Source organism: Streptomyces sp. NPDC056128, assembly GCF_042263835.1.
Classification (GTDB): Bacteria; Actinomycetota; Actinomycetes; order Streptomycetales; family Streptomycetaceae; genus Streptomyces.
Map to the genome: position 1 here is coordinate 529162 of NZ_JBHJVQ010000002.1, position 54804 is coordinate 583965.

Consider the following 54804-nt stretch of genomic DNA (forward strand, 5'->3'; position numbering starts at 1 on the left):
GGGACGTCGCTGACGGCCGAGCGGTGCTCTTTCGTGATGACGTGGTGCCAGACGTCCCCCTGCTCGTACCACTCCAGGCCGGCGGCGCGCATCATGATCGTGCAGAGGAGAACGGACAGCTCGCGTGGTCCCACGGCCAGGTCCGTGCGCTGCCTGAGTTGCGGTGCCTCTCGGCTGTCGGTGACGAAGAGGGCGTGCGCGGCCGTCATGCTGGCCTCGCCTCCGAACGCTGCGGTCTCAGGCTCGTAGATCCCGGGCCACCAGCGAACGAGGTGTCCGTCGGCGACGAGGCGGTGCAAGCCGAGTCGGTCCGGGCCCTCGGCGATGCCGAGCTGGACGCCGATCCCGGGCCGGACACGGAGACGCAGGCGCCAGCAGGGGTGCTTCCTGGTGTACCACCAGCCGCCGATGAGGCCGGAGGTCTCCCCCTCGTGGAGGAGGGGCAGGACGTGGGCGGTGAAGGTTTCGTCGGCTTTCGCCCAGTCGGTGAAGTGGAGGTACACCTGCCACCAGTCGACCTTGGGGGTGTGCCGGGCCAGGGCCTCCCGGCCGGCCTGGTCGTAGACCGCCACGGCGTCGGACAGAGTCGTCGGTTCCATCCCGTACTGGGCCGCGACCTCGGGGACCGGCAGGCCGGTGAGGGCAGCGGCGACCGCGCGCTGGATCGGGCCCGGCTCCGTCAGGATCAGTTGATCAGGAGACATGCGTCCCATCCGGTGATCGGGGCCTGTTGTGAGGCGTGGGTGGTCAGGGCGAGCGCGGTGCCGGCGTCACCGTTGATCAGGCCAGGTCCGGGAAGGCCGGGCTGGGCGTTGGCCGCGAGGGTGTCGCCGAGGCTCTTCGGGAGGATCTGAAGACGGGGGTCGAGGGCATCGGCGGCGGCGCGGGTGGCGGTCTGGTAGATGCCTGCCCAGCCGTGGCACAAGCCGGAGTCGGTGACCTGGGCGAGCTGTTGGGGGTCGGTCAGGGCGCGGTACAGGGCGTCCTCGTAGAACGCCTGGACGTTGGGTGCGTGCAGGGCTAGCCCGGCGAGTTGCCCGGCTCGTGCGATGCCCGTGGTTCCGTAGCACCAGCTCGGCCGGGCGGGAGCGTCGTGGTGGGGGCGCCCGCGGTCGAAGTCGCGGCGTGAGATGTGCTCGGGCCACCAGGGACCGGAGGGACTGAGCTGGCACCAGGTATCGAGGTGTTCGCAGATGCTCCAGATGGCTTCTCGGTGGCCGCTGATGGTGATGCCGCGGCGCATGGCCTGGGCCAGCAGGAGGAGCGGGCCGGTGATGCCGTGGGCGGCGCCGAAGTTGCCGTGGCCGCCCGGGAAATGCGGGGACTCACCGCGGGCCGGGTCGTGGCGGACCCACCAGCCCGGCAGGCCGCGGCCGTCGGGGACGAAGGGGCGGGTCAGGGCGACGAGGTACTTCAGGACTCGTTCCAGGGGCAGCCCGTCGGGGTCGGTCCGCAGGAAGTACGCCCCGATGCCGGTCAGGCCGTAGAGCAGGTCGTACTCGGCGAACGTGGGCAGGTCGCCCTTGCGGATGCGGGTGAGGGCGGCGTCCACGCGGCGGTGGGTCAGGTCGGTGATGTGCTGGTGCAGGGTCCGGCGTGCCGGTTCGTACAGGTGCTGGAAGGCTGCGGGGACGGCGGTCAGGACGAAGCCGAGGGCTGGGGCGCCGATGAACAGCCCCGCGGTGTCGGCCGCGCTGATGTGCCCGGCCGCTGCGGTGGTGATCCATTGGTGGGCGGGGCGCCAAGAGCCGCCGTGCCGGCTGGCCGTCTCGATGTGCAGCAGGCTGATCCCGGCGGCGCCGTCGGCGAGGGACTGCACCGCCCACGGCTCGTCCGGGGGCGGCGGGGCGGGTTGTGCGAGTCGGTCGGTGTACTGCTCCAGGATCGCCGCGGTGGTGACGGCCGCCGCGGTCATCGGGCCGCCCTCCGGTGTTGGAGGGCCGCGGTCCTTACGAGCCGGATCGTGGTCTCCTCCGCGCGCGGGTCGACACCCAGGGCGCGGACGTGGTGCTGGTGCAGCAGCGACCTGGCGACGTCGAGCGGATCACGCTGACCGGCCAGGGCCGTCCGGTAGCTGTCCACGGCGGCGGCGCGGGCCCGCCAGGCTTCGGTGACCGCAGGGCCGCCCGGGAGGGCCGCGAGAACGGAGGCGCTGTTCGGCGCGGCGAGTTCGAGTACCTGGGTACGCAGGTCCCGGTTCAGTCGCCCGGCGCCCTGGGGGAGGTGGCGCACCAGCCACTCCTCGGCCGCCGTGGTGCCCGGCGCCAGCGGGGTGACGAGGTGCAGGGCGCTGGCCGCGGCGAGGGCCTGCGGGGCGAGGGCGTCGATGCGCTCGGTGAGCTGGATCTGCGCGAGCGCGGCGGCGGAGTCCGCGGCGAACACCTGGTGCGCGGCGTCCAGGGCCGGCCCGTGGCCGAAGCGTCCGGTCTGCGGCTGGTACGGAGCCAGGACGAGCCCGGCCGCCAGACCGGTCTCGTGCAGGCTCTCCGCCCACCTGCGGACGTGCTGGGCGGCGGCCCCGTATGCGTCCGGCGACAGGTGCAGCGTGAGGTCGAGGTGCTGGTCGGCTTCGGGGCGGGCCATCTCCCGGTGTCGGGTGAACCACCAGAGTGGCGGGAGGTCGCTGAACGCGGCGAGGAGGCTGGGCAGGTGGCGGCTCAGGATCTCGTCGTAGCGGCGCGGATGGGCGTTGAGCTGTGCGAGCAGGACATCGCCCGCGCCCGGAAGGTGCCGCTCGGGTGCCGCCGACGCCGCGGGGCGCGGCCGGGGCACGACGGCGGTGTCCGGCTGCGACCGGCCCAGGGAGAGCCAGATCTCGTGTGCGCGTCCGATCCAGCCGTGGGCGTCGGCGTCCGGGACCTCTCGCAGCTCCAGGCGCCGGGCGTTGTCGAGGTGGGCGCGCAGCGCTCGGCGGTGGACCGGGTGGGACAGGTCGAGGGGGAGGCGCTGGTCGTACTCGATGATGGCGACCTGCGGCGGGACGTGCAGCCGGTCCCGCCAGATGGCGAAGGCGTTCTCCCACTCCTCGGTCGGGGCTTTGCGGACGGGCAGTTCGTCGGCCATCAACAGCCATCGGGCCTGCGTGAGGATGGTGCGGCGGTAGCGCACGCGGGGGAGGAAGGGGAGCCGGGAGCCGGCGCCGAAGTCGAACGGCTTGTAGGCGGCGAACCGCCCGTGGGCCACCTCGGCGAGGAACCGGGCCAGGGGCGGGGTCTGCGTCCCGCCTTCCAGGGCGTGCAGGACCCGCGCGTTGATGCGGCGGCCGGTGGAGAGCTGCACGAGGTGGAAGGTGCGCGGGTCCGCGGTGACGGCGATGTCGGCGAGCGGGATCGTCGCCTCGTCCGTCTCTTGGTGGCCGGACAGCTCGATGACGTTCGGCAGCAGCCGCGGTGTCCGGGTGACGTTCTCGTTGCGGTGGCGGCGCGGCGGGAACACGAGCTGCGCCGTGAGGCCGTCTGGCGCCCCGTACGTGGCGGCGAGCGCGTCCTGATGCTCGGGCGGCAGGACGTGGGTGAACCGGCCGGCCATGCTGCTGCCGGGGCGGGGGACCGCGGTGAGTAGGAGGACGAAGGTGCCGCCGGACAGCGCCCGGGTGCTGGGGGAGTGGACTTCGAAGGCGACCTCCACCCTGGGCACGAACAGCCGCTCGTCCGTCCCGGCCGCTTTCTCCAAGGCGTCGACCATGTCGTCCGTCAGCCGCAGTTCACGGCCGCCGTCCAGGAGGACCTGCTGCATCAGCGCGAGCAGCAGTTCGTCGCGGTCGGTGCGCACCTTCAAGGCGGCGCCGCGTTCGGAGCCGACGTATCCGGCGGGCAGGCCAAGGCCGCTGTCGGCTACCAGGTCCAGCACCGGAACCAGGGCGCCGACGCCGTACCGGGCCCGGAAGCGGCGGTGGTAGTCGCGCCAGTGCTGGTAGCCGTAGGGCTGTGGGGTGGTCCGGTAGAGGGCCGAGACGGCTGCTTGCGCTTCCGCGATCACGGCCTGCGGGAGCTGGGTCTCGCAGTCGAGGGCGGTGTCAATGAGCAGCGGTGTCGGCGTGACGGGGGTGAGGGCGCGCATCCGCGCGGCGACGGCGCTCACGCTGGTGTCGGAGAGGGTCGGCTGGTGGGCGGACAGCTCGTCGCGTAGGGCGTACAGCGCGTGGACCAGGTCCCGCACTTCGGGGATGCTCTCCGCTTGGAGCCGGTCCAGTTCACAGCACAGGTGCTGGAAGGCGTCCACGGTGGCCATGGGCGCCCACAGGCTGGTGATGAGGAACTGCTGCTCGACCAGGCTGGCGAGAAGCGCGTCGATCTTCTCCGGAGTGGCCTGCGGGAAGCGGGCGCGCAGGTGGCCGTGGAGACCGCCGTAGGGGACGGGGGTGCAGGCCGCGGCTATGGCGGCGGCCACCGGCCGGGCGTTGCGGACGGATATCTCGACCGGGGCCAGGAGGACGGCGTGGCCGTCGGAGGGCGGACCGGGCGCCACGAGCCGGTCACCGCGAGCGCGGGCGGCGTTGTTGGCGACGACCGGTAGCCGCTTCAGCAACGCCGGGGTGCGCTGAAGCCGGAGGACCATGTCGGTGACCCATTCGGCGTCCGGCCGGATCACCGCGCGGTGCTTGTCGCGCCACCGTGCGCTCGCCCGGGGCCCGACGGACACCGGGGCGGTGCCGGCGAACAGGCCGAGCGGGGTCGGCCGGTGCTGCCACCGTAGGAGGTAGGAGACCGTCGACAGTGCGGTGCGGCGCACCTGCCGGGGCTCGGCCTGTCGGCCCCGGACGACGGCCTCGATGGCGTCGGACAGGACAGGGGTGGCCAGCTCCAGCGCGCTGCGGAAGTCCTCGCGCTGCCATATGCGGTTCAGCCATCCGCGGGTGACGGCCACGTCGTCCAGGTCGAGGGTACGGGGGATGTCTGCCGGCCCGGGGCTGGTGGTGGCGCGCAGCATCGCAACGCCTTGCCACAGGTATCCGGCGGCTGCTCGGGAAGCCATGAGGCCCTTCCATGAGGCGGCGCGGGGAGGGGGGAGGGGCCTGTGGGCCGGGCGAAGCGCTTCGCCCGGCCCACAGGTGAGGGAGTCGACCTGAATCAGGCCGGGTGGATCAGGCCGGGTCCTCGGTGAAGGAACCGCAGGCGGAGGCACCGGTCGCGCAGGTGGTGCCGCAGCCGTCGCCCGTGGAGCACATGAGGTGGCCGTACGAGTGCTCGGCGATGACGACCTTCACGTCCAGGGGCGCGAAGTCGTCCTCCAGGTCCGCCGCGGGCGCGACCGGAGGCGGGGCGAGAGTGGCGCTCGTCATGATGTGCCCTTCTTCTCGTTGGGGTGGTGCGGGATGGCCTGGCTCCCGGGTGTTACGCCGAGGGCCAGGAGAGCGAGATCCGGCTGTGCACCTTGTCGATGACCCGGTCGGCCGGGATCTGCTCATCGGGGGTGCTGGCCGGGTAGACCCGGATGACCGGGCTGGGGCCGCCGCGCCGGTTGGCCTCCCAGTCGCGGAGGACGTCGGCGATCTTGTCGGCGAACTGCTCCGCGTGCGGGCCGAGGGCGTGCACGCCGTACTCCAGGTGCTTGTTGTCCTCGGTGCGGCGGGTGACGAGGTAGGCGAAGGTGTCGTCCTCGACGGCCGCCAGGGCGAACCGCTTGCTCACGGGGTCGACCAGGTCCGTGTCGGAGTTCTCATCGACGGACATGGTGCAGAAGCCCGGCAGGCTGATCGCCATCGCCATCTGGAGCGTGTCGATGAGTTCCTGGATGCGGACGGTGACGCCGGTCCACAGTTCGTGGCGCGGGAACGTGACGGCGTTGTCGAGCCGGTGCGGGTCGGCCGGCAGCCCGTCGTCGAACTTGAGCGCGATCTCCGGGGTGCCGTTGACGAGGAGGAGTTCTTCCCGGTGGGCGTTCGAGCCCTGCATCGGAACGAAGCCGCAGATCTTCGCCGACTCGCTCTCCAGGTAGGGGCCGTGCGCGCCCGCGATCTGGGTGAAGGAGATCGACCGGGTCAGGCCCCGCATCCGCAGCGGCACCACGAGCCGACCGCCGGACTTGAGCTGCGCGGTCCAGGCCGGGGAGATGTCCCAGGCTCCGGCGGTCACCATCACGACGTCGACCTCACCGAGGTCCGGGATGGGCTCGGCGGCGTCGACCGTGACGACGTGCACCCGGCCGTAGCCGTGCTCGTTCAGGAGCCGGCGCGCGCGGTCGGTGACCTCGCGGTCGATGTCCACGGTGACGACTTCGCCGTCCTCACCGACGAGTTCGGCGAGGTAGGCCGCGTTCAGGCCGCCCGAGCCGATCTCCAGGACCCGCATCCCGGGCTTCGCCTGGGCCTGCTCCAGCATCATGGCCTGGATCTGCGGCGCGGAGACGGAGCTGATCTGCACACCGTGCTCGTCGGTCTTGGTGATCACGGCGGCGTACGTGTCGTACGCCTTGTCCAGCGGAGTGTCGGCGGGGGTGAACTCGTGCCGGGGCACCGTGCGCATCACCGCTTCGATCTCCGAGGAGGAGATGTTGCCGTCCGCGCACAACTCGTCCACCACCTTGTTCCGCAGGCGGCTCGCCTCGTCGGGCTCAACGGTCGTGTTCGTCATGACTTCCTTCGGTCGTTCGTGTTCGGGCGAGGTAGGCCGGCACACGCGCCGGCGGGCGGGGAGGCTATCGGCGAACGCTCTCCGTTCTGGCCGGACCGCCGAAGCTTGGCGGGTTCGTACTGGCCGGCACGCGAGGGCTCAGCGCCGGTGGTAAGCCGCCCGGCGGCCCTGTCCGTATCACCCAGGGCCGCCGGGCGGCCGGCTAGGTGTCGGGCACAAGATCGTCCAGATTGACGACCTCGTAGTCCCGCAGTTCGCGTACGAGCTGGCTCGCCAGGAACCAACCCAACTGGGGGTGCCCGTACGGCACGGGTGCGTCGTCGTCATCGGCGGGAAGCGGCTCCAGGCCGGTGGCGGTGAGGCGGTACCGGGTGCCGATGACGCCCCAGGGCGACGTCGCTCGCGCGCGGAAGGCGAAATGCCCCTTCCGCAGGTGCGGGCACAGCTCTATGGCCGGCCGCAGGTGCTTCAGGCACACCGGCGGCTGGGCCGTCCTCACCGGACCGCCGGCGCGGTGTGACTCGTCTTCCACGTCCCCGGCGAGGAAGACGTACCCCTGATCGGTCTCGGCCGGGCAGAAGCTGACCTGGCACCGAAGCTGCTCCATCGCCTCCCGCTGCCGGGCGGGGTTGACCATGCGCCACTGCGGCTTCCCCGTCGGCTTCCCGGCCGCGTTCAGCGACTGGGAGCACCGCGCCCACAGCTCACCGCGCGGCCCCCGGTCAGCGGGGGTCTCCTCCTGATAGACGAGGCGGACGGCGCCGAAGGCGTTCATGCTCAGCGTCAGTTCCGACTCCAGCCCGCCGTACTCGCCCTCGCGCTGGGTGATGTACGGGACGAGCCGGGGTGCGGCACTGGTCCGCTTCACGCGGCTGCCCTCGCCAGGTTGAGGGACCGGTGCGGGGCGACGATCCGGCCGTCGGGAAGGAGTTCGCAAGTGTCCTCGAAGAGCAGCACTCCGTTGCACAGCAGGCTCCAGCCCTGCTCAGGCCGCTGCGCGCGGGGACGCGCGGCCTCCCTGTCGGGAGCCTCAGCCGTGGGGCACGGCGGGGTGTGCGCACACATGGTGCTCGTCCTCTCGGGTGGGAAGTTGGGCCCTCTTCGGCGAGCTACGGTGCCGTGGGGGAACACGGTGTGGGCACGGCCGAAGAGGGCGTCTGGTGGTGCCGCCCTTTGAAGGCGGCTATGGCGGCTTCGCTGTAGCCGTAGAAGCGTCCGAAGACCTCGTCGCCCTCCCACCACTGGGGAGCGCGGTCGCCCCACTCGACGGTGTGGCAGGTGTCGCGGTACGGCGACCAGCGAACGCGCAGGTCCGGGAAGCCGGGCTGCTCCGTGAGGAGGACGTGCGTCGCCGTCGCGTGCGTCAGCAGGTCGAAGGACATGTATCCGCCGCGGCGCGGCCCGCCGACAGGAACCGCGAGGAGCGGCGCCCGAAAAACCCGGACTGCTACGGCGTCCGCCAGGAGAGAAGGTTCGGCGAGCCGACTGCGGAAGTGCTCGTAGTCGTACGCTTCTGCGGCCGGGCGAAGGGAGACGGCGGGGTGGCGCGGCAGCGTCGTGGCGGTGGTCAGCATTCGACCTGCCCCTTGATGTAGTGAGCTTCGATCAGCTCTTCGACTAGGTCGGCGGTCACGAAGGCCACGCGGCGCGCGAGGCCGACAGCCTGCTGGTAGTCGGCCGGCGTGCGCTCATTTCGGAGGGGACGACCTCGCTCAACGAGCCGGATCATCTCCTCGGTGGGCGGGTACCGATCGTCCGCGACGGCGATGTCGCTGAGCTGCTTCAGGTGGCTGCGGAGGCGGTCAACCAGGGCGCTGGTCGTCGCGACGGGCGGGGGCTGGTTGCCGATCGCCGTGTCGAGGTCGTCAAAGACCTCCTCCACGTTGAGCGGCTCCCAGTTCCTGATCCGGTCCAGGACGGACCTCAAGCCCTCTACGTCGAGTGGAGGGGTCCACTGCGGTGTGCTGGGCCCGTCGGCTGACGGAGGAACCACGTCGTTCTCCGGAACCAGAGCGGTGAGGGACATCGGGAACTCCTGGAGAGGGCCAAGTGCCGGCCGTGGGGGCTAGAAGTGCTCGGTCGTTTCCGGGGTCCCTATGAAGACCCAGACGTCCTTGCCCGTTGAGGTCACGGAGACGGACGTGTCGTCGGCCAGGGCACGCAGCAGCATCAGCCCACGCCCCTCTTCGGCCAGGGGGTCTGGCGACGAGTACACCGGCGGGTGGGGGTCCTGGTCGCGAATGATGGCGGTGACACCGTCCGGCACTTTCTGGAGCAGCAGGCTGGCCATCCGGCACCCGTCGGCGTCTGCGGGGGTGTGCTGCAAGACGTTGGTGAGCAGTTCGTTGACCACGGTCAGCATGCGGAACGCGGTGCCGTTGTCGACGCCCCACCAGCAGAGGTGCGCTGCGACGATGTCCCGTACGGTTCCCAGGTTTTCAGCCCGGACGTCGAAACTCATGTCGAGTTGACCCGCCACGCTCCTGGACGTGGCTCGAACAGAAGCATCCCGCTCGCGGGTGTCGACGAGTAGTTCCATCGCTGCTCCTCCGTTCTGCCAGAACCCCTTCAGCAGGGGTGGGTTGCGGTGTGTACTGGACTGGAACCGATCAGCAACCATTTAGGCAGAGCGCACCGAGAACGTGCAGAGCCTGATGCCGAGAGGTGCAGAGTTCGGCATCAACGACTTCGGGGGCAGAACATGCCGCAGCCAATGAAGCAGCTCGATCCGGGGGCGTCGCCCCAGGAGTGGTTCGGGAACGAGCTGCGCAGACTGCGTCTGGAGCAAGGGCTGTCGGCCAAGGAGCTGGGGCGGTTAGTGCAGGTCAGCGACGACATGATCTTGGCGATTGAGAAGGGCAAGTACCCGAGCTGTCGTCGTGATGTGGTTCAGCGGCTCGATGACGTCCTCCGCACGGGAGGGCTCCTTGATCGGGCGTGGACGATGGTCTTCGGCAATCGTGATGCCGATAAGAAGCGGGCTGATGCCGATAAGGCTTCTACGCGCCGGGGGGAGGTGCGCGTTCAGGCGCCGGCAGGCCGCATCCTGGGCAGAGACGAACCATCTCTTCGCTCTGGGAGCCATGAGCCCGTGATTCGACGCTCGTTCCTCGGAATCGGCGGCCTCGCCGTCATAGCCCCTCTCAACTTCGCCGACGTCTTCGCGCCCGACGAGCTGTCTCTCCCGTCCGACGTCAACCCGAGCCACGTAGACCAGGTCCTGGCCGCGGCCAACGCTCTCAGCGGCATGGACAACGAGCTGGGGGGCGGGGGCGTGGTACGTGACGTGGCCGCCCGAGCGATGCAGTGGTCGGCCGGCCTGCTGCAAGCCCAGTTCCCCGAGCACCTACGAACCGACCTGTTCGCCGCCGTATCGCGCCTCGGCATCGTGGTCGGCGCCTCTGCCTTCGACGCCTACCACCATGACGAAGCCACCAAGACGTTCCGGTTCGCAGCGGACTGCGCCGAGGAGGCCGGCGACTGGCATCTGCGGGCCAAGACGTACTCGTTCCTCGCACGGCAAGCCGTATGGATCGGAGCCCCCGATGACGGCCTCACCTACGCCGAGAAGGGGCTCGTGCGCTCCGACCGGTTGACGGCGACCGAGCAGGCGATGCTTCACACGGCGCGGGCCAGGGCCTTCGGGAAGATGGGCAACGTCCGCGACACCATGGCGGCCGTCGGCGCCGCGGACGAAGCGTTCACCCGGGCCCGGCCAGCCGAGGACTCGCCGTGGATGGCCTACTACGACGAGGCGCAGCACAACGGGGACACGGCTCACGCCCTGTTCGATCTCGCGATCCTGGCCGGGCAGGACCCGGGCCGGGCCGCGCGCCGATTCGACACAGCGGTGAAGGGCCACACAGACGCCTACAAACGGTCCCGGGCGATCTCGCGGACCAAGCTGGCCTCTCTGCTCATGGCCAAGGGCGACCCCCGTAAGGCGGCGGCGCTCGGCCACGACGCCCTCAACGAGGTAGGCCGGCTCACCTCCCGGCGAGCTGCCGACGACCTGCGGCAGCTCGGCCGGTTCGCCTCGAAGCACCGAACTGTCCAAGAGGCTATGGCCCTACGAGATCGGATCGCCGCTACGGTTTCCGTATGACTTCCTCGGCAGCCGCACCCGCGCGTCACGTCCTGGAGCAGGCATGCTCCGCGGCGGGATTCGACTCCGCCGGCGCGGAACCGCTACGCCTGGCCGAGAACCAGATATGGCGGCTGCCGCATCACCGGGTGATCGTACGGGTCGCCCGGGAAGGACAGAATGCCGCGGCGGCACGTGAGGTGCGCGTCGCGCGTTGGCTCGCCCAGGAGAACGTCCCGGCTGTCCGTCTGGTCGATGTGGAGCAGCCGGTCGAGGCAGACGGCCGGCCGGTGACCTTCTGGGTGGAGCTCCCTCCGCAGGAGCACGGCTCCGTGAAGGAGGTCGCCCAACTCCTCGCGCACCTCCACTCCCTGCCGACGCCGGACATCGACCTCGGGTATCTCGACCCCTTCGTCCGGGTCAGGGAACGACTGGAAGCGGCCACCACGATCCGCGACGATGACCGGGAGTGGCTGCATGGCCTGCACCGCGATCTCGAAGCGGCCTGGGCCGAACGGCCAGCCGGTCTGCCCGACCGGGCTGTGCATGGTGACGCCTGGCCGGGCAACATCGTCCGCACGGTCGACGGGGTCCTGATGATGGACCTGGAGCGCTTCTCCGTCGGGCCTCCGGAGTGGGATCTCGTGTCCACCGCGGTACGCGCGAAGACCACGGGCGCGGTGCGCGAGCACGAGTACGCACAGTTCTGTGCGACGTACGGATACGACGTGACGGAGTGGGAGGGCTATCGCGTCCTCGCGGGCGCCCGCGAGCTGCGGATGACGACGTACGCGGCCCAGCACGCGGCCAGCAACGAGGAGTGGATCAGCCAGGCCCAGCACCGGATCGACTGCCTGCGCGGTCGATCCGGTCCGCGGCCGTGGTCGTGGAAGGGAATTCTCTGACCGGCTGCTCAGGTCTCCGCGGGGGACGGCTGGGCTCGGGCAGGACCGCCGTACTGCTGGCTCTGGGGAACTGAGCGGAAGACCGAGGCACATGTGCCAAACGCTCCGGCAGAGGGCATCAGACCGCACGGGACGCAAACCGACGGGCTTGGGTTGGGCGCCTAGATTCGCGAGGGATCGGAACCCATCGTGACGCTCTCCAGGTCTTCTGGGGCCGACGCGCCAGGATAGGCAGACTGCGGCGCTGCACATGCCGATTCCGGCCCCGTCGCAGCAGATCCCCGAGCGGTGGCCTTCGTGAACACCTGTTCCGCCCGAGCGAGAGTCAACCGCATCGTGCCGTACGGCCCCACGGCGTATCCGGTCCGGTGTCCGTGCAGGTGCAGTTCCTCCACTGCTTGAAGGCCGGCGTCGACCTCCGACACGTGGTCCGGTGGGACGAGGGCGTGTAGCTCCTCGGCCCACTCCCATCCGAGATCACGGAGCACGGTCTGTGCCTCCTCCTGCTCCCAGCCGCTTCGCGCCACCAGTCCGTGACGCGGGTCGGTGGAGAAGACCATGCTCGGGTTCGTCATCATCAGGCCATCTCCTCGACCCGTCCCGCAGCTCCCGTCTCCTCACTCTTGGTCGTGGGCCAGGCCGCGAGCTGGAAACGGGCCGGGCGGTCGTCGTGCCTGCCGACTCGGCATTCGTCGCCTGCCTTGCCCAGCGCCTTGTTCATGCGGGTGAGGAAGCGGTCGTACTGCTCGTGCCAGATCACGGACGAGCCCGCCTCCGCGTACGCGTCGCCCCGGGCGAAGGCCAGGGCCGCGATCTCGTACGTCAGGCCCTCGTGCTTCGCCCAGCAGGGCGGGATGACGTCCTGTGGCTGCCAGGCGTACGTCCGATTCAGCCAGCGGCACACGGAATCGAGCCAGGCGGGCATCGGCTCGATCAACTCCGCTGACGGGGCGCCGAGGTCCCACGGGGCAGGACCATCGGCGGCCACGGACTCCTCCGTGCTCCGTTCCGCGATGTACGCCAGGATCAGTGCGGGCGGCTCGGGGAAGGGCTCGAAGTGGGTCAGGGTCTCGGTCATGCGGCAGCCGCTCCTTCACGGTCGGCCCACGCGGCGGCGTGGGCCTTGGCCTGGTTCCTCTTCTCGGTGGCCCGCCGGGTCCGCTCGGCTTCGTTGGCGTCTCGCAGTTCCCGGACGTGACCCTCGATCTCGGCCCATGAGTCCCAGGTCCACATGCCGTCGAGCCGGGTGACGATCGGCGGCAAGTTGTCCGCGAGGACCAGGGCATGTCCCTCGGGCAGGCGCCTGATCTCGTCTCCTCGAAGGACGGGTTCGAGCGCCATGTGCGTGGCCGTCGAGTGGCCGCCGCGGTCCCCGCCGGACGTGGTCTTCGTCGTGCGCTCCCGTTCGACCTGACCGCACAGATCGGACATGTCCTTCAGGAAGTCGGGGTCCTTGTCCCCGGGCAGGACGACGACGTTGTTGGTGAAGGCCGCCAGCTCCTTCGCGGTGTCCTCGCCGAAGCGGGCACGAGCAGACGCCCACGCCTGGAGGCCGTAGACGACCGTGATGCCACGGCCCCGGCCGTCGGCCACGCGTTGGCGGAGGCTGGGGATGGGCGCGATGTTCGGCGCCTCGTCCAGGGCGGCGAGGAGAGCGGGGTCGAGCCGCCCGGCCGGGGAGGCGAGAGCGTGCGCCTCCGCGAGGTCGAGCAGGTCTTCGGCTATCGCGGTGGTCAGCGGCGCAACGCTGTTCACCTCAGAGTCCTTGCCGAGGAGGTAGAGGGTGCCCCCGGCGTCGAGGAACGAGCCGAAGTCCGTGGGGTCCTCTCCGTCTCCCTGGAGGGCGTTGATCACCGACTGGTGCATAAACGGTTCGAGAGCCGCGTCCAGGGTGCTGGCGGTGTTGCCGACGGTGCGGCTGTCGCCGGTGGTGGCCGTGCGGAGCATGTCTGCCCAGCCGGGGCCGGCGCCGGGGTGGGCGTTGAGGATGCCGAGGGGTGCCGGGTCGGTCAGCTTGCGTGCCCACCGCAGCACCCAGTCGAGGGACGCGCCGTCGAGGGCGGCGGCGTGGAAGAAGGCGGCGAGGATCTTAGATGCCTGCCCCTTGTAGAAAGCGCTGCCCTCGCTGGACTGTGCCGCGCTGTTGGGGGTGCGCGAGCCCGTGACGAACGCTTTCCCGCGCATCATCGCGACCTCGGTGTCGGCTGCGCCGTTGATCGGCGTCCACCGGAATTTCGGGAGGCTCGGAGCGATGTTCTGCGGGTCGAAGACCGCGACGGGACGCCCGGCCCGCTGCCGCTCGTCGAGGGTCAGTTCGACCAGATCGGGCTTGGTCGAGGTGGCTAGGGCCGGACCGGCCCAGTTGCGCACGAGCGGGGCGAAGAACCGCAGAGTCTTTCCGCTGCCCATCGGGCCGATGACCCGGCATGCCTTATCGGCGCGGGACCACAGCTCGACGCCCTTCGGGCGTTGCGAGGTGCCCAGCGAGTAGCCGAAATCGTGAGGATCGAGGGGGTGGTGCATGACGTACTCCGGAGCGAGGTGGGCGACGAGGAGCGAGGGTCAGCGAGCGGCGGGGCGCTTCTTCGTGAAGTTCACCCCGGCTGCGCGGTTGTGCTGGCTGTCGTCGCTGGTGAGGGAGGGCCGGATCTCGGTGGCCTTCAGGACTGCTTTGGCCGACATCTGGCGCTTGAGCTGTCCCTTGCTCGCGAATCCGGCGTTGCGCCGTCCGCGGTTCAGCAGGAACCAGAGCGTCACCAGGGCCAGCGCCAGTACGGCCGTCACGGCGTACAGGGCCAGCGAGAGTCCGCCGGGCATGATGTCCATTACTCGGCCCTCCGGGCGACGCGGGCCGCCAGGTAACGCATCCGCCGGCCACACAGCCGCGACATCGACGCGTCGGGCCCGGCACAGCGCGGGGGCGCGGTGTGGAAGGCGCTGTGCAGGTCCTCGGCGGCTCGCCAGATGTAGGCAACGGCCGTACGCACGCGTCCTCCGGCGGCGGAGTAGTCGCCGTGGTCCAGGACGAGGGCCAGTTCTTTCGCGCGCCGGGCGAGGTCGAGTGTGTCAGCGTGCAGCTGGTCGATGTCCTGACGAACCCTGTGTTTGTCGGCGGGGAGCGTGGTGTGGTCGGTGGTGACGGTCATGGAGGTGGCTCGTTCCGAATCTGCGTGGAATGGGTCGGCGGCGGAGAGGTGGCGGTACGCGTTCACGCGGCGTCAGGTGAGGCAGCGGTCAGGTCGGTCATCGAGCCGGAGGAGAAGCACAGGTGCTGCTCGGCCTCGACCAGGAGGTGTTGGACGCCGGGGTAGATCACTTCGCCGACCTTCCACAGCGCGATCCCGCGGCGCAGGCGCATGATGTGCTCGGCCGTCCAGGACGGCAGGCCCAGCCGGGCCACCGTCGCTTCTGCCTCAGCCTTCTTCTGGCTGTAGATCACGATGGTGTCGGCCATCTTCAGCGCCGCTTGGGTCTCCGGGCTGTCGTCGATGTCCGACAGGTGATGGACGATGAAGATGCAGGACAGGCCGTATCCACGCGCGAACTTGAGGAACTTCTCCAGAAGGCTGGCGAGTTGGGGTGTCCCGAGGATGTGCCAGGCTTCCTCGCAGACGAGGATGCGCTTGCGCTGGGTGTAGCGGCAGCAGCCGGTGTTCGGGTTCGGGCCCAGCTCCCAGGCTCCGGAGCTCGCGTCGACCACGATGCGGTCGTGCGCTCCCGGCTCTGTTCCGCACTCGCACAGCGGTCGAAGCCAGACCTCTTCGAGGAACACGCTGATGACGGCGACGAGGATGGTCATGGCGACGCCGCCGGACGGGACCTTGGTCAGGTCGAAGACGATCATGTCGGCGTCGAGGTCCACGCCGAGGCTGGTCGGGCCGTCGAGCATGCCGGTGAGGTCGCCGGTCGCGTCCTGCTCGCTTCCGCAGAGGCGGTCCAGGACGTAGGACGCCTCCAGGCCGTCACTGAGAAGTTCGTCCCGCGTGCGCTGCTTGGCCGTCGCGTCGGACTCCTCCGGGGACCGCAGCGCGGCGGCGACGTCGGCCAGGACCGGGGTGCGGCCGAGGTCTCCGGCCCGCTGATGTGCCCGGCGGATCGCGATGCGGAGCGCGGAGCCGGCGAACTCGTCCAGGTTCTTCCCCAGACCGAGTTCCACGATCGTGCGCACCAGCTCGACTTGCCGCTTGCCCGCGATGGCGGGGTCCATCGGGTTGATGCACGAGGCACCCCGGCCGCCGCCGGGCGCGAACTTCACCGGTGGCTTGCCGGTCAGCGAGCGACCCAGTGCGGCCCACTCGCCCTCTTCGCGCTCCTTCTGTTCCTTGGTGTCCAGGACGACGACTTGACGGCCGAGGCGGATCTGTCGGGCGGCGTAGGTCTTGGTCAGGGCCGACTTTCCCCGGCCGGTGTCGCCCATCACGATCATGTTGCCGCCGGGCAGGCCGTCACCGAAGGCCGAGAAGGGGCAGTAGATGAACGCCTTGCCGCTGTACAACTCGCGGCCGATGATCGCGCCCGCCGTGCCGAGGGTCGGCGGGGCGATGGGCAAGTACAGGGCCTGGCTGTTGGTCGTCTCGGTGTAGAGGGGACGGCGCACCGTCTCGTGCATCGGCGACAGCGGGGCGAGGCCGAGGAGGTCAGTCACTTGATGCCTCCGGCGAGGGGCAGGGTCGTGGCGAAGGCTCGGGCGTGTTCGAGGTCGAGCCATTCGATCCGCAGGTGCGCGTTGCGGGCGCGGGAGGCGGTGGTGCGCTTGGTGCGCTCCAGCTCTTCGGCGCTGCGCGAGGAGATGGTGATGTAGCCGACGACGGCGGAGCCGGCCGCGCCGGACGACGCCAGGGTCATGCCGCGTGATCCGGTGGCGGTGGCGGCGATCTGGTCGCGCGGGTCGATGTTCTTGCCGCGCTTGCGGTCGCGGTCCATCTCGGCCTGGTTGTTCGTGTCCTCCGCGAGCATCCGTTCCACGGCCTTGTCGTTCGGTTCGAGCTGCTGCGTGATTGAGATGGTGCGGATGACGTCGGGCATCCCGATGAGCAGGGGCGAGAGGAAGTCGGGGCCGACGGGGGTGGTCGGCCATCCGACGACGGCGGCCGTGGCGTGGTACCAGCTCTCGGTGGAGCCCGCCGCGCGGGTGGAGAGGTGGGCGCCGTCGCGGACGTCGACGTTGCGGGGGAAAGCGTGCGCCTGCCGAAGGTCGGTGTCCCAGATGGCGTGGTCCGGGTCGTAGGAGTTCCGGATGAACGCGGTCATCCTGCCCGCGTCCAGGGGCGCGATCACCGAGAGGTCGGCGTCCTCCGCGCGGGACCACAGCTCCTCCAGGTACGCGGCCATCGCGGCGGCGATCCCCTCGTCACCGGTTCCGCGGGCGGCGCCCTCGGCCGCCAGGTCGCGGGTGAACTTCGCGTGGATGGTGATGTAGTAGCGGTGTTCCTCCGCGCTGGTGGACACGGCGTTGGCCAATACGTCGTACGAGTCCTTCAGCCACTGCGGCGCGTCCGACGTCGCGGCCGACTCGTCGCGCTGCCCTATGAACCGCTGGTGGGCGTAGGGGTCCGACTTCATCTGCCGGGCGAGGACCTGAACCCGCTTCACCGGGTGTTCTTCAACGTTGCCGAAGGCGTCGAGGAGTTCGCCCCAGCGCTCCAGGGCGACGACCTGTTCCCCGACCTCCTTGCCGCCGAGGCCGGGCGAGGCGATCTCCAGCGTGGCCGTGACGCACCCGGCCTCCGGCTGGAGGACCACTACGGCCTGCTGCCCGCGGACCGTGACCGGCACCCACGTCATGCCAGTGACGCCCTCCGGCTCCACCAGGGCCGCGTCCGGCGGCGTGCCGTTCGCGCGCACGCCGGCCTCAACAGCCGGGGACACCCAGACGCCGCCCGTGCGGCGGAGCGCTCTGCGGTGGTATCGGTTGATCCGCCACCAGCGGTACAGCGTGCGCCGCTGAGATGTGCCCTTGGGCCGGTACGGGGCATACACGATGACCAGGGCGAGCAGGATCGGCAGGACCAGGCACGTCGCGGCGATGGCCGTCACCCCGTTGAAGAGGTAGCCGAACAGGATGCCGGTTACGGCGCCGCCACCGAGGACGACCTGTTCGCCGAGGTCGCGGCGGCCCACCAGCCCGGTCGGGCGGTGCTTTCCGAACTGATACGTACGAGTCGACATGAGGGTCACTGATCCTTGCTGGGGTTCGGTCGTCCAGGTGCCTGGCCGCCCGAGGGCCGCGACGGCGGCGGGGGCGTGACGGAGGGTCCGGAGCCCGAGGTGGTTCCTGATGCGGAGGAGGGAGAGGTGGGCGGCGTGGGGCCCGAGGTTCCCGGGCCGGGCGCCGGCGGCGAGGGCGGCTGAGCCGTGCTCGGAGCGCCGCTGGCTCCCGGCGGGCGTCCGGCCGACGCGTGGCCACCGGCCGAGGACCAGTCGGGAGACGAGCTGACGACCGGGTCGGAGGTCGCTCCCTGCGGACGGGAGGCGGCCGGTGCGCCGGACGTCCCGGTGGTGTCGTCGCCACCCTGCTGGCCTTCGGGCTGTTCGGGCTTGCCGCCGCCTGCGGCGTCGGTACCCTGCGCGCCCGGGGAACTGGTGGCCTTGTTCTTCGCCACGTCGACGCCGGCCTTGGCGACGGTGGCCCCGGCCGCGACCGGTCCGGCCACAGCCGTTCCGCCGCCCATCTTCGCGCCAGCGGTCTTGGCACCAGCGCTCTTGGAGCCGCCGACCAAGGAGTCCTGCACCCGAGCGCCCATCGCCCGGTTGGCGTGCTGGCCGGGACCGTCGATCGCGGCGGCCGGGCCGGAGGACTGAGCACTCTTCCGGTCGTGGTGGAGGCTGGCCATCTCGTCGCCGAAGGCAGGCACCCACTTGTAGAGGGTGGCGCTCGCGAAAACGGCGAGCAGGAGGATCAATGCGCCCACCAGGGTCTTGGAGACCGCGTCGGACATGCTTCCCGAGGTGTCGCTGAGGACCGCTCCGCCGAGGCCCAGCAGCGAGAAGAGCACGGGCTTGGACAGGCCGAGGGCGAAGATGGCGCCGAGCCACTTCTTGCTCTTGTTCCACAGGTCGCGGTCGACCAGCCCGGCGTTGACGATCGGCCCGAGCGCGACGGCCACGTAGATGGCCGCGCTGCGGATCAGCAGCTCAACCCACATCAACAGCGCGCCGCACATCATGATGAGGTTGACGACCAGCAGCTGTCCCACGCCCTCGGTGGGGTTTCCGGCCATGACCTTCAGGATGTTCTCCAGGAACGGCTTGAAGTTCGATGTCGCGTAGGGCTCGAAGATGGCCGTGACTTCGTCAATGGCCTTCATCAGTAGCGCGATTGCGCCCGGCGTCATGGCGTTGACCACGAACTGAAGGAGCAGGAAGCCGATCGCCTCGGATACGGCGGTGGTCACGGCGACTCCGCGAACCGCCCGCTTGGCCACGGCGATCAGCCACAGGGCCACGGTGAGCAGGCTGGAGGCCGCGAAGATGATCGCGTACTGCTTCAGGAAGCCGGGGCTCGTGAGGTCGATCTTCGTGGTGTTCTGGATCAGTTCCAGCATCTTGCGCAGGAACCAGATGTTCGCCTCGGTGAGCTTCTGGAGCAGGAACCCCAGCGGGTCCTTGACGAAGTCGATGGCCGCTTTCGCCTCGCACACCATCGGGATGTAGCAGAAGGGGTTGGCCACCGCAGAGTGCACGAACACGAACCCGATGATCACGTTGACCATCGCCACCGCCCGGAGGCGGCGGCGCCAGCGACCCGGCGTGCCCCGCTCGACGGTCAGCAGGCCGGGGGCGTCGTCACGCAGTCGCAGGCGCATTGCTGGCACCCCCCACGTCCGCGAAGCTGTTGGCCGGGTCCGCCTCCTGCATTACCGGCGGCGACGGCACGAGCGGTTCGGACGGCGTGACGGCCGTCGTCTTCCAGGTGCCGTCCTCCCAGACCAGATCCACGGTCATCCGCAGGAAGGCGACCTGCGGGCGCTGCGTCTCGTCCTTCCCGGCGACGCCGCCCACCGACGCCGTCCACAGCTCGATGCTCGCGGCCTGGTCGGAGTAGGAGATCGAGCGGGTGGCGAGCGCCGCGGTCCGCGTGATCAGTTCGCTGCCGTCGGCGGTCGTCCCGTCCGAGCCGACCCCGCGGTTCTCCATGACCAGACGAGCCGTCGAGTCGGTGTCCGAGGTGACCGAGTGCAGCACGCTCGACGCGGCCGTGGCCGCCAGCATCCGGTGCCGCCAGTCCTCATCGGTGAAGAACCTGGGATCGCCGTAGAGCATGGTGGCGCTGACGGCGGCGGCACGCGCGCCGCGCTCGTTGTGCCCGTACGGTGCCGGGAAGCCGCTCTGGTCGGCGGCACCGCTCAGCACGGGGTCTTCTGCAGCGGCCGGAACGTAGTCCGAGAAGTCGCCCGGCACGTTGGACGCCTGCCGTACGTCGATCGGAGCGACGAGCCCCTTCGAGGCCGAACTGTCCTTCAGCTTCCAGTCGTTCGACTCCCAGGTGAGCGTGACCGTCACCGACTGGAAGCCCGTCTTCGGCGTCGCGTGCCCGGCCGTGCTGCCGCGAACCGTCGTCGTCCACAGCCGCACCATCGCGCCGTGGGCGTCGAAGCCCAGGACGTGAGCGGAGAGGACACCGGTACGGGCGATGGCCTTCTTGGCGGAGACCTTGGAGGTGTCCCCCCGCAGAGAGCCGACCGCGTCACCGGCCGCGTGGTCGGCTTTCTTCACCGCCGCTCCGGCCGTGCCCTTGGCCGCCATGACAGCCACCGCGCGGTGCCGAGCGTCCTTGTCCGTGAGGAACCGCGAACTTGCAGCAACGGTCGTGTAGTTGGCCGCCGCTGCCTTGGCGCCGGAGCGAGTGTGCGGGTAGCCGACGGGGACGCCGTGCAGCTCGCGCACACCTTCGTTGCTCGCTTGCGGAGCCGAGTGAGCGGGTGCGGACGCGGAGGGAGCCGTGGCCGGAGGGGTACCGGTCGCCATGCTGACGAGCACACCGGCCGCGGTGACCACCGCCGCACCGCCGGCGGCGATGCCCCAGAGCTTTGCCGACGGGCGGCGCGCTCCGCTGGCCTTCGAGGAGGAAACGTTCCTCCGGGATCGGGAAGCCATAGGTCACACACCCATGCCGTACGTGATGGCGAAGATGGTGCCGAAGCTGGCCACGAGGAAGACGCAGGTCAGGCCGCCGACCATCATTCCCTTGCCGCGCGAGCTGTCCATCGTGGAGTGGCCCTCACCGAACCACCCCTTGCTCTTGCCGACACCGGCCAGGAACGCGCCGGCTCCGACGACAAGGACGACGGCCGCGATGACGCCGAGGATCACCTTCGCCGTGGTGCCGAGCTTCCCGAAGGGGCCCCAGTCCGGCTTCACGCCGGACACGACGTCGGCTCCGGCGGCGAGGGTCGTGTGCAGGGAGGGATCGGCAACGGCAGACAGAAGGTTGTGCATATTCAGCCCCTTGGTGCTCTAAAGGATTGTTTTGGATCTTTTGGCATGATTAGCCGACGTGTCGCATCGCGATGATCTGCGGTTTCCAGTACGAGAGCGGCTTGATTCGCACCTGTGCCCCGGTGTGCGGGGCGTCGATGACCTGGCCGCCGCCGATGTACATGCCGACGTGCTCAGGTCCGGCGCTGCCGGGGACGCTGAACAGCAGGTCGCCCGGGTAGAGTTGGGAAACGCTCTTAACGGCGGTTCCGGCGTGGACCTGGTCGTACGTGACTCTGGGGAGGTTCACGCCCGCCGCGGCCCACGCCATCTTGGTGAGCGAGGAGCAGTCGCAGCCGCCCACGCCCTCGTACGGCATGACGCAGCTGCCGCCCCACCGGTACCAGGTGCCCAGCGCCGTCTTCGCAGCGGAGATCGCGCGAGCGGCACCCTTTCCGGCCGGAGCGTCCGGCCGGACGGCGTCAGCCCATTTCAAGGCCAGCGCACGGATGTTGCGCACGTAGTCGCGCGTCTCGGGGTACGGAGGGACGCCCCCGTACTTGATCACCGCGCCGCCGCCCGCGTTGTAGGCCGCGAGCATGTTGTCCGTGGAGTCACCGGGCACGCGCTTGACCTCTTTGGCCAACGTGCAGTCGTACGCGGCCTGTGCGGCGATGACGTCGGCCGGGTTCTTGATGTCCTTGACCCCGTCCCCGTCACCGTCCTTGCCGTGCTGAGCCCAGGTCGCCGGCATGAACTGTGCGATACCGAGAGCGCCGACGGGGGACTTCGCGCCGGAGTCGAACTTGGACTCGGTGTAGAGCTGGGCCGCTAGGAGAGAGGCCGTGAGCTGCGGACACTCGCTCGCGTGCTTGTTGATGAGTGCACGGACCCATCCGGGGACTGGCGCGTCGGTGGTGATGCCGCCGCCGGGGCCGGTCTCTTGTGCCGAGGCGCTGTCGGCCCCGCCGAACGTGGTCAGCAGGGCGACACCCGAGATGAGCCCGGCCGTGACGAGCCCCAGGCCAGCTTGTGTGCCCCTGTTCATCGCGGCCCCGTCAGGCCCACGGAAGGGCGGCGACGCGCCAGCCCTCGGAGGTGTGCTCTAGGCGGAGAGCGAGCTGTTCACTACTGCGGCGCGCATGCCCGGACTGCGGGGTCGTCGTCAGGGTGTAGCCCACCCGAACGAGAGCGGAGGACGGCGTCACGGCTGGTGCACCGTCGGGGACCACGACCGAAGTGATCTTGGCTGTCTGGCACGCCTTCTCGGCCCGCAGCGCGGCCCATGGGGCGTCCTGGCTTGGCCGCTTCTGGCCCAGGATGCCCACCAGCTCGCCCGTGGCGAGTCGAGCCGCCCGAGCGCCGGCATCGGCGTAGGAGCCGTCCCGGTCGTCGCGTGCATCGTGCTCGGCGTAGGCAATCGTGAACGCCCGGGCCGTGTGCTCAACATTCTTCGGCAGCACGGCGCTCGGCGCAGGAGCATTGCTTGTCGCACTCGGCGCGCTCGTCTCGGTGATGCCTGCTGAGACGGAGTGCGGCTGCGCGGTCGCGGTCTTGGACTGGCCAACGGTCGAGCTGGAGCAGCCGGTAGACAGAGCGGCAACGGAAGCCGCTACGCCTATTACCGTTGATATAGGTATGAATCGGTTGTAACAAGGCATGCGGGAACCACAATCTTGCACAGGGGGTGGGAGAGGTCAGACAGAGAACGTGTGGGCCGCACTGCACTTGACGGGGCGTGCGTTGCCCTTCACCACGCAGACCCTGATCTTGTGCGTGCCCTGGAAAAGGGTCGGCGTCCGCCAAGAGCAGTTGCCGTTGTTGTAGGAGTCCGTGACGGTGGTGAGCAAGCGGCCATCGTTCGCGAGGATCTGGACCGCTGCCTTGTAGCCGTCCGTCTTGATGTCACATGCGGTGACGTGGTCGTTGACGTGGTTGTAGTAGCCCTCGGCGCCGCCGCCGCTGGAGGCCCACCAGCCGGAGCTCGCGGACGCTGTTGCGGTGGAGAGCGCGGTGGCAGCAAGTGCGCCTCCCAGGGCGATGGGCAGGGTGCGCTTGAAGAAGCCGGATGCCAACACGGAGTTGTTCCTTACGAAGATTGGGTTCATGGGTGATCGAGCTGCCGCCGCTGGGGTCGCGAGCGGACACCCGCCAGTCGAGACCAGCGAGCAGCGGCGTAATGCGGAAGGCCTGCAAGGGGAGTTCGGGGGGCCGCACCACCCCTTCGCAGGAGAGAGGGGGAACCACTCCTGCGGCTTTTACCGGCATCTGCCGGAGAAATGGAAGCGCTATGCGGCGACTTGAGTAAGCGGCACTGATCGCCGAATACGCCCTAATCGCGGTGGAGCGAAAGTTGGCTGATTCCGCAGCTAGAGCTGTCTCTCATATCAAGGCCATCAGCCCCTCTCCATGTGCAGGGGAGTTTCGACAAACGAAGCTCCACGACCAGGAAGCGCCTTGTGGCGTTGGCCGTGCCTGAATCTTTGCAGGGGTTCGCGGACAACTCGAATCAGCAAAAAAGTCGGAACCTAATTCCTGGAATTAGGTTCCGACTTCTGTGGTGGAGAGGCTATTTGGTCGCTCTGGCCCCTATGCAGACGGGCAACGGCGCAGGTGCTCGATGGCTACGCCGAGCCACGGCGCCGCCCAGCCGGAGAGGAGCACGGGCGCGCACACGCTGTACGAGAGCACTGCTTCGGGTTGTCCCGCCGATACCACGGTCAAGAGGGCGTGGTCGAAGGGCAGCCAGGTGGGCGACCCGGTCGGCTTGAGACGCACCCCGGTAGAGGTGAGCACCACTCGTGCCGCGGTGTGATCGCGCCACTGCGGCACAGCGGCGTCCTCCGCCTCTCGGGACCGCCGGCCATCGAGGCGTCGGTTGGGCACCCACTGCTGGCCGAACGTCGGGTGGTTCTCGAAGTAGCCGGCCGGGCGCGGGTAGACGACCTCAGTTCCGTAGAAACGGGCCGCTGAGCACGCTACGTCCGCGAAGGCGACTTCCCCGTCCGCGAGAGGAAGGCCGTCCACCTGGATCGGCGTAAGTCTGCCGCCGCTCTGGAGATGAAGCGCGAGTGTAGTTGCCGCCTGCGCGGCGTCGGGCCGAGCTGTGTCCTCCGCTCGGACTCGTCGGCGAAGCCACATGGTCATTCCTTCCTGAACAAGCGGGCCGTCCAGGGCCTCCACGGCGAGAGCAGTAGAGGCCCCGGGGCACACATGCGATGAGATCACCAGAGGGCACTGGAGGCAGCGGCGGGTGTCCTCCCCGCCTCTTCCTCCTCTTCTTTCAGCCGCGCCAGCAGCACACCCAAGCGGTCGTTACTGATCGCCTGATGCTTGCGGACGGCGTCCCCTACGACCTCACGACTGGTCCGTCCGGCCCGCTCGGTCGCGGCCCGCGCAATCGGCAGCAGCTCCGCCAACCATTCGTCGTCCGCTTCCCGGTCCTGCGAGTCCTCCGCGCCGTCCGGGACGGACGGCTTTTCGCCGTCCGCAGCGGCGCGGACTGCCTCCGGGGCGGACGGATCGGGCGCGGGCGCGGGTGCCTCTGCCGGGTCCTGATCCGGCGAGCCAAGAACCGGTCCGTCCGCAGTCCGGCCTTCCGCCTCCCCGCCCGCGGACGGGTGGACCGCAGCGCCGTCCGCCCGCGCATCGTCCTCGGGCTGGAACGCTACTTTCCGCAGGTCAACAGCTATTGCGGTGGGCTTTGCCGGTACGGACGGACCGCCCGCCAACGGGCGTGGAGCCAGCGACGCCGGTGCTTCCAGCGGACGAGGACGCGGCTGGACCGCGACACGTTCGAGCGTCGGATTCTCCTCCCGGACCGGTCCGGGACCAGTCTCAGCCCCGTCCGGGACCGCCCGCTCAGCCGTCCGCGCCATCAGGATGTAGAGGTGGACCGATCCCGCCAGCGCGAGCGGCGCGAGCATCGAAAGCACCCCCACGACGCTGTCCGCCAGGTGCAGCGCGGACCGTCCGGCCTCCGGAGAATCGTTCAGCGTAATCGCGTGCAGAGCGTTCGCGCCGAGGCTCGCTCCGGTCGCCGAAAGGAACAAGACCCACGCGTAGAACCGCGCCGCGAACCGCTCGTGACGCAGGAGAACGATCGCCCGCACGCCGTAGGCAATGAACCCGTCGATGAACACCGGGAACAGGTAGGACAGGCTCTCCCTGGCGTGGATGGCGAGGGCGATCTGACGCAGGGCGTCGTACGAGAAGGCGAAGCCGGCCGCCCCGAGCAGGATGATCGCACTGCGGTCCCAGGGCGTCATGCCGCGCAGGTTGTATCCCTGCCGTTCGGTCCCCGCCACCGTGTCTATGTGCGCGTGCGACATCAGAGGTTGCCCCCGTCGCGGGGCGCGATGTCCTGCCAGGCCGGGGTCTGCGAGAGGAGCTGTCCGAGCTGTTCCAGGGACGTCACCTCGTGCACGTGCTGACTCGGGCAGCTCACGCACGAGACCCGCAGCGAGATCCGTTCCGTGCCGCCCTGGTCGGTGTAGTAGAGCTCCAGGTGCTGGCCCCCGGTCGTGTCGAGCGAGGCGAAAGCTTGCAGGTGTTCTTCAAAGCTGAGCAGGCCCAGCACTTCCCAGTCGAGCGTGACTGCGGCGTCCCCCAGGAGGACGCGGGCGTACTTCGACGCGGCCGTTATCGACCGTGGACCCCAGGTGCGAAACGCCTCCTCACGAGCGGTCTTGCGCCGGTATTCCGCGGTGGTGATGTGCTTGGCCGCAGCGAACATGATCGGGTGACTCATCGGGGGCCTTCCAAGAAGATCGGTGGTGCGCGGTGCGGTGCCGTCACCGGGCGCGTTGGCGAGGCGGAGGAGGACGTCCGCGTGGCACGGAGCATCAAGGGGACAGGTGCACATCAGGTCGAGCCCCCGCAGCGCTCGGCCGAAGCGAGCGGCGTAGTGGCGCCCGATCGGTCCCCGGAGCGTGGCCGCGAAGAGATCCACCGACTCCGCAGCGTCCATCGGAGGACCAAGCGGAGAGCGAGCACCGGCTGTGAACGGGTTCGCATACCGGCTGCACGGGCCGACGTATGCACACGCTGGGGACAGTGCTGCGGCGTCGCGGGATGCTCCGCGACGGCGGACGGGCATCAGGCCGCCCTCCCGCCACGGCGCCGGTCGGCGCCGATCATCGGCACGAGGGTCGTGACCATCTCCGCCAGACGACTCGCCACGCGCGCCCCGACGAAGTCGCTCAGGTCCGGACCGTTCTCATCGCGGGCCGGAAGATTGGACGTGATGAGCGTCGGCAGGCAGTGGTTGTACCTGTAGTTGATCAGCCGGTACGTGACCTCCTCGGTCCACTCCGAGGTCTTCGCCGTACCGAGGTCATCGAGGAATAGGTACTGGACCCGGCTGAGTCGTTGCAGCTCGTGTTCCGCGGCGCCCATGACCTGGGAAGGGCGCAGATTGCCGTACATGTCTGCCGAGTTCACGGCGATCAACTCGAAGCGGTCCGGTGCGCCGGCCGCGATCCTCCGCAAGGCCCCGTATGCCTGGTGCGTCTTGCCCGTCCCCGTGAGGCCGGTGAGGAGCAGAGCGCCAGCGGCGGCGTTGTCCGCGAGTGCGCGCTCGGCCCACTGGACGACCTCCGGCAGCGTGGCCTCAGCGTCACGGAACCGGGGAGGGGTCGCCCTCTGCCAGCGGCTCAGGGCGTAGTCGGCCCGAGCCCGGCAGTGCCACTCGCGGTCTCCGGGATTCTCTTCCGGTGCCTCGTCGGCAGGGTCGAAGTCCGGCACGACCTGAAGCCCTTTCGCAGCGAGTATTCGTTCCATTGCGCGCATTGACCTGGCGCTGCCCGCGCGTTCCGGCTCTGCCATGATCAAAATCCGTTCTGATAGGCGCTGGGGGTAGCGGTGTTCTGAAAGGGAATCCATCCTGGGGACTGCCGTCGCAACGGCACAACATTGCCTTGGGAGGCTGCTGCGGAAGCGTGCGACGGGAGATCCGCCCAGATGCGCAGCAGATAACGGGCGGATTGTGGCGGGCGGTCGACGTTCCACCGCCGCGCCACCATCTCGACCAGCCGTTCATTTCCCCAGCGTGCTGCGAGAGCTGTTACCCGATCCCATTCGAATTCGGTCAATCGCCAGCCGACCAGCATTCCAGCGCTTGTTATGGCTGTTACCAGGTTTTTGGCTCCGTCGGGAACCCTCACCGATTCCTGCTTGCCGGTGGTGTTCTCTCGACGTGACCTCAGCAAGCTAGCTTGCTCTTTGGTGGTGGTAATACTCCCGTAGGGAGTATTACCACCACGTACGTGCGAGGAAGGAACTTCCGAATCTGTGTGCTGAAACTTCCCACTTTCGGCTTCCGAAGCGGAGTTCTGGGAAGGGGCTTCCTGGAACCTAGTTCCCTCTTCCGAATCTTCAGGGTTGGGAGTAAGCAGTTCATTCTCTGAACCGATACTGCCAGATCCATTGCCACACAGCAGGATCGAGTAGGTGTTCGGGTTACAGGCTCCCCCTCCCCGCTCGTGGCTGAGTTCCCCGAGCTTTGCCAGCTCTCCGAGGCACTTCGTTATCGAGGAGGCGTCAGACGGGTAAGCGTGGATATTTCGTCCAAGGTCAGCGTGGCCTTGCCGTCGGCGTCCGCCTCACGGGCCAGCGCCAGCATGACGAGGCGGGAGCCCCTGCACGACTTTGATTGTGACCAGACCAGTTCGGTCGCTATGTCGCTCATCCGTGCTCACCGCCTATCGCTATTCGACGGTGGCGGGAAAGGCCGAAAGAGTGGTCGTCCTCCGGAACGTAGCCGTTCTGGTGCGGCTCCGGAGTGAGGTACAGCGTTTCGGTAGGGAGGTAGAAATCGTGGGCAAGGTGCCAGTCTGCGACCTTGTCGAATCCGCGCCTGACCATGCGCGCCACTTCTTCTTCGGTCTTGCGGTCGATGAGCATGCGGTAGAAGCCCGATTCGAAGAGGTGGGTAACAGACCGGTGCTCGGGATAGACCCGCACGAGTAGGGTCGTAGGTGCAATCTCGCGGATCGCGGCACTGATATTTGCGCGCCGATATCCGGAGGGGTTGTTCTGAAGCATGGGGAGAACTCCCGTGAACGCAGGGTCCGCCGTGCGGAAGAATCGTTTCCGCGGGGCCGCGTCAGGCCGCGTCTGAGACGACGTGGACCGAGGGCGTGCCCCGCCCGGCCTGGGACTTTCGGTAGCGACGGGCGAGCTTCAGCAGGTACTCGTGCGTTACGCCGAGGCCACGAGCGACGGCTGTAGCGTCCAGCGAGGGATCAGTGGCGAAGCGCGCAATCACGGCGTCCCGGGCGGGCTTGGTCAAGGCCGCGGTGCACCCTCGAAGCGCGCCTTCTACGGCTTTCTCGCTGTCCCGGTCCTGCCATGCACGCCGCAGCTCTGAACGCTCCGAAGCCAGAAGACCGCCCCGGATTCCGTACTCGTCGTCGTCCTTGAGGGATTCCACCAGGCACCGGGCAGCGACGGCCAACGGGCATGACGCGCAGAGATTGCGAGGACGGTTGAGGGAGATTCCCAACTTGGCTTTCACCGATTCTGGGTCTTCCCATGGGCCGTCTGCGAGTGGAACGAAAATGTTGATGTCCTGGTTCGTGCATCGTGCAGATTCGGCCCAGTGCTTACCCGGAGCCTTCTTAGACTCTTCTATGAGGGGCAGCCAGTTTCCCTGGTGCGCAGCCTCAATGAGGCTGGATATATTAGTGCTCATTTGTATCTCGCGATGTTCGCAGCGCCACGAATTATTGCAACCGGGCGGGAGAGGAGATCAGGAACGCTTACGAGAGCGCTTGGAAGGCTGAAGTGCCATCAGCGTCGACTCGTCATCCGCCTGGGTCTTTGCGCCAGGGCTGACGAAATGCATATCGGAAATCGCGTGGAGGTCTTCCTCCGTGAACTGAACGAACTTCCCGAACTTCCGGTGTGGGAGCGTAGATATGCGCTCACGAAGCCACTTTTCCGGAATGTTCAGCCGTTCAGCGGCTTCGCTGTACCCGATGTGTAGACGCTTATCACGGGAATCCGTCGCCCGATTGCCCATCAGGGCATCCAGACCGCCGACCTGATCCAAGAGGTCGACCACGGTTACGAGTCCCTGCAAGTCCAGGGCCGGTCCGGCATTCGCCGGTGCCACGGCCGCCATCACGCTTCCAACCCGCGCAGTTCAGCCGTCCGCAGGTCGAAGGCATGGCCGCCGGAGGCCGCCCACCCGGCCTGAGGGAACGAGCGGATGATCCACCGGGCGATGGTGAGCGCTTTCGCCCGAGGGACACGAAGGGTGCGTCCGCGGTTGTTCACGGCGGTAAGCCCAAGGTGGGGCCACAGGGTCCGAGGTCCCTGAAGGCGCACCTGTACGACGGCGGCCTCCGGCAGCATGGACGCCAGTTGCGCCGCCAGCTGTTCGGCCGGGCCCGAAGGGATCTCCGCCCTCGGGTTGCAGTCCGTAGTAGGGGACATGCGACACTCCTTTATGTGGTAGCCGCTCCGTCGTGCCGTGCGAAAGGACACGGAGTGGCCGTGCGAGTGACCAGCGCCCTTGTCAGGGGCCGCGGATCACGAGCTGTCTGGCGTCCGAGAGGTGCGAACTCTCGGACGCCGATGGCGTTTTGAGGGGGAGGGCCGTGCCCGAGTGATGCGCGGTATCCCCTCTCCCGCCAGACCGGTCCACGATGGGAACGGCAGGTGGGCGAAAGTTGAGAGGGGTGCGAACCCTCTCGTTTTTCGCTAAGATGAAGCTATCTTGGTTCGCATAAAAAGTCAACAGTCCGAAGTTTCCTCGGGTTACCCAAAAAACGAGGTCCGATGCCAGCTCGCCGTTTCGACAGAGAACGTGTGCGCGCGGTACGTCGAGCCGCGGACGTCTCGCAGGCCGACGTGGCGTCCGCCCTTGGTGCTGCGGACTCGACTGTGGCGGGGTGGGAGTCGGGAGCGACGACACCCGATCAGGAGAAGTTGCCTGCTCTCGCCGGAGTGCTCAATCGGCCGCTGGACGACCTCTTCCCGCGCGACGGCTTGCCCGATCTGACCGACCTGCGATGCGACGCCGGCCTCTACCGGTACGAGACGCGGGCGGTCATCGGGACCAAGAGCGATGGGCCGGTGGCTGGAGCTGAACAGGGCATCCGACGGCTCAAGGACCGTTACGTCCCTCTCCTGGCGGCTGTTTACAGGGTGACGGAGGACGAGCTGAAGCGCGCTCAGGACCGGTCTTTCGGAGAGGGCGTCGAGGACGCCGCCGAGGCCGAGAGGGTGCCGGAGACGCTGGCTGAGAAGATCACTCTCCTGCTGGTGCGCTCCTACCCGGGCCGAACCGCGCCGAGGGACCAGGAGATCGCGGACTCGGTGAACGCCTACGCGGGCTCGCAGGTCACATCAGCCGAGGCCATCGAGGCCCTGCGGACGGGTAAGAACGACACACCGGTGCCCGTGGTCCTCGAAGGTCTGGCCCAGTTCTTCGACGTCTCCAAGCTGTACTTCGAGCCGAATGACGCCGTGGCCCGGCAGGTCTACGAAGGGCTCCGCCTCATGTCGGCGGCCAAGCAGGGCAAGGTGGGCCGAGTACGGGCCCGCGGAATGAGTGACGAGGGCCTGCCGGCCGATGTTCTCTCAATCCTGAACGACCTTGCCAGCGAGCTGGACAAGAAGGCCGATCCCGGCACCAACAACTAGTGCCCTGCTCCCCGGACCGCGAGGGTCGGGATGCAGGGCACCAGTGTGAGGTTCTTACTGCCCCATAACGTTCGGCTCGTGACGCAGGCCGGAGGCGAACACGGCCCGGACCCCGCTCAGTGCGGAGAGATCACCGAGCGGATCACCGTCCACCAGGAGGAGATCCGCACGGTAGCCGGGAGCGATCTTCCCCGTGATTTCGCCCAGACCCAGGGCGGCGGCAGCCTGTGAAGTCGCCATGTCGATGATCGAGGCGTTCGACAGACCCAGGTGCGAGTAGAACGACAGAGCCTGAACAAGCCCGTCGAAGCCGGCGCGCTGCACGCCTGCGTCCGTCCCCGCAATCAGGCGGACCCCGGCATCGGCCATCTGCCGCACCAGGTCGAACATGGCGTGGGCGCGCTCCTCGCCGAAGAAACGCGGCAGCATCTGCCAGTGCGGGCTTACGGCAGGGCAGACGGTGATGTCCTTCGCGATGATCTGCTGAACCACGTCGGGCCGAAAGTCCAGGCCATCGCTCGCCATCCAGGTGCAGTGCTCGATGGTGTCGACGCCCGCCTCGACGGCGGAGGCGATGCCGTCGGCGCCGTGGGCATGGGCCGCGACGGGCACGCCCGCCTTATGAGCTTCCCCGACCAGAGCGGCCAGTTCATCCGCCGTGAACTGCGACTGATGGCTCTTGGGGCCGTCCTTCGTCAGACCGCCACCGGTGACCATCGCCTTGATGACCCCGGCCCCGGCCGCGAGGTTGCGCCGTACGAGGTCGCGGATCTCGGTCTCGCCAGAGACTTCGCCGCCGAGGAAGTGGCAGTGCCCGCCCACAGTGGTCGCCGGGGTGCCCGCAGAGACGATCCTCGGCCCCGGTGTACGGCGATCGTTGATCTCGGCCGCCAGACGAAGCGCCAGTCCGCCGCGGTCACCGAGATCGCGGACGGTCGTGACGCCGCTGTGCAGGAGCTGTTCGCCGCGACGCCGGATGTCCTCGAGCAGCGCTTCATCCGTCGAGCCCTGAAGGGTGGAAACCGGATCAGGCCCGCCGTCGAAAGCCAGGTGAACGTGGGCGTCGATGAGCCCAGGCAAGACGGTTCCGCCGAACTCGAACCGGGGCATGTCGGCCCCAGCCCGCTCCTCGATCTCCTCGCGCGGCCCTACGGCCGTGATCGACTCGCCCTCGATGAGGACGGCGCCGTCTTCCAGGTAGGTCCCCGAGTCTACGAGGACTCGTCCACAGGTAATCAGCATCGTATGGCTCCTTGATCGTGCGAGGTCATGCGGCTGAGCGCAGTTCGTCGGATACCGCGATCAGTTGTTTCACATCCGACTCGCGGTCGCTGCCCAGCGCCATTGCGAGGGGAACCGCACGGCGGGGGGCGGGGGCGCCCTTCTCGATCCGTGCGGAGGCCCGACGGAGCCGCGCGGCAAGCTCGGCGGAGTCGATGTTGAGGACTGTGCTGTCGTCGCCCTCGTCCAGCAGGTGCGGGCTGATGTCCACCAGGCCGTCACGGCATTCCACGATGCGACGGTGGTAGCGCCGGTGCACGCCGCGGGCCCGCCACCGGTCCAGGGCCGCCGCGGACGCCGGCCGCAGCACGTTGTCCGGGTACGTCTCCGCCAGCAGCTCCCACAACGGCGCGAGGCGGCGGTGATCGCGTCGGTGCTGGAGCCAGAGGCGGATGGACGAGATCCGGGCTCGGGCTCCGGAGTACGTGATGCCCGCCGCGAACGTGAGGATGGACGCCACCAGGAGGAAGGCGACGGCGGCCATCAGCGGTTCGGATACCTGCACGTCGGCCGCGCGAAAGGTGACGATGACGGCGCGGATCGCGCAGGCCACCGCCATCGTCCCCAGACCCACGGCGGCCATCCAGAGCCCAGTGGAATGCGGGCGCCGGGACATGCGGGCATAGCGGCGAGTCCACCGGCACGCCATGCCCAGCGCGTACATCAGGTAGAGGCCAGCGCCGCCGTAGAAGAACGAGATCTGCGGAGTCGTCATGTCGGCCGTGCTGAAGGAGCCGGCGAAGACCTCGTGCGGCACAGACTCGGCTGCCACAGTGATCGCCACCGCGACGACCGCGACAACGACGGCTTCCTCCCGGGCCCTGCGTCGCCCCGCATCCTCGTCGGCGGCGGAGTAGAGGTAGAAGCACATCAGGAAGTACACCGCGAGAAGGAGCAGTACGTTCTGGATCAGCTTCGCCGTTCCATGGCCGGCGACGGTGTCGACGCCGGACGCGCCGCCGGGCATCGCTACGGGGTACGAGAGCGCGGCACAGAGCAGGCAGAGGGTGACCGAGCGAAGAGGTGCGTCATGCGGGCTTCGCTTCCACTGATAGAGCTTCCAGACCAGAGCGGCCAGGAGCCCCAGGAGCAGGAGTTCCACGAGTTACAGCCATCCTCGCCGGTCACCAAGAGCTGCCTCGACCCGTCGCAGGGCGGGGTCATCAGCCGGAGGAGTGGAGCTTTCGAGCACGGCAGACCACTCCAGGATGATCGTCGCCACAAGTTCGACGGAGCACTCCTCGCCGTCGTCGTACGAACAACGCTGGGCAACGCGCTTTACCGCCTCGGCACCGAAAGCCGGCATCAGGGTGGCCCACCCCTCCACGTCGACGGCCCCCGCGTCGTCATCAGGGGCGGTATCCGGCGTGTCTGCCTGCACCTCGCGGGCGGAGTTCTTGGCTGCCTCCTCGTTCTCCGCCACGAGGATGTGCCCGACCTCGTGCAGGATGATCCCATCTTGGTGCAGGTCGGTCGTCTCCTGCTGGTACAGAATCACGTCATACGTGTCGTACTCCGCCCACATGCCCGACGGGCCCGGCTTGGGCAGCGGAGCTTCGCGCAGGTACAGAGGGCGCCCGCGCCGTTGGCTCAGCTTTTCGCAAAGATCATGAACGTCGAGAGGGGGAGTGACTCCGAGGTCTTGCAGCTCCCGCCTAATCAGTCGGTGCAGATCCTTCTCCACCGTCCGGGCTGCGGATTTACGCCAGCGCCCAAGGCGACGGCGGGTGATTCCGTCCTGAGTGGGGACCAAGGGCTCCGCGGCGTCTCGACCACTCTTATCCGACCACACTGAGTAATACCTCCAACCGGCTGTGATGGCTTTTCTGAGCCGGGCGACACCGCGCCCATGTCTATGACGTCCGGTTCCCGGCGCCGGAAACGACCGCAGTCGGCTGCGCCTGCGCCCCACTGAACCCCCTCGCAAGGGGAGGGATGCCAGGGCATCCAGGGCTTCCCGTCTGCTCAGATGTCACGTACGCGAACACGCACTGACGCCCCGAGCGGGGGCTGCCCCGTGGAGCTCCCGGGAACCTCTGTGACAGTACGTGACGCTTCCGACAGGGCGTCGCCTAGAAATTACGGTCGATTCATGTGGGCAGCAGGTGACTTCGACCGGTCAAAGCGATGTAAATCAACCTTGTTCAATCTCGTACGGGGCTTTGAACTGCGATTTTATGGTCTGGCGTGAACGGATCAACCTTTGCAAGTCGCCGGGTGACTCTGTTATCAATCTGAGACTTGAGGCGGTCCCGGCTCTCTCGCAAACGTCCGTGAAATGGACAAAATGGCTGATCAGGGAGGGTGTGGTGGCGGTCACCCGCGTTTACGCTTTCAGTCATGCCGAACGCGATATCCGCCCAGTCGAACAGCTACCTGGAGTTTTGGGACGAGTACCACCTGTGCACGTTGACCACGCTGCGGCCCAATGGGCGACCGCATGTCGTGCCGGTCGGAGTGACGGTGGATGCTGCCGCTGGCGTTGCCCGAGTTATCACTCGCAAATCGAGTCGTAAAGTAGAAAACGTTCTCGCGGGTGGAGCCGAAGCTCGCGTAGCCGTGTGCCAGGTCGACGGAGGCCGGTGGGCCACGCTCGAAGGGGTGGCGGAGGTGTGCACCGACGAGGCTGTGGTGGAAGACGCGGTGACCCGTTACGGAAAGCGATACGGTCGTACGCCGGCCCCGGATCCTGAGCGGGTGGTCGTACTGGTCTCGGTCGAACGCGCGCTGGGTCAGAACTTCGGCGCTCGACCTCAGACAGTCCAGGCCGCTGCGTAGCGTCAAGCGACCCACGGCATAGGCATATGCAGACCCTGGGCGTTACTCAGCATCGTCGCGCGCCTGCGCCCACCTCAACGAGCAGGACGGAAGGCCAGCGTTCGCCACCGCTCGGCGGAGGGGGGCGGGCGAACGGTCCTGGAGCAATTCGGGAACCGCGCCCTGACCCGATCTGGCAACCTCAGCGAAGCCGCCGATCGGGCCGTCGCCCAGCACCGCCGCTGCTTGCGGGCCCTCGTCCCTCGGCCCTCGAACCATAGTCGGAGACCGCTACATGGCGGGCAAACGGCCCCCGTGAAGCGTTACGAGTCGCGACGCATCGCATCCGGTCTGAGGGTTGTGCGGCCACTGCCACCCCGACGTCCCACTGGACGTGATCGACTAACCCAGCCGGCGAAGGCCAGCCGCTGAGGGCGGGCGCACGTCCGGACTCGCCGCCTTGGGGCGTGATGCGTGAGGCCGCCCCCGGTAGGGGATGCGTCAGCGGCACCGGGGGCGGCGAGGGGGTGTCCGAGGAGAGCCCCTCGCGCCTAGGTTCCCCTCACGGACAGGCGCTGGATGCAGGCGCGCCGGAACGCAATCCTGCGAATAGCTCTTTCACGCCGCCCGCCGACAGCCGGTACCCGAGCCGCCCATCAACGAGGCGGACACATCCGCATGCCCCCACGGCGATGAGATCGGAACTGTGTGCCACGTGTCGTCGGCCGACCCACAAGTGTGGCCGGGGCGCGCACTCGCCGCTGTGTGAGTACTGCGACTAGCAGGCCGTAGAGCGGTGGGGCAGGACGCTGCGAGCCGGTTGATCTGTGGCGAGCAGGTGTGTTGACGGACATGACGACCGCGTTCGCGCAGTGCTTGGCCAATCCGCGGAAGCCCCTCCAGCTTCCCCGGTAACGGCTGACCCGAGAACAATAGCGGCGAGTGTTGTCAGGCCGGGACAACGGCCGTCGTCGGCTCGGGCTTCGCCGCGCCACGTGCGGCAAGGTGGCGCTCGGCGTCCAGCGCCGCGGCGGCTCCGGTGCCGGCGGCGGTGATGGCCTGGCGGTAGGTGTGGTCGACGACATCGCCGGCGGCGAACACCCCGGGCAGGCTGGTGAGCGTCGTCGGGGCGGCGACGGTGATGTAGCCCTCGGTGTCGACGTCGAGCTGGGCCTTGAAGAGTTCGGTGCGCGGGTCGTGGCCGATGGCGATGAACAGCCCGGTCACGTCCAGGTCGCGGGTGGCGCCGGTGAAGACATCGCGCAGGACGACGCCTCCGAGCATGCCGTTCGTCTCCTTGATTTCGGCGATCTCGCTGTCGAAGGCGAAGGAGATCTTGTCGTCGGCGAAGGCCCGGTCCTGCATGACCTTCGATGCGCGCAGGGTGGAGCGGCGGTGGATGACAGTGACTGACTTCGCGAAGCGGGTGAGGAAGGTGGCTTCCTCCATGGCGGTGTCGCCGCCGCCGACCACGACGATGTCGCGGTCACGGAAGAAGAATCCGTCGCAGGTCGCGCACCAGGACACCCCGCGGCCGGACAGCGCATCCTCGTTCGGGAGGCCGAGCTTGCGGTAGCCGGAGCCGGTCGCGATGATCACCGTCTTCGCGCGGTGAACGGTGCCCGCGGAGTCGGTGAGCAGCTTGATGTCGCCTGTCAGGTCCACCTCGACGATGTCGTCGTCGATCATTTCGGCCCCGAACTTCTCGGCCTGGGCCCGCATGTTGGTCATCAGGAAGGGGCCGTCGACGCCCTCGGGGAAGCCGGGGAAGTTCTCGACCTCGGTCGTGGTGGTCAGCGAGCCGCCGACGAAGATGCTGCTGCCGTACAGCAGGGGCCTGAGCTGGGCGCGGGCGGTATAGAGGGCGGCGGTGTATCCGGCGGGCCCGGAGCCGATGATGACGACCTCGCGCATCTCGCTCACGCCGTCGCCTCCGGCTTCGGGTCGATCTCGGCGATCAGTCCCTCGACCAGGGTCTTGATCTCGTCGCGGATCGGGCGGACGGCCTCGACGCCTTGTCCGGCCGGGTCCTCCAGCTTCCAGTCCAGGTAGCGCTTGCCGGGGAAGACGGGGCAGGTGTCGCCGCAGCCCATGGTGACGCAGACGTCCGACTCGCGGACCGCGTCGATGCTGAGGATCTTCGGCGTCTCCTTGGAGATGTCGATGCCGACCTCAGACATGGCCTCGACGGCGGCCGGGTTGACCTGGTCGCCGGGGTTGGAGCCGGCGGAGCGGACCTCGACGCGGTCTCCGGCCAGGTGGGTCAGCCATGCGGCGGCCATCTGGGAGCGGCCGGCGTTGTGGACGCAGACGAACAGGACAGACGGCTTGTCGGCCATGGTGATCGTTCTCTCTCGTCGCATGGCGGAACCCAGCCGCCAATGACTTCAGCCCCCGCTGGTATCAGCGGATGATGATGTGAGAGTATCAGCGCATGCTGACTTCAGTCGATCCTGATGTGATTCGGGTGCTGGGCGATCCACTCCGCCTTAAGATCGTGACCCTGCTGGCGCGCGAGACGCTCTGCACGACGCACCTGGTCGAGGAGACCGGAGCCAAGCAGACCAACTTGTCCAACCACATGAAGGTGCTGCGCGAGACCGGGATCGTGGAGACCGAGCCGTGCGGCCGCTTCATCTACTACAAGCTCAAGCCCGAGGTCCTGGCCGGGCTCTCCGAGCAGTTCGCCGAGCTGGCCGACTCCGCCCGCACCGCTGCCGAGAACAAGAGGGCCTGCCCGTGACCTCCACCGAGCCCACCACCGCCCGCACCCAGAGCACCGACTCGGCCGGCGACGACTCGATCGTCAGGAAGCTCTCCACCCTCGACCGCTACCTCGCCGTGTGGATCCTGCTCGCCATGGGTGTCGGTCTGGGCCTGGGCCGGATCATCCCTGGCATGAACGACGCGCTCGCGAAGATCGAGATCGGTGGGATCTCCCTGCCCATCGCCGTCGGCCTGCTCGTCATGATGTACCCGGTCCTCGCCAAGGTCCGCTATGACCGGCTCGACCGCGTCACCAGCGACCGTAAGCTGCTGGTTTCCTCGCTGGTCATCAACTGGATCGTCGGCCCGGCGGTGATGTTCGCCCTGGCCTGGATCTTCCTGCCGGACCTGCCCGAATACCGTTCCGGCCTGATCATCGTCGGTCTCGCCCGTTGCATCGCCATGGTCATCATCTGGAACGACCTCGCCTGCGGCGACCGCGAAGCCGCAGCCGTCCTCGTCGCACTGAACTCGGTGTTCCAGGTCCTTGCGTTCGGCCTGCTGGGCTGGTTCTACCTCGACCTGCTGCCGCGCTGGATGAACCTCGGCGACGGCCAGGGCCTGGACGTGTCCGTGTGGCACATCGCGCTGAACGTCATCGTCTTCCTCGGTATCCCGCTGCTGGCCGGCTTCCTCACCCGCCGCATCGGCGAGCAGAAGCTGGGCCGCACCGGCTACGAGGCGAAGTTCCTGCCGAAGATCGGTCCTTGGGCGCTGTACGGGCTGCTGTTCACGATCGTCGTCCTCTTCGCCCTCCAGGGGAAGACGATCACCTCGCAGCCGCTGGACGTAGCCCGGATCGCGCTGCCGCTATTGGTCTACTTCGCGGTCATGTTCTTCGGCACCTTCCTCCTCGGCAAGAGCCTGGGCCTGGCCTACGACCGCACTACGACCCTCGCCTTCACGGCTGCGGGCAACAACTTCGAGCTGGCCATCGCGGTCGCCATCGCCACCTTCGGCGTCACCTCCGGACAGGCCCTCTCCGGCGTCGTCGGACCGCTCATCGAGGTCCCGGTGCTGATCGGCCTGGTCTACGTCGCCCTTGCCTGGCGACGGAGGTTCGCTGCCGACGCTGTCATCACGGCCCCGTGACTCAGTACACGGATGTGGTGGTGGTCGGCGGCGGCCAAGCGGGGCTCGCCGTCGGCTACCACCTGCGCCGCCAGAACCTGGACTTCGTGATCCTGGACGCCGACCCGGCACCGGGCGGGTCCTGGCAGCACATGTGGGACTCCCTGCACCTGTTCTCTCCAGCCGAGCACTCATCGCTGCCCGGCCGGCTCATGCCCGCCCAGGCAGGTGAGACCTACCCGGACGCCGGGCACGTGGTCGGTTACCTCACCGACTACGGAAAGCGCTACGACCTGCCCGCTCAGCACGGCACCCGCGTCGATGCCGTACGCCGCGACGGCGATCGGCTCTTGGTCGAGGCGGACACCGGCACCTGGCGGGCGCGCGCGGTCATCAGCGCCACCGGCAGCTGGTCGCGGCCCTTCCTCCCCGCCGTCCCCGGTCGTGAGGTGTTCACTGGACGACAGCTGCACACGGTGAACTACCGCTCTCCGGTCGCTTTCACAGGCCAGCACGTCCTTGTCATCGGCGGCGGCAACTCCGGCGCCCAGATCGCCGCCGACCTCGCCTTGGACAGCCGTGTCGAGGTGACCTGGGTGACCCAGCGCCCGCCGCGCTTCCTCGCCGACGACATTGATGGCCGGGCCCTGTTCGACGTCGCCACCGCCCGCCGTCGCGCCCTTGACGCCGGCCGCAGCGACACCGGCGGCGTCGCCTCGCTCGGCGACATCGTCGCCGTGCCGCCCGTCCGTGCCGCCCGCGACGCCGGCCTCTTGACCGCGATGCCGATGTTCGCCCGGCTCACCGCCGACGGCGTCCGGTGGGACGACGGCAGCTACACCGCTGCGGACGCGGTCATATGGTGCACCGGCTTCCGCCCGGCACTGGCCCACCTAGCCCCGCTGAATCTGCGCGGCCCGCGCGGTCACATCCCCGTCGACGGCACGTGCGCCCTCGGCGAGCCGCGGCTGCATCTGCTCGGCTACGGCGACTGGACCGGCCCGGCTTCCGCCACTCTCATCGGCGTTGGCCGCCCGGCGCGTGACGCCGCCCGCGCGGTCGCACAGCTCCTGTGACGATCAGGTGATCCCTGGACTGCGGGCGGCCCGCTCAATGTGCTCCGCGCTCGCCACTTCCCCCGTCTGCCCGCTCGTCAGGCGGCGGCCGGTGTCGTCAGCAGCTTGCCCATCGCGGCGAGCACAGACGGCTCGACGCGGTAGTACACCCAGGTGCCGCGCCGCTCGGAGGTGAGCAGGCCGGCTTCCTTCAGTTTCTTCAGGTGGTGGGACACGGTGGGCTGGGAGACGCCGACGTCGGAGATGTCGCACACGCACGCCTCACCGCCCTCGTGCGAGGCCACGGCGGAGAACAGCCGCAACCGGACCGGGTCACCGAGCGCCTTGAACATCCGCGCGGCTGTCTCGGCCTCCTCGGCGGTCATCGGGCGCTCGGTCAGCGGCGGGCAGCACGGCGCCACACGCTGGGCCTCGGCGGCTTCGAGCAGCGGCAGCACCTTTGCATTCGACATGCGTCTATGTTGACACATGTCGAACCAGCGAGGCGAGGGCTGTCACCGGAGTGCGAGGTAGGCGGCCAGGCGCCGGGCGATCTGATCCGCGTCCCGGCCCACGCCGCGCAGGGAGTTCGAGGACAGGCTGCGCTGCCACTCAAGCCCGACGAACGCCAACCCCGGCACGCTGATGGCCAGGCCCTCGCGGTGCCGGGGGTTCCCGTCGGGGGCCAGGGCGTCGTGGAGAGGGGCGAGGTAGGGCAGGTCGGGGTGGTAGCCGGTGGCGAGCACGATCGCGTCGGCCTCCTCCCGTCGCCCGTCCGGCCAGACAAGCTTGGCCCCATCCGCGCCGGTGAACATCGGTCGCCGGTCTGGCTGGCCAGCGGCCAGGGCCGCCCGGTAGTGGCCGTCGTCGAGGACCGGCTGCGCCGGCGGGCGCGGCAGGAGCCGGCCGAGGGGCGCGGCGTCCAGGCCGGTGCGGGCCAGCCAGAAGTGCAGGTCGCGGCCGAGAACGCGCTGCGCGGCGAACTTCACCGGCCCGCGAGTGGCGAGCCTGACGCGTGCGGTGTAGGCGAGCTCGGCGGCGATCTGCACCGCGGAGTTGCCTGCACCGACCACGACCACGCGGCGGCCGTTGAACCGGGCTGGGCCGCGGTAGTCGGCAGCATGAAGCACCTGCCCGGTGAACTCCTCCAGGCCCGGCAGCGCCGGCCTGTGCGGGTGTCCGAACGTCCCGGATGCCGCCACGACGGCCCGCGCGGACAGCCGGCCCCCGCCCTCCAGCTCCACTGCGAAGCCTTCGCCGGTACGGCGGACCGCGCTGACGCGGCAGCCGGTGCGGATGTCGGCGTCCAGGTGGTCGGCGTAGGCGGTGAGGTAGGCGACGACCTCGTCGCGGTGCGGATAGCGGTCACGGTCGGCGCCGGGGAACGGCATTCCGGGCAGGGAGCTGTATCGGGCTGGTGAGAACAGCGTGAGGCTGTCGTAGTAGTGCGGCCACGACCCGACTGCCCGGTCGGATGCCTCCAGCACCAACGGCCGCAGCCCGCGGCGCAGCAGTGCGTCGGCGGTGGCGAGGCCGGACTGTCCACCGCCGATCACGGCGACGTCGATGTGCTCCATCAGGAGAAGCCTCCTTGTTTCGATGAATGTCTATGTTGACGCTCATCAATACAGGTGTCATGCTGGGCCGCGCAAGCCATCGACGGATGTCGAAACATGCAAGGAGTCGCCGTGAACGCGCCCGCCACCACCGAGCTGCCCGTCGTCGTGATCGGGGCCGGACCCGCCGGTCTGGCCGCCGCCGCCCACCTCATCGACCAGGGCATCGAGCCCCTGGTCCTGGAAGCCGGCCAGAGGGCCGGCGCCGCGGTGCGCGAGTGGGCGCACGTACGCCTGTTCTCCACATGGGGCGAGGTCGTCGACCCGGCCGCCGAGAAGCTCCTCGCCCCCACCGGCTGGACACGGCCCGACCCGGCGACCTACCCCTCCGGCGGCGACTGGGCCGAGCTGTACCTGCAGCCCCTCGCCGCCGTCCTCGGCGACCGCGTCCGCTACAACGCGACCGTCACCGGCGTCTCCCGCACCGGCCGGGACCGCATCGTGGACGCCGACCGCGAGCAGCGGCCCTTCGTCGCGCACATCGCTCACGCCGACGGGCGCGAGGAGCGCCTCTTCGCCAACGCCGTCATCGACGCCTCCGGCACCTGGACCACCCCGTCCCCGGCCGGCGGCAGCGGACTGCCCGCGCTCGGCGAGAAAGCCGCCGCGGACCGGATCACCTATCGCGTCCCGGACCTGAAGAACCCCGCCGTCCGCGCCCGGTACGCCGGGAAGCGCATCGCCGTGACCGGCTCCGGCGCCTCCGCCTTCACCGCGCTCGCCTACCTGGCCGACCTCGCCAAGTCCAAGGACGGCACGGGAACGAAGGGCGTGTGGATCCTGCGCCGGGGCATCTCGGGCTCCACCTTCGGGGGCGGAGAGGCCGACCAGCTCCCGGCACGCGGCGCCCTGGGCCTGGCGGCGAAGGCCGCCGTCGACGAGGGCCACGCGGACGCGGTCACCGGCTTCCGCACCGAGGCGATCGAGCGCGACACCGAGGGTCGCCTGATCCTGGTCGGTGAGGACGGCCGCCGTCTCGACCCGGTCGACGAGGTCATCACCCTGACCGGCTTCCGCCCCGACCTGTCCTTCCTCGACGAGCTGCGCCTGGGCCTGGACGAGCGACTCCAGGCGCCGGTCGCGCTGGCTCCGCTGATCGACCCCAACCAGCACTCCTGCGGCACCGTCTACCCGCACGGCCACCGCGAGCTCTCCCACCCCGAGCAGGGCGTGTATCTGGTCGGCATGAAGTCCTACGGCCGCGCCCCGACCTTCCTCGCGATGACCGGTTACGAGCAGGTCCGCTCCGTCGCCGCCGCGATCGCCGGTGACGTCGAGTCCGCCGACCGGGTCGAACTCACCCTGCCCGAGAGCGGAGTCTGCGGCGGCGCCGGCCTCTTCGACACCCCCGACGCCCATGAGGCCGGCGGCGGCTGCTGCGCGCCCACCCCGCAGCTCGTCCAGCTCGGCGCCTCCGCCACGGTCGGGGCGGCTGCCGAGCAGGCCCCGGCGGGCGGCTGCTGCGGCTCGTGACCGACCTCAGTACCTGAGGCAGCGGGGCTGCGACCGGAACAGGGGATCTGCCGCGGCCCCGCGCCGCCCTGCCCGCCCTCTGCGCCACGCAGATCGTGAGCTGGGGCATCGTCTCCTACGCCTTCCCTGTCCTCAACCCACCACCGGCTGGCCGGCCGGGGCCACCACCGCAGCGTTCTCCCTTGCTCTCGTCATCCCCGTCCTCGCCGGGATCGGCGTCGGACGCATCCCCGACCGACGCGGCCCCCGCGCCGTCATGACCATCGGCTCCGTGCTCGGCGTGGTCAGCCTGCTGATCATGGCCACAGCCCCGAACCTGCCAGCTCTCTACGCCGGTTGGGCGCCGGCCGGACTCGCGATGGCAGCCACCTTCTACCAACCCGCTTTCGCCGCCGTCAGCCGCTGGGGGGCACCCGACCACGTGCGCGCCCTGACCAGGCGCCAGGGCATGGGGCAAGTACAAGGTCCGTCTCATCGCTGACGCCATCGTCGGCGCGGTCACCGGCTTGCCCGCGGCGCCGCATACCCTGCTGCTCGACTGGTACGACCACACGGGCGCGCTGCGCTACGCCGACCGCGCCACACCACTTGCTCGCACGGTGGCGCCCGTCCTCGCGGAAGCTCGTACTCAGGAGACGGGCGCACCCGTGGGCAGGACGGACGTTCACCGCGGGTGGGGGAGCCGCAACGTCCTGGACGTCGAGCTCGTGAGCCCGCAGCTCGTGGTGGAGGTCGGCGTGGACGTCGTCCGTAATGCCGCCGGTCGACGGCGCCACCCCGTGCGCCTTCACCGTGTGCGAGGGGACCTGTCCCCGGACGTGTGGCCGCTGTTCGGTGCCTGATTCGCTGACGCAGGCACCGGAAGGGTGGGGCTGCCTGGGCATCGTGCGCAGAGCTCGTGCGTTATGTGCTGAAGTTTCGGGGAAATTTGGATGTCACGTAATGGCGCTTCGGAAGTGAGGCGGATTCATGGACCCTGCTGCGCAAAATGAGGGCCCGGGGTCACTTGTCCGGATGGCGGTCGGTGCCGCATTCGAGGGCAGTGCGGGGATTGCGGAGGCTCGCGCGATGGCTCGCGAGTTCCTCGCGTCGCTGCAGGCTGATCATGGGCTGCCGGTCTCTGTAGGGGCGATGGGCATGGTGCGGTTGGTGGTGAGCGAGCTGGTGACCAATGCCCGCAAGTACGCGCCGGGGCCGTGTCTGCTGGATCTGGAGGTCATCGACGGCGCCGTGCAGGTGAGCGTGTGGGACAGCGGGACCACCCTGCCGTCGGTGCTGGCCCCGGACCCTAGCCGGATCGGTCAGCACGGTTTGGAACTCGTGATGGCGGTGTGCAAGACGTTCTGCGTGCACCGTGAACCGGTCGGCAAGCGGATCATCGCGGCTGTCGTGCTTGCCGACGACCCGGGCGGCGACGACGCCGGTCACCAGGCCATGTGACGTTCAAGCGATCAGCACCGGGCGGTGAATTCCTCGCCGGGGCGGACAGAGGCCGGGAAGCCTTGGCCGGACCCTCGCCCAACGGCAGTTGAGCGACCCAGTGCGATGGTGTCGAGCTAGCCGCGGTCGCTGTCGGCAGCCGCAGCCTCGTGCAGGGCGTGCGCGGCCCGCTGAAGCTCCGCGTGGTCGAGCGCGTCGATGATGTGCTGCAGCTGGATGTTGCACCGGCCCATGAGCGAGGCGGCGAACTGGAGCACGGCGACCTCGCTCGCCGACGAGTGGGTCGACGGTGCGTCGAGGGCCGTCAGGAGGAAGCCGACCGAGTCCCAGTCGATTTGCGGATGGGTGCCGCTGCGGTCGATCAGCGGCTGGTCAGCCGCCTCGGACAGTTCCTGGTCCTCGGTGAAGCGTCGCAGCCAGTACCCGTTGCCGTGCACGCCCAGCAGTCGGGTGGCCGCACGCATGCGGTCATCGCCGATGTCCTGCAGCAGCGACTCGGCGAGCAGCTCACCGGTGGTGTCGTCCGTTGCTGTCGTCACTCGGCTACTCCTACTCTCGCGAGGTCACAGCCGACTGTGCACTACCGCACGCGGTCGAGTCCGGCCGGACCCCCTGCACACGCCGTACGGTCCCTCGGATGCCCTCCGCCTAGCAGGCTGCGGATGTCCCGCTGCCGTGGGCAAGAGGGCCAATCCGACCGATCTGCCGGTCTAGGCGGCCATCGTCGCAGGACACCGACGTCGCGGAAGCGTGTGCTGGCTACCACCTGGTCAGTCGGTTGTACTCCCTTTCGGAGGTTGCTTGTGCTGACGCTCCGGGTCCCCGCCGTGTCCCTGAGAGGCGCGGCTCGCGAGTGCCCGGCACGGTGCCTGGCCTTGGGGATGCTGCGGCATACGTGGTGTTGCTGGCCGCGGTGAGCCGTCGGGGAGGCTGACAGCTCATTCGAGGCTGGCGAGGTGGTCGGCTTTCCCACCGCGCCATTCGATGAGGAGGATAGTCGCGTCGTCGCTGGTGACGCCGCCCCTTTCGCGTTTCAAGGTGTGGGAGAGCCTTCTGACCACGGCCCGCACCTTGGTGTAGTCGCGCAGTGTGCGGTTGGTCCACTCGATGAGTTTTTCCTCGCCGAACTCTTCCCCACCGGGATGGTGTTCCTCGATCAGCCCGTCGGTGAAGCACAGAACCCGGTCTCCGCGTTGCAGTATCCGGGTGCTGACGTGCGGCTGCTCACCGCCGAAACCGACGGGCAGGGTGGTGGGGCTTTCCAGTCGGTCCACCACAGTGCGGTCGCGGATCAGCATCGGCGGGGGGTGACCGGCGTTGACCCATTGCAGTTGGCCCGTCGCGATGTTCAGGCACATCATCTGGGCGGTGACGAAGTGGTCGGGACCGAACTGGTCGCCGATGGCCTGGTCCATGAACGCATACATCTGAGGGAGTTCGATATCGGCGCGGCGGGCGTGACGGTAGGCGCCGACGGCGACGGTCGCCATGGTCGCGGCGTTCAGGCCGTGCCCCATGGCGTCGATCATGCCGATGTGGAGGATGTCGTCATTGAGGGCGTAGTCGAAACTGTCGCCGGCCACCTCGTAGGCGGGCTCCAGAATCCCGGCCACCTCGACCTGTGGAACGATCATCGACAACGGGGGCAGCAGTGACCACTGGATCTCGGCGGCCACATCCATGATGGCGCGGCGACGAGCCACGAAGAACTGGTCGGTGTAGGCGTCTTTGGTGACAATCATGTCGGCGACCAGACCGGCGAGGCGGCGCAGCAGCCGCCGGTCGTCCTCGTCGACGTCATCGAGGGTCACGACCATGACCCCGACCTGGTCGCTGCCGTCCAGTAGCGGCAGATACATCCGCACGCCTTGCTCCTGCGGCACCTCCACGGTCCTGGCGCTCAGGAAGGCCTCGCCTGCCGGGGAGTCATCCATCGGTTCGGGATCGCCGACGGCCAGGCGCTTGCCGGGGAGGGGCACCAGGAGCAGTTGTTCGTAGTCCTGCAGAAGGATGGATACGTCGCGTCCTCCGATGGTGGCTACCTCTTCCGCGATCAGCGGGGCGATTAGCTGTGGGGGCATCTCGTGGGCGCGGTCCAGCAGCACACCCAGCAGGCGCTCCCCGAAGCCCTCCGACCGGTCCTCGTCAACGCGGTGCGACTCTGGCTCATCTTCTGCCATCGGGCATGGCCTCCTCGTCCTTCGGTGTTCTGGCAGGCCGTGCGGGGTGGGGTGTTCACCAGGCGGCTCGGTGTTCGGCTTCGGTGGCGTTGGGCCGGTGAGAGGCGGTGCCGGTCTGCAGAAGCGTGAACTTGAATGTGAGGCGAACGGCGACGGCCGAGCACAGGGGGGTCGGTGAAGGTCTTGCCCTACTCCCGACCGGGGCGTGGGAAGACACCGCTGTGGCCTTGTGCTCCTCACGTTCTGTACAAATCTGGATCAGCAGCCCGGCACCCATTTCGTCCAGATTCAGGGAGCCGAACTCAATTAGACACAACAGATCGCCCTTGCTGTAACGCGCGATGACCGATGTCAGAAGCTTGCCCGCCTTGTCCTCCGCGAATTCGTTCACCAATGCCGCGGTCGTGATGTAGCGCACCGACTTCCCGAGGCCGGCCGGCAACGAGCCGCACACACTCACGCGCTGCCCCGCCACGTCCAGCCACACATCCACGACGTCGAGTTCCGCTTCCTCGCCGGGCGGCTTCTCCACGGGCACGGTCCCCCCCCAGGTACCGACGGCCCTGCGTCGCCTCCAGCACGATCGCGAGGCGCCGGCGGCGGCTTCTTCCTCCGCCAGGGCGCCGGCGCCTTCAACGCCTCGGCCACGGCATTGCGGCTCACCGTGTACCGCAGAGCCAACGCACGCCCCGACACCCCCGGATGCAACCGGCGGTCACGACGGATCCGCTCAACCGTCCACTCACGCGATTTGTACACACGGACTCCCGACACGACCGTGATCAATCCGCACAGCCTGACGGGGCCGACCAGCCCATCGCGCCTGTTACGCCAAAAGCGGCATGTCGCACCCACTCGGGACAACTGGCTTCCGATCACGAGGTCCGAACCCGGCTTCCAGTCTTTGTCCAGTTGGCTCCGAAAGGCCCGGTCTAAACACACGTCTCAGGCGCTGGCCGACGAGGTCGACGCACAGGAACGACACGCAGCATGCGCCGTACCGGTCGCGCTCATTCTCCGCGACGACATCGACGGATGCCACCGGCGCGGCATCCTCCGCAGCCGCCAGCACATCAGCCAGAACCATCCGCTCATCTGCCACATCAGCCGCCGGGGTTACAATCCCGTCTTCCGCCTGCGCGGCAGACTTCAGCCAGCCTGGCTGGCCGGGGTAGACGGGCTGTGCTTCCAGCGGCAGCCGTAGCGTTGGCCAACCCCAAGTGCGCGCCGCGATCGCCCTCGGCGCCGACTTGGACAACCGGCTGGGGGCCCGGACCGTGGCCTGCCTCACGCCATAGGCGCCGGGCCCGCGCAGGAGTGGCACCTGACACAGCCGCGCGTACCGACCACGAACGGCCTGCCGCTCTGGAACACGCAGCGCATCAGGCCCGCCCGGGTAGGGGAGGGGCCCGTTGCCGGGCGGTGCGACGGCGTCAGGTGCGTATGGCGAGGATGACGGCCGGTTCGATGTCGCGGGTGAGCAGGGCGTCGGCGGTGCGGGCGAGGCTGACCCGGTGCTGGGCGGCGTAGTCGGTGAGCAGGTGTCCGGCTTCGCCGACGGCCAGGCCCGCGTATTCGGCGATCATGCCCTTGGCGATTTCCAGGGTGGCCTTGGCGGCGATGGCGCTCTGCACGCGGGTGATGACGTCGTCGCTGCGGGCGGGCTCGGTGGACCAGTGCATCAGGGCCACGGCTGAGGAGTCCGCCAGCGACTGCGCCAGGTGCACGTCGTCCTCGGGAAGGCGTCCGGGCCTGATGCTCAAGAGGGTGAGGGCGCCCAGCGGGCGTTCGTGAAAGCGCACCGGGATGGTCTGCAGGGCGACGTATCCGTTGCCGGTCATGGCCGTGACCAGGCGTGGCCAGCGCTGCCGTTCGGCGTTGATGTCGGGATAGCCGCCCGCTTCGCCGGTGCGGTAGCAGTCCATGCAGGGACCGTGTCCGGTCTGGCTCTGCAGCAGCTCGACGAAGGCGGCGCCGCCGTCGGTGGACGCCATCGTCTTCAGACTGCCGCGTGCGTCGGCGATCATCACGGCCGCCGCGTCGACCCGGAGCAGCTCCTTGCAGGCGTGGACCAGGCGGTGAAAGAGGTGCAGCGGGTCGAAGTGCGGCGCGTAGGTGTCCGACAGATCGACGAACGCCCTCGCCAGCTCGCGTTCGCGGTTCATGCTCGCCTCCCCGGCGGCGTCGTTGCGGTGCAGCACCGTTCAGTCATTGCGCATGTCCATCGTCCGGTCCACGATCTGCCGTGCGACCTGACTCGAGGTGCGGCCCAGTGCGTAGGCCCGGGCGCGCAGCCGAATGAGAGCTTCTTCGGCACTGACGCCCACCTGCACCATGATCATCCCGGTTGCCTGGTAGATCTCCTCGCGGTCCGACTCGGCGCCCTCCAACCACGTTACGACGCCTTCCCGATCGGCAGAAGCGTGGACGAGGGCGGCGACGGCGAGCGTCAGGGCGTCGGCGACCAGCAGCGCGGTCCGCACTCGTGCGCTGCTCATCGGGCCTGCGGTCTCCTGGTACAGGTCCAGGGTGCCCAGCGCCCGGCCGGCCCCGGTCAGCGGCAGAGAGAACACGGCCTCCGCTCCCGCCCTGGCCGCCTGCAGGGAGAACAGGGGCCAGCGCCGGGCGTCCGGGGCGCGGGTCAGGTCTGTGGCGAAGACCGGCGCCACCAGTCGCACGGCCTCCGTGCACGGGCCCTCACCGAGGGTGTACTGGATGTCCGCCAGGTAGGAGGCGACGTCGTCGCTCGCGAAGAGCAGCACCCCGACGTCGGTGTCATCGCCTCGCACGGACACCGACAGGCCCGAGGCTTCCGGCAGGAGTGCCGCGCACGCGCGGCACAGCGCGTGCGGGACGTCGGAGGAGGGCAGTCCGCGGACGCTGACGATGAGCTCGCGGGCGATCTGGGCGCGCTGCTGGGTCTCCTCGTCGGCGTCATCGCCGCCGGGCTCTCTGCCCTCGCTCACCGCCATCACCTCCGAGCGGTCGCCTCCGACGCCGTGCCCTGTACCGATCTTGCCTCATCTGCCCGGTACCGGAGCCGGTCAGGGCCGGCCTACCCGCTCCTCGTCGGTCGTCTGCCTGCTCGTGCGCGTCAGCGCGGGCTGTGAGCAGTCCATCACGGAAGTGAGGCACTGTTGTGCGGGTACCCGCTGCACGCCTCGCAAGACAACGTGGAGTGCGCCTCCGGGCCGCTGGCAACGGCCCGGTCGTCGGCCGGGCGAATCGGGTCGATATGTGGGTGGGGACCGACCTAGCCGCTCAGTGGCCGGCCAGCTGCCTCCGCTGCCAGCTCCTGGTCCTCGGTGAAGCATCGCAGCCGGTACCCGCGGTCGTGCGCCCCTCGTTGTCCGATCCGGTCGGGAGTGTCGCGGGATTGCCTTTGAGTGGTGATGGGAGGGGTACCTGGGGTCGGTGCATTTCTTGGTGCTGCCGGGCGTGTACGCCCCCCAGGAGGACACCGCCCTGCTCGCCGGGGCGCTGTCCGGTGAGTCGCTGTCCCCGGGCGCGGCGGTGCTCGACGTCGGGACCGGCACCGGTGCCCTCGCGCTGGCCGCGGCGGTGCGGGGCGGGCGGGTGACCGCGGTGGACGTGTCGTGGCGCGCGGTGTGGGCCGCGCGGCTCAACGCCGTCCGTGCGGGGCTGCGGATCCGGGTCCTGCACGGCAATCTCTTCACCCCGGTGCGCGGCGCGTCGTTCGATCTCGTGCTGGCCAATCCGCCGTACGTGCCGGCGCCGGGCGGTGGGCGTCGCCCGCGCGGCGCGGCCCGGGCCTGGGACGCGGGCCACGACGGGAGGCTGGTGCTGGACCGGATCTGCCGCGAGGCGCCCGCCCTGCTGCGCCCGGGCGGAGTGCTGCTGCTCGTGCAGTCGGGGCTCAGCGACCCCGGCCGCACCGTCGCCCTGCTGCGCGAGGCGGGGCTGAAGGCCTCGGTGGTCCGGCGGCGGCGGATCGCGTTCGGTCCGGTGGTGCGCGGCCGGGAGCGCTGGCTGCGGCAGCGCGGGCTGCTGTCCCTGGCCGAGAACGAGGAGGAGTTGGTGGTCGTCCGTGCCGAACTCCCCGTCTGACGAGGCCCGTACGCCCGGTGCCGCTCGCCGGGTCAAAGTACAGCGGCGGGGGCCGCTCCTGGTGGAGGGCCCGGTGGAGGTGGAACTGGAGGACGGGACGACGGTGTTCTCCGACCGCTTCCGGGTCGCGCTGTGCACCTGCCGGCGCAGCCGGCGCTTCCCCTGGTGCGACACCAGCCACCGCGCCAGGTCCACCGGGCCCGATGACGGGCCGACAGCGAAGGACTGATCGCATTCTGTTCGGGCGGGTCGGTTGCCGGAGCACGGCTGGCGGTACGAGCAGAACGAGGACGGCGGCTCGGTCCCGGTGAGGCCGCGGGCAGGCCGCCCGCTCATCCGGCGCCCCAATGAGTCTTCTCCTTGCCCTTTTCGTGGCTGAGGGTTCAGGGTGGGTGTGAGCGGTGAGGCAGCAGCCGCCCCGGTCGCCCCACGGGCCGACCGGTGCCCAGCGTGCATCGATCCGTCTGCGAGGGGATATGACCAGCCGCGAACCTGTCACCGTCCTGTCGGCGAATGACTGGGCGCGGGTCGTCTGTCTGACCGGCTCCTTGAACGCCGAAGCCTGCCCGAGGCTGGAACGGGCACTGGGCCGGCACGTGCGGGAAGCGGCTCGGAAGGGTCAGCGGCTGATCCTCGATCTGGCAGCCGTGCCCACGGTCAGCGCCGCGGCCCGCCGCACCCTGCAGCAGGCCACAGCTCACCTCACCAAGACGCCCGTTCTGGTGGTAGCCGCTGCGCCCGCGGTGCGAGAAGTCCTAGAGCGCTGCCCACTCGCCGGGGTCCGCCTCCGCGACACGCTTGCCGACGCCCTGACGGCCCTGGCTCCGCTTCCACCATCCCTCAGCACAGGCCCGGGCATGCCGGCGGAAGACGAGTTGCGCCCTGCCGCCGAGACGAAGGAAGATGATCTGCAGAGCGAGATATTCGGCATGCGGGCCAAAGCCCGCAGCAGCGCCTTGATCAGCATCGCCCAGGGCATCCTGATCGCCCGCTACGGCCTGCCCGGCCCCGCGGCCGCCTTCGACATGCTCCGTGCAGCCTCCCAGCACCTGAACGTGCCCGTGCGGGTCCTTGCCTCCGCCGCGGTCGCCGCGCCCCCACCGATGGCCGACGCCGCGTGGTTCCCGGGACGGCGCGGTCACGCCCCGCACCCGGACGCCCTGTTCCTGCGCGACCGGGACGTCAACGCCAAGGACCGCAGCCGGGTCCTCACGGCCATCCTCACCGAGGCCGTCGCCCTCTCGGACGCAGACGCCGCCGAAATCCACCTGACCGACCCCGCCCACGGCAACGCCCTGCTCCTCGAACAGCACCACAACCTGGACGCCGCCTACCGCGACCAGACCGCCCTCGTCACCGGCCCCCCGGCAGTGTGCGCCCAAGCCCAACAGCGCCTGGCCCCGATAACGGTTGACGACGTCGCAGCGGATGCCAGTCTCGCGAACCATGCAATTGGCCGCGCCCTGCTCACCGCCCACACCCGCACCCTCACCAGCGTTCCCCTGGTCACCGCCGACCGGCATTGCACCGGTGTCCTGTCTCTGCACTGGAAGACGCCGGCTGTGCGGCTGACTGCCGGTCAGCAGCAGCTGCTCAACACGCTGGCGAACGAGACGGCCGCCTGGTGTTCGTGGTATCGGCGCACCATCGTCCTGGACGCACTGGAATACCTGCACCAGAACCACCCCCCGGTCAGCGCGTAGCTCACCGCGAGGTTGGCGCCGGACGCACGCGGAGGGCCTGGGTGGTGGCCGTGCCCCGGCACCAGATGCCCGCGTCCCCTCACACCAAGTGGGGCGAGCCGCTTCGGTCCGGCAGCATGGCAGGGCCCTCACCGGCGCAGGGGCCCTTTCCAGATCACGTCACTGCTAATCCGCGTCACCACGCTCCGGGGAGCAGAGCCTCCGTTCGCCGTCGAGACTGACGGAAACCGCCTCCGGTGTGGGCTGCCACAGTTCAGGCAACGCAGCAGGGCGGCGGGGGTACACCTCAGCCATGGGCAGCTTGACTATTCATGTATCCGGACCATGCGCGCCAGACACAGCGTGGGCCCGTTACGCCGGTATAGACGAGTGGGCGTCCTGGGCGCCGCACATCAAGCGCGTGCACGCGGACGGCCGGAGCCTAGTCACCGGACTCCGAGGTACCGTCGAGTCGGTCGCACATGTGGCTGTGCCGTTTCAGGTTCAAATGGTCGATCACGAGCAGCGCGTCTGGACATGGCAGGTGCGTATGGGGCCGGTATGGGTAACGCTGCACCACGGTGTACAGGCCCATGGCGGCGGAAGTCGTGCCAGCCTCGTCATGCATGGCCCCACGCCGGTGCTGGCTGCCTATGCGCCGCTGGCCCGCCTTGCCCTGCGCCGACTGGTGCGACGCTGACGGTGACACGCGCTCTGGATACGCGGTGGTCATCCGCCCGCCCCGAACTGCCGTGGCCATAGCGCACAAGAACGGCGGCTCCGCCGCGAGGGGGCTGCGGAGCCGCCACCAGGTGCCCAAGGGCACCTGAGGCCCCGGGAGCCGGGCATGGTGCCCGGGACCGTCGACCGGCACGAATCCCCGTGCGGCAATCCGCTCGCGCCCGCGTCACCTGTCCCAACGGCTCTTTGCACGCCCAGGACACGGACACCGTCAACACCTCGCCTCACCAGCGCATTGCCACGCCACCGAGCAGCCTCGGCCGCCGGCACGTCTCCGCCCACTTCCTGACGCCAGCCGAAGGCGATCCCCGCGGGCTCCTGCTCAGTGGTGCGGTGGTGGTCGACCTGTCAGCGGTTCATTAGGCAGGCCAGTGAGCAGCCGGCCACCAGCAGGCAGGCGCAGACGGCGTGCGCTTTGAGGAGCGCGTGGCGCAGGTGCTGGTAGCGGTTCTCGTACTCGCCCCGCAGGCGCTTGGCCCGGTCGGCTGTCACCTGCAGTGCCTGCCTTGTGAGGCCCAGGCGCTGCTGCACGTAGTGCCGGGTGAGGTCCTCGGCCTGGCCGGTGGTGAGCCAGGGCAGACGGCAGCAGAGGACCGCCGCCTCACTCCGCGCTCGTTCCAGCTCGGCCTGCGCGAGCAGGTACCCCTCCGCTTCGTTGGCCAGCACGGCGCCCTCACCGTCCGGCGAGCCCTGGCGGCGCTGTCTCGCTGTCACGGCCGCGCTTCTCCGCGTTCGGCCGCCGTTTCCCCGTGATAGCGGGCGACGTTCTCCCACTGGTCCAGCTGGCTGACGTCCGGGTGGTGCAGGTCGAAGGCGGGTGACTCGGTGCGCACGCGGGGGAGGGTGAGGAAGTTGTGCCGCGGGGGCGGGCAGGAGGTCGCCCACTCCAGCGAACGGCCGTAGCCCCACGGGTCGTCGACGCCGACCGGCTTGCCGTACTTGGCGGTCTTCCAGATGTTGTACAGGAAGGGGAGCATGGAGGCGCCGAGCAGGAACGAGCTGATCGTCGAGATCGTGTTCAGGGCGGTGAACCCGTCGGCCGCCAGGTAGTCGGCGTACCGGCGCGGCATGCCCTCGGCGCCCAGCCAGTGCTGGACCAGGAACGTGCCGTGGAAGCCGACGAAGAGCGTCCAGAACGTGATCTTGCCCAGGCGCTCGTCCAGCAGCTTGCCGGTGAACTTCGGCCACCAGAAGTGGAAGCCCGCGAACATCGCGAACACCACCGTGCCGAACACCACATAGTGGAAGTGCGCCACCACGAAGTACGAGTCCGAGACATGGAAGTCCAGCGGCGGCGAGGCCAGGACGACACCGGTCAGACCACCGAACAGAAACGTGACCAGGAAGCCTGCCGACCACAGCATCGGCGTCTCGAACGAGAGCGAGCCCTTCCACATGGTGCCGATCCAGTTGAAGAACTTCACACCCGTCGGGACCGCGATCAGGAAGGTCATGAAGGAGAAGAACGGCAACAGCACGCCGCCCGTCACGTACATGTGGTGCGCCCACACCGTCACCGACAGGCCCGCGATCGCGATCGTCGCCGCGATCAGACCCGTGTAACCGAAGATCGGCTTGCGGGAGAAGACCGGGATGACCTCGCTGACGATGCCGAAGAACGGCAGCGCGATGATGTACACCTCGGGATGCCCGAAGAACCAGAACAGGTGCTGCCACAGCAGCGCCCCGCCGTTTCCGGCATCGAAGATGTGCGCACCGAACTTACGGTCCGCCATCAGCGCGAGGAGCGCACCGGCGAGGACCGGGAAGGCCAGCAGGACCAGCACCGCGGTCAGCAGCACGTTCCACGTGAAGATCGGCATCCGGAACATCGTCATGCCGGGCGCGCGCATGCAGATGATCGTGGTGATGAAGTTGACCGCGCCGAGGATGGTACCGAAGCCGGAAAAGGCCAGACCCATGACCCACAGGTCACCGCCGAGACCGGGCGAGTGGATGGCGTCCGACAGGGGGCTGTAGGCGAACCAGCCGAAGTCGGCGGCACCGTTCGGCGTGAGGAACCCGCCCACCGCGATGGTCGAGCC

The 54804-nt window shown here is 69.0% G+C and carries 59 protein-coding genes and 1 pseudogene (2 of these 60 cut by a window edge); 15 read left to right on the forward strand and 45 right to left on the reverse strand.

Annotated features, from left to right (window positions below; genetic code table 11):
- The 10 genes from ACFC1X_RS06265 to ACFC1X_RS06310 all read right to left on the reverse strand — a co-directional run.
- Positions 1–704, reverse strand: partial view of a thiopeptide-type bacteriocin biosynthesis protein gene (locus ACFC1X_RS06265; RefSeq protein ID WP_376349222.1) — the 5' portion only. 310 nt of this gene lie to the left of the window's left edge; the window shows 704 of its 1014 coding nt (coding positions 1–704); its start codon is at positions 702–704; its stop codon lies beyond the left edge, outside the window.
- Positions 686–1915 (reverse strand): lanthionine synthetase C family protein, encoded by a 1230-nt coding sequence (locus tag ACFC1X_RS06270; protein WP_376349224.1) that lies wholly within the window; start codon positions 1913–1915, stop codon positions 686–688. The genes ACFC1X_RS06265 and ACFC1X_RS06270 overlap by 19 nt, the downstream gene beginning before the upstream one ends.
- Positions 1912–4974, reverse strand: coding sequence for a lantibiotic dehydratase (locus ACFC1X_RS06275; protein WP_376349226.1), 3063 nt, complete (start codon positions 4972–4974; stop codon positions 1912–1914). Before ACFC1X_RS06275 ends, ACFC1X_RS06270 begins: the two co-directional genes overlap by 4 nt.
- A 109-nt stretch (positions 4975–5083) precedes the next feature.
- The gene (fxlA, locus tag ACFC1X_RS06280; RefSeq protein ID WP_023416956.1) at positions 5084–5281 is read right to left on the reverse strand and encodes an FxLD family lanthipeptide; all 198 of its coding nucleotides are present in this window, start codon (positions 5279–5281) and stop codon (positions 5084–5086) included.
- Between the two features lie 52 nt (positions 5282–5333).
- A complete protein-coding gene (gene fxlM, locus ACFC1X_RS06285) occupies positions 5334–6572 on the reverse strand; it encodes a methyltransferase, FxLD system (protein WP_376349228.1) in 1239 nt (412 codons plus the stop codon).
- Between the two features lie 202 nt (positions 6573–6774).
- Complete coding sequence (locus ACFC1X_RS06290) at positions 6775–7440, reverse strand: hypothetical protein (RefSeq protein ID WP_376349230.1); 666 nt, start codon at positions 7438–7440, stop codon at positions 6775–6777.
- The gene (locus tag ACFC1X_RS06295; protein ID WP_376349232.1) at positions 7437–7637 is read right to left on the reverse strand and encodes a DUF5999 family protein; all 201 of its coding nucleotides are present in this window, start codon (positions 7635–7637) and stop codon (positions 7437–7439) included. Before ACFC1X_RS06295 ends, ACFC1X_RS06290 begins: the two co-directional genes overlap by 4 nt.
- A 44-nt stretch (positions 7638–7681) precedes the next feature.
- Positions 7682–8146: a DUF6302 family protein gene (locus tag ACFC1X_RS06300; RefSeq protein WP_376349234.1), complete on the reverse strand. Its 465-nt coding sequence runs from the start codon at positions 8144–8146 to the stop codon at positions 7682–7684.
- Complete coding sequence (locus ACFC1X_RS06305) at positions 8140–8598, reverse strand: DUF6415 family natural product biosynthesis protein (protein WP_376349235.1); 459 nt, start codon at positions 8596–8598, stop codon at positions 8140–8142. Before ACFC1X_RS06305 ends, ACFC1X_RS06300 begins: the two co-directional genes overlap by 7 nt.
- Positions 8599–8637: 39 nt before the next feature.
- Positions 8638–9111 carry an ATP-binding protein gene (locus ACFC1X_RS06310; protein ID WP_376349237.1) on the reverse strand — a complete coding sequence of 158 codons (474 nt, stop codon included), beginning with the start codon at positions 9109–9111 and terminating at the stop codon, positions 8638–8640.
- 174 nt (positions 9112–9285) lie between these two features.
- On the opposite strand from ACFC1X_RS06310, the gene ACFC1X_RS06315 reads away from it, so the two are divergent.
- Positions 9286–10677, forward strand: a complete 1392-nt coding sequence (locus tag ACFC1X_RS06315; RefSeq protein ID WP_376349239.1) for a helix-turn-helix domain-containing protein — start codon at positions 9286–9288, stop codon at positions 10675–10677.
- A complete protein-coding gene (locus tag ACFC1X_RS06320; protein WP_376349240.1) occupies positions 10674–11561 on the forward strand; it encodes a phosphotransferase family protein in 888 nt (295 codons plus the stop codon). The genes ACFC1X_RS06315 and ACFC1X_RS06320 overlap by 4 nt, the downstream gene beginning before the upstream one ends.
- Before the next feature lie 161 nt (positions 11562–11722).
- Here ACFC1X_RS06320 and ACFC1X_RS06325 read toward each other — a convergent pair whose 3' ends face one another.
- The 21 genes from ACFC1X_RS06325 to ACFC1X_RS06425 form a co-directional block, all read right to left on the reverse strand.
- Positions 11723–12139 (reverse strand): hypothetical protein, encoded by a 417-nt coding sequence (locus ACFC1X_RS06325; RefSeq protein WP_376349242.1) that lies wholly within the window; start codon positions 12137–12139, stop codon positions 11723–11725.
- A complete protein-coding gene (locus tag ACFC1X_RS06330; RefSeq protein ID WP_376349244.1) occupies positions 12139–12639 on the reverse strand; it encodes a hypothetical protein in 501 nt (166 codons plus the stop codon). Before ACFC1X_RS06330 ends, ACFC1X_RS06325 begins: the two co-directional genes overlap by 1 nt.
- Entirely contained in the window at positions 12636–14084 is a 1449-nt protein-coding gene (locus ACFC1X_RS06335) for a type IV secretory system conjugative DNA transfer family protein (RefSeq protein ID WP_376349246.1), read from the reverse strand. The genes ACFC1X_RS06330 and ACFC1X_RS06335 overlap by 4 nt, the downstream gene beginning before the upstream one ends.
- Positions 14085–14123: 39 nt before the next feature.
- Positions 14124–14387 carry a hypothetical protein gene (locus tag ACFC1X_RS06340; protein ID WP_376349248.1) on the reverse strand — a complete coding sequence of 88 codons (264 nt, stop codon included), beginning with the start codon at positions 14385–14387 and terminating at the stop codon, positions 14124–14126.
- The gene (locus tag ACFC1X_RS06345) at positions 14387–14707 is read right to left on the reverse strand and encodes a DUF6238 family protein (protein ID WP_376349250.1); all 321 of its coding nucleotides are present in this window, start codon (positions 14705–14707) and stop codon (positions 14387–14389) included. Before ACFC1X_RS06345 ends, ACFC1X_RS06340 begins: the two co-directional genes overlap by 1 nt.
- 62 nt (positions 14708–14769) lie before the next feature.
- Positions 14770–16206, reverse strand: coding sequence for an ATP/GTP-binding protein (locus ACFC1X_RS06350; RefSeq protein ID WP_376349252.1), 1437 nt, complete (start codon positions 16204–16206; stop codon positions 14770–14772).
- Positions 16203–17729 (reverse strand): SCO6880 family protein, encoded by a 1527-nt coding sequence (locus tag ACFC1X_RS06355; RefSeq protein WP_376349253.1) that lies wholly within the window; start codon positions 17727–17729, stop codon positions 16203–16205. Before ACFC1X_RS06355 ends, ACFC1X_RS06350 begins: the two co-directional genes overlap by 4 nt.
- A gap of 5 nt (positions 17730–17734) precedes the next feature.
- A complete protein-coding gene (locus ACFC1X_RS06360; protein ID WP_376349255.1) occupies positions 17735–19366 on the reverse strand; it encodes a hypothetical protein in 1632 nt (543 codons plus the stop codon).
- The gene (locus tag ACFC1X_RS06365) at positions 19347–20447 is read right to left on the reverse strand and encodes a hypothetical protein (protein ID WP_376349256.1); all 1101 of its coding nucleotides are present in this window, start codon (positions 20445–20447) and stop codon (positions 19347–19349) included. Before ACFC1X_RS06365 ends, ACFC1X_RS06360 begins: the two co-directional genes overlap by 20 nt.
- A gap of 213 nt (positions 20448–20660) precedes the next feature.
- The gene (locus ACFC1X_RS06370; RefSeq protein ID WP_376349258.1) at positions 20661–20999 is read right to left on the reverse strand and encodes a hypothetical protein; all 339 of its coding nucleotides are present in this window, start codon (positions 20997–20999) and stop codon (positions 20661–20663) included.
- Between the two features lie 49 nt (positions 21000–21048).
- A complete protein-coding gene (locus ACFC1X_RS06375) occupies positions 21049–22026 on the reverse strand; it encodes an NlpC/P60 family protein (protein WP_376349260.1) in 978 nt (325 codons plus the stop codon).
- 10 nt (positions 22027–22036) lie between these two features.
- Positions 22037–22441 carry a hypothetical protein gene (locus ACFC1X_RS06380; protein WP_376349261.1) on the reverse strand — a complete coding sequence of 135 codons (405 nt, stop codon included), beginning with the start codon at positions 22439–22441 and terminating at the stop codon, positions 22037–22039.
- A gap of 234 nt (positions 22442–22675) precedes the next feature.
- On the reverse strand, positions 22676–23056 hold the full coding sequence (locus tag ACFC1X_RS06385) for a hypothetical protein (RefSeq protein WP_376349263.1): 381 nt from the start codon (positions 23054–23056) through the stop codon (positions 22676–22678).
- Between the two features lie 511 nt (positions 23057–23567).
- The gene (locus ACFC1X_RS06390) at positions 23568–24005 is read right to left on the reverse strand and encodes a hypothetical protein (protein WP_376349265.1); all 438 of its coding nucleotides are present in this window, start codon (positions 24003–24005) and stop codon (positions 23568–23570) included.
- Between the two features lie 197 nt (positions 24006–24202).
- Positions 24203–25309, reverse strand: a complete 1107-nt coding sequence (locus ACFC1X_RS06395; RefSeq protein WP_376349266.1) for a DUF2637 domain-containing protein — start codon at positions 25307–25309, stop codon at positions 24203–24205.
- Entirely contained in the window at positions 25309–26076 is a 768-nt protein-coding gene (locus ACFC1X_RS06400; protein WP_376349267.1) for a DUF6195 family protein, read from the reverse strand. The genes ACFC1X_RS06395 and ACFC1X_RS06400 overlap by 1 nt, the downstream gene beginning before the upstream one ends.
- Positions 26076–26804: an ATP-binding protein gene (locus tag ACFC1X_RS06405; RefSeq protein WP_376349268.1), complete on the reverse strand. Its 729-nt coding sequence runs from the start codon at positions 26802–26804 to the stop codon at positions 26076–26078. The genes ACFC1X_RS06400 and ACFC1X_RS06405 overlap by 1 nt, the downstream gene beginning before the upstream one ends.
- 2 nt (positions 26805–26806) lie before the next feature.
- The gene (locus tag ACFC1X_RS06410) at positions 26807–27187 is read right to left on the reverse strand and encodes a hypothetical protein (RefSeq protein ID WP_376349269.1); all 381 of its coding nucleotides are present in this window, start codon (positions 27185–27187) and stop codon (positions 26807–26809) included.
- A 475-nt stretch (positions 27188–27662) separates the two neighbouring features.
- Positions 27663–28022, reverse strand: a complete 360-nt coding sequence (locus tag ACFC1X_RS06415) for a hypothetical protein (protein WP_376349271.1) — start codon at positions 28020–28022, stop codon at positions 27663–27665.
- A gap of 61 nt (positions 28023–28083) precedes the next feature.
- Positions 28084–28671: a WhiB family transcriptional regulator gene (locus tag ACFC1X_RS06420; RefSeq protein ID WP_376349273.1), complete on the reverse strand. Its 588-nt coding sequence runs from the start codon at positions 28669–28671 to the stop codon at positions 28084–28086.
- A gap of 57 nt (positions 28672–28728) precedes the next feature.
- Positions 28729–29103, reverse strand: a complete 375-nt coding sequence (locus tag ACFC1X_RS06425) for a hypothetical protein (protein ID WP_376349275.1) — start codon at positions 29101–29103, stop codon at positions 28729–28731.
- 659 nt (positions 29104–29762) lie between these two features.
- On the opposite strand from ACFC1X_RS06425, the gene ACFC1X_RS06430 reads away from it, so the two are divergent.
- A complete protein-coding gene (locus ACFC1X_RS06430; protein WP_376349277.1) occupies positions 29763–30629 on the forward strand; it encodes a helix-turn-helix transcriptional regulator in 867 nt (288 codons plus the stop codon).
- A gap of 54 nt (positions 30630–30683) precedes the next feature.
- On the opposite strand, the gene ACFC1X_RS06435 is transcribed toward ACFC1X_RS06430, so the two are convergent.
- Genes ACFC1X_RS06435 through ACFC1X_RS06445 form a run of 3 tightly spaced genes read right to left on the reverse strand, consistent with a single transcriptional unit; the run spans position 30684 to position 33594 of the window.
- On the reverse strand, positions 30684–31871 hold the full coding sequence (locus tag ACFC1X_RS06435) for an amidohydrolase family protein (protein ID WP_376349279.1): 1188 nt from the start codon (positions 31869–31871) through the stop codon (positions 30684–30686).
- 25 nt (positions 31872–31896) lie between these two features.
- Positions 31897–33012, reverse strand: coding sequence for an MAB_1171c family putative transporter (locus ACFC1X_RS06440; protein ID WP_376349280.1), 1116 nt, complete (start codon positions 33010–33012; stop codon positions 31897–31899).
- A gap of 3 nt (positions 33013–33015) precedes the next feature.
- The gene (locus ACFC1X_RS06445; RefSeq protein WP_376349282.1) at positions 33016–33594 is read right to left on the reverse strand and encodes a hypothetical protein; all 579 of its coding nucleotides are present in this window, start codon (positions 33592–33594) and stop codon (positions 33016–33018) included.
- Between the two features lie 656 nt (positions 33595–34250).
- Between ACFC1X_RS06445 and ACFC1X_RS06450 the strand changes: the two genes are divergently transcribed.
- The gene (locus ACFC1X_RS06450; RefSeq protein ID WP_376349283.1) at positions 34251–34688 is read left to right on the forward strand and encodes a pyridoxamine 5'-phosphate oxidase family protein; all 438 of its coding nucleotides are present in this window, start codon (positions 34251–34253) and stop codon (positions 34686–34688) included.
- Positions 34689–35615: 927 nt separating this feature from the next.
- Here ACFC1X_RS06450 and trxB read toward each other — a convergent pair.
- Positions 35616–36590: a thioredoxin-disulfide reductase gene (gene trxB / locus ACFC1X_RS06455; RefSeq protein WP_376349285.1), complete on the reverse strand. Its 975-nt coding sequence runs from the start codon at positions 36588–36590 to the stop codon at positions 35616–35618.
- Positions 36587–37006: an arsenate reductase ArsC gene (locus ACFC1X_RS06460; protein ID WP_376349786.1), complete on the reverse strand. Its 420-nt coding sequence runs from the start codon at positions 37004–37006 to the stop codon at positions 36587–36589. Before ACFC1X_RS06460 ends, trxB begins: the two co-directional genes overlap by 4 nt.
- A 95-nt stretch (positions 37007–37101) precedes the next feature.
- On the opposite strand from ACFC1X_RS06460, the gene ACFC1X_RS06465 reads away from it, so the two are divergent.
- From ACFC1X_RS06465 to ACFC1X_RS06475, 3 genes are read left to right on the forward strand one after another with little or no spacing between them, the layout of a single operon-like run.
- On the forward strand, positions 37102–37410 hold the full coding sequence (locus tag ACFC1X_RS06465) for an ArsR/SmtB family transcription factor (RefSeq protein WP_376349287.1): 309 nt from the start codon (positions 37102–37104) through the stop codon (positions 37408–37410).
- Complete coding sequence (arsB, locus tag ACFC1X_RS06470; RefSeq protein WP_376349289.1) at positions 37407–38525, forward strand: ACR3 family arsenite efflux transporter; 1119 nt, start codon at positions 37407–37409, stop codon at positions 38523–38525. The genes ACFC1X_RS06465 and arsB overlap by 4 nt, the downstream gene beginning before the upstream one ends.
- The gene (locus ACFC1X_RS06475; RefSeq protein ID WP_376349291.1) at positions 38522–39580 is read left to right on the forward strand and encodes an ArsO family NAD(P)H-dependent flavin-containing monooxygenase; all 1059 of its coding nucleotides are present in this window, start codon (positions 38522–38524) and stop codon (positions 39578–39580) included. The genes arsB and ACFC1X_RS06475 overlap by 4 nt, the downstream gene beginning before the upstream one ends.
- A 77-nt stretch (positions 39581–39657) precedes the next feature.
- Here the strand turns inward: ACFC1X_RS06475 and ACFC1X_RS06480 are convergent, their stop codons facing one another.
- Positions 39658–40032 (reverse strand): ArsR/SmtB family transcription factor, encoded by a 375-nt coding sequence (locus ACFC1X_RS06480; protein WP_376349293.1) that lies wholly within the window; start codon positions 40030–40032, stop codon positions 39658–39660.
- Between the two features lie 42 nt (positions 40033–40074).
- The gene (locus ACFC1X_RS06485) at positions 40075–41136 is read right to left on the reverse strand and encodes a flavin-containing monooxygenase (protein ID WP_376349295.1); all 1062 of its coding nucleotides are present in this window, start codon (positions 41134–41136) and stop codon (positions 40075–40077) included.
- 111 nt (positions 41137–41247) lie between these two features.
- Here ACFC1X_RS06485 and ACFC1X_RS06490 point away from each other — a divergent pair, with 111 nt between their 5' ends.
- The 4 genes and pseudogenes from ACFC1X_RS06490 (at position 41248) to ACFC1X_RS06505 (ending at position 44088) form a co-directional block, all read left to right on the forward strand.
- A complete protein-coding gene (locus ACFC1X_RS06490) occupies positions 41248–42648 on the forward strand; it encodes an NAD(P)-binding domain-containing protein (RefSeq protein WP_376349297.1) in 1401 nt (466 codons plus the stop codon).
- A 47-nt stretch (positions 42649–42695) separates the two neighbouring features.
- Positions 42696–43084 (forward strand): annotated as a pseudogene (locus ACFC1X_RS06495) (MFS transporter); the annotation flags it as partial.
- Positions 43085–43154: 70 nt separating this feature from the next.
- A complete protein-coding gene (locus tag ACFC1X_RS06500) occupies positions 43155–43490 on the forward strand; it encodes a hypothetical protein (protein WP_376349298.1) in 336 nt (111 codons plus the stop codon).
- 226 nt (positions 43491–43716) lie between these two features.
- Entirely contained in the window at positions 43717–44088 is a 372-nt protein-coding gene (locus tag ACFC1X_RS06505; RefSeq protein WP_376349299.1) for an ATP-binding protein, read from the forward strand.
- Positions 44089–44204: 116 nt separating this feature from the next.
- Here the strand turns inward: ACFC1X_RS06505 and ACFC1X_RS06510 are convergent, their stop codons facing one another.
- The 5 genes from ACFC1X_RS06510 to ACFC1X_RS06530 form a co-directional block, all read right to left on the reverse strand.
- Entirely contained in the window at positions 44205–44627 is a 423-nt protein-coding gene (locus ACFC1X_RS06510) for a hypothetical protein (RefSeq protein WP_376349302.1), read from the reverse strand.
- A 399-nt stretch (positions 44628–45026) separates the two neighbouring features.
- Complete coding sequence (locus ACFC1X_RS06515; RefSeq protein WP_376349304.1) at positions 45027–46268, reverse strand: PP2C family protein-serine/threonine phosphatase; 1242 nt, start codon at positions 46266–46268, stop codon at positions 45027–45029.
- A 55-nt stretch (positions 46269–46323) separates the two neighbouring features.
- Positions 46324–46800, reverse strand: a complete 477-nt coding sequence (locus tag ACFC1X_RS06520; protein ID WP_376349306.1) for an ATP-binding protein — start codon at positions 46798–46800, stop codon at positions 46324–46326.
- Positions 46801–47701: 901 nt separating this feature from the next.
- Positions 47702–48433 carry a GAF and ANTAR domain-containing protein gene (locus ACFC1X_RS06525; protein WP_376349308.1) on the reverse strand — a complete coding sequence of 244 codons (732 nt, stop codon included), beginning with the start codon at positions 48431–48433 and terminating at the stop codon, positions 47702–47704.
- Positions 48434–48472: 39 nt separating this feature from the next.
- Complete coding sequence (locus tag ACFC1X_RS06530) at positions 48473–49234, reverse strand: GAF and ANTAR domain-containing protein (RefSeq protein ID WP_376349310.1); 762 nt, start codon at positions 49232–49234, stop codon at positions 48473–48475.
- A 439-nt stretch (positions 49235–49673) separates the two neighbouring features.
- On the opposite strand from ACFC1X_RS06530, the gene ACFC1X_RS06535 reads away from it, so the two are divergent.
- The 4 genes from ACFC1X_RS06535 (at position 49674) to ACFC1X_RS06550 (ending at position 52718) form a co-directional block, all read left to right on the forward strand.
- On the forward strand, positions 49674–50336 hold the full coding sequence (locus ACFC1X_RS06535) for a HemK2/MTQ2 family protein methyltransferase (RefSeq protein ID WP_376349787.1): 663 nt from the start codon (positions 49674–49676) through the stop codon (positions 50334–50336).
- Positions 50317–50565, forward strand: a complete 249-nt coding sequence (locus ACFC1X_RS06540) for a CDGSH iron-sulfur domain-containing protein (protein ID WP_376349312.1) — start codon at positions 50317–50319, stop codon at positions 50563–50565. Before ACFC1X_RS06535 ends, ACFC1X_RS06540 begins: the two co-directional genes overlap by 20 nt.
- Before the next feature lie 247 nt (positions 50566–50812).
- Entirely contained in the window at positions 50813–52039 is a 1227-nt protein-coding gene (locus tag ACFC1X_RS06545; RefSeq protein WP_376349314.1) for an ANTAR domain-containing protein, read from the forward strand.
- 292 nt (positions 52040–52331) lie between these two features.
- Positions 52332–52718 carry an SRPBCC family protein gene (locus ACFC1X_RS06550; protein WP_376349316.1) on the forward strand — a complete coding sequence of 129 codons (387 nt, stop codon included), beginning with the start codon at positions 52332–52334 and terminating at the stop codon, positions 52716–52718.
- 389 nt (positions 52719–53107) lie between these two features.
- Here the strand turns inward: ACFC1X_RS06550 and ACFC1X_RS06555 are convergent, their stop codons facing one another.
- Both ACFC1X_RS06555 and ctaD read right to left on the reverse strand, forming a co-directional pair.
- The gene (locus ACFC1X_RS06555; RefSeq protein WP_376349318.1) at positions 53108–53473 is read right to left on the reverse strand and encodes a hypothetical protein; all 366 of its coding nucleotides are present in this window, start codon (positions 53471–53473) and stop codon (positions 53108–53110) included.
- Positions 53470–54804: the 3' portion of a cytochrome c oxidase subunit I gene (gene ctaD / locus ACFC1X_RS06560; RefSeq protein WP_376349320.1), read on the reverse strand. Its footprint extends 402 nt past the window's final position; only the last 1335 of its 1737 coding nucleotides appear in the window; the start codon falls outside the window, past its right edge — the gene reads right to left on this strand; it ends in the stop codon at positions 53470–53472. The genes ACFC1X_RS06555 and ctaD overlap by 4 nt, the downstream gene beginning before the upstream one ends.

What these genes read in the sequence shown, in the direction of transcription:
- ACFC1X_RS06270 (WP_376349224.1), bottom strand. Translation starts at nt 1,915, where the DNA reads ATGACCGCGGCGGCCGTCACCACCGCGGCGATCCTGGAGCAGTACACC.
- ACFC1X_RS06275 (WP_376349226.1), bottom strand. Translation starts at nt 4,974, where the DNA reads ATGGCTTCCCGAGCAGCCGCCGGATACCTGTGGCAAGGCGTTGCGATG.
- fxlA (WP_023416956.1), bottom strand. Translation starts at nt 5,281, where the DNA reads ATGACGAGCGCCACTCTCGCCCCGCCTCCGGTCGCGCCCGCGGCGGAC.
- fxlM (WP_376349228.1), bottom strand. Translation starts at nt 6,572, where the DNA reads ATGACGAACACGACCGTTGAGCCCGACGAGGCGAGCCGCCTGCGGAAC.
- ACFC1X_RS06295 (WP_376349232.1), bottom strand. Translation starts at nt 7,637, where the DNA reads ATGTGTGCGCACACCCCGCCGTGCCCCACGGCTGAGGCTCCCGACAGG.
- ACFC1X_RS06300 (WP_376349234.1), bottom strand. Translation starts at nt 8,146, where the DNA reads ATGCTGACCACCGCCACGACGCTGCCGCGCCACCCCGCCGTCTCCCTT.
- ACFC1X_RS06305 (WP_376349235.1), bottom strand. Translation starts at nt 8,598, where the DNA reads ATGTCCCTCACCGCTCTGGTTCCGGAGAACGACGTGGTTCCTCCGTCA.
- ACFC1X_RS06310 (WP_376349237.1), bottom strand. Translation starts at nt 9,111, where the DNA reads ATGGAACTACTCGTCGACACCCGCGAGCGGGATGCTTCTGTTCGAGCC.
- ACFC1X_RS06315 (WP_376349239.1), top strand. Translation starts at nt 9,286, where the DNA reads ATGAAGCAGCTCGATCCGGGGGCGTCGCCCCAGGAGTGGTTCGGGAAC.
- ACFC1X_RS06320 (WP_376349240.1), top strand. Translation starts at nt 10,674, where the DNA reads ATGACTTCCTCGGCAGCCGCACCCGCGCGTCACGTCCTGGAGCAGGCA.
- ACFC1X_RS06325 (WP_376349242.1), bottom strand. Translation starts at nt 12,139, where the DNA reads ATGATGACGAACCCGAGCATGGTCTTCTCCACCGACCCGCGTCACGGA.
- ACFC1X_RS06330 (WP_376349244.1), bottom strand. Translation starts at nt 12,639, where the DNA reads ATGACCGAGACCCTGACCCACTTCGAGCCCTTCCCCGAGCCGCCCGCA.
- ACFC1X_RS06335 (WP_376349246.1), bottom strand. Translation starts at nt 14,084, where the DNA reads ATGCACCACCCCCTCGATCCTCACGATTTCGGCTACTCGCTGGGCACC.
- ACFC1X_RS06340 (WP_376349248.1), bottom strand. Translation starts at nt 14,387, where the DNA reads ATGGACATCATGCCCGGCGGACTCTCGCTGGCCCTGTACGCCGTGACG.
- ACFC1X_RS06345 (WP_376349250.1), bottom strand. Translation starts at nt 14,707, where the DNA reads ATGACCGTCACCACCGACCACACCACGCTCCCCGCCGACAAACACAGG.
- ACFC1X_RS06355 (WP_376349253.1), bottom strand. Translation starts at nt 17,729, where the DNA reads ATGTCGACTCGTACGTATCAGTTCGGAAAGCACCGCCCGACCGGGCTG.
- ACFC1X_RS06360 (WP_376349255.1), bottom strand. Translation starts at nt 19,366, where the DNA reads ATGCGCCTGCGACTGCGTGACGACGCCCCCGGCCTGCTGACCGTCGAG.
- ACFC1X_RS06370 (WP_376349258.1), bottom strand. Translation starts at nt 20,999, where the DNA reads ATGCACAACCTTCTGTCTGCCGTTGCCGATCCCTCCCTGCACACGACC.
- ACFC1X_RS06375 (WP_376349260.1), bottom strand. Translation starts at nt 22,026, where the DNA reads ATGAACAGGGGCACACAAGCTGGCCTGGGGCTCGTCACGGCCGGGCTC.
- ACFC1X_RS06395 (WP_376349266.1), bottom strand. Translation starts at nt 25,309, where the DNA reads ATGTCGCACGCGCACATAGACACGGTGGCGGGGACCGAACGGCAGGGA.
- ACFC1X_RS06400 (WP_376349267.1), bottom strand. Translation starts at nt 26,076, where the DNA reads ATGCCCGTCCGCCGTCGCGGAGCATCCCGCGACGCCGCAGCACTGTCC.
- ACFC1X_RS06405 (WP_376349268.1), bottom strand. Translation starts at nt 26,804, where the DNA reads ATGGCAGAGCCGGAACGCGCGGGCAGCGCCAGGTCAATGCGCGCAATG.
- ACFC1X_RS06415 (WP_376349271.1), bottom strand. Translation starts at nt 28,022, where the DNA reads ATGCTTCAGAACAACCCCTCCGGATATCGGCGCGCAAATATCAGTGCC.
- ACFC1X_RS06420 (WP_376349273.1), bottom strand. Translation starts at nt 28,671, where the DNA reads ATGAGCACTAATATATCCAGCCTCATTGAGGCTGCGCACCAGGGAAAC.
- ACFC1X_RS06425 (WP_376349275.1), bottom strand. Translation starts at nt 29,103, where the DNA reads ATGGCGGCCGTGGCACCGGCGAATGCCGGACCGGCCCTGGACTTGCAG.
- ACFC1X_RS06430 (WP_376349277.1), top strand. Translation starts at nt 29,763, where the DNA reads ATGCCAGCTCGCCGTTTCGACAGAGAACGTGTGCGCGCGGTACGTCGA.
- ACFC1X_RS06435 (WP_376349279.1), bottom strand. Translation starts at nt 31,871, where the DNA reads ATGCTGATTACCTGTGGACGAGTCCTCGTAGACTCGGGGACCTACCTG.
- ACFC1X_RS06450 (WP_376349283.1), top strand. Translation starts at nt 34,251, where the DNA reads ATGCCGAACGCGATATCCGCCCAGTCGAACAGCTACCTGGAGTTTTGG.
- ACFC1X_RS06460 (WP_376349786.1), bottom strand. Translation starts at nt 37,006, where the DNA reads ATGGCCGACAAGCCGTCTGTCCTGTTCGTCTGCGTCCACAACGCCGGC.
- ACFC1X_RS06465 (WP_376349287.1), top strand. Translation starts at nt 37,102, where the DNA reads ATGCTGACTTCAGTCGATCCTGATGTGATTCGGGTGCTGGGCGATCCA.
- ACFC1X_RS06480 (WP_376349293.1), bottom strand. Translation starts at nt 40,032, where the DNA reads ATGTCGAATGCAAAGGTGCTGCCGCTGCTCGAAGCCGCCGAGGCCCAG.
- ACFC1X_RS06485 (WP_376349295.1), bottom strand. Translation starts at nt 41,136, where the DNA reads ATGGAGCACATCGACGTCGCCGTGATCGGCGGTGGACAGTCCGGCCTC.
- ACFC1X_RS06505 (WP_376349299.1), top strand. Translation starts at nt 43,717, where the DNA reads ATGGCTCGCGAGTTCCTCGCGTCGCTGCAGGCTGATCATGGGCTGCCG.
- ACFC1X_RS06515 (WP_376349304.1), bottom strand. Translation starts at nt 46,268, where the DNA reads ATGGCAGAAGATGAGCCAGAGTCGCACCGCGTTGACGAGGACCGGTCG.
- ACFC1X_RS06525 (WP_376349308.1), bottom strand. Translation starts at nt 48,433, where the DNA reads ATGAACCGCGAACGCGAGCTGGCGAGGGCGTTCGTCGATCTGTCGGAC.
- ACFC1X_RS06545 (WP_376349314.1), top strand. Translation starts at nt 50,813, where the DNA reads ATGACCAGCCGCGAACCTGTCACCGTCCTGTCGGCGAATGACTGGGCG.
- ACFC1X_RS06550 (WP_376349316.1), top strand. Translation starts at nt 52,332, where the DNA reads ATGGGCAGCTTGACTATTCATGTATCCGGACCATGCGCGCCAGACACA.